The organism is Bilophila sp. (assembly GCF_057864385.1).
The window spans coordinates 1-57,671 of sequence record NZ_DBMAFI010000011.1 but is presented as its reverse complement, the minus strand read 5'-3'; the positions used below and the strand labels follow the sequence as shown (position 1 = coordinate 57,671).

The window sequence follows — 57,671 nt, the reverse complement described above, 5'->3', positions numbered from 1 at the left end:
CGGTAATGCGGCGGGGGGAAAAATCCATTCCCTTGTCGTGATTCAGCATTTCAAGGGCGCGGGTGGTTTCGCGCAGGTTAAGGAGCGGCTCGCCCATGCCCATAAAGACGAGGTTGCGGATAATGGGGTGATCGATGCGGTTGTCTCCAAGCCTCATGCGGGCCACAAGAACCTGGCTCAGGATTTCCCCGGCGGTCATGTTGCGGATGAACCCCATCGTGCCCGTGCTGCAAAACGTGCAGCCCATCGCACAGCCGATTTGCGAAGAAACGCACTGGGCTATCCGTACGGAACCGTCCTGCCCCGTGCTTGGGAGGATGACCGTCTCCACCAGTGCGCCGTCCCGCAGCCGGAGCAGCAGCTTTTCCGTGCCGTCGGATGAGGTCTGTACCGTCACGATCTCAGGAAGCACGATCTCCGCGACTTCCGCGAGCCTGGCGCGGAGCTGCTTGGAAACGTCGGTCATGGCGTCGAACGAGGTGGCGTGCTTTTGCCATATCCACTGCCAGACCTGCACGGCCCGGAATTTGGGCTGGCCCAGATCTTCCACGATGAAGCGTTCAAGTTCGGGGAACGTCAGATTCAGGATGTCTATCATGCGCGCTGCGTTACTCTGCGGGTATAGGTGAATAAAAAAGGCCCTGTTATGGGATACGGTTGTTTCATTTCCACAGTATGGTGAAAACAGAGACTTTTTCTCTCGTTTTTTTGTTGACGGGTTCACAGTTGGGGGATTCTATTGGCCATCCCCTTGGAGTTTCGAGAAATAAGCCATCAACCATTTCCTATGAAACAGCCATAAAAATAAGGAACCGGCTAGATCGTTCTGCTGTCCCGGCGGTATGGCGAAAACGTACCCGTTCCGGCCTATACCGGATGGGGCGGGGCTCCGCTTCAAGCCGTATATTCTTTGAATGCCGGGGAAGCAGGCAACAGGGGTTCGATACACACGAAAATTTTTGAAGAGGAGAGGGAAAGGCGCGGGCCGCGCTGGTAGGCTGCAGGAGGGGAGGAGAAACGTGGGGCTTCCCCTTCTTAACGTTTCTCCTCCCTCCCCAATCGCAATCATCAATCGGAATCGGACTACTTCAGCTTTGCCGCATAATTCTTGACAAAGGTGATGGCGGAATCACGGTCGGTAACTTCTCCGGCGATCTGCGCCTGAAGGAGGGCTTCGCGGATGGTGCCCACGGCGGGGCCGGGGGGCAGGCTGGTATATTCCATGATTTCGTTGCCGTTGAGGAGCGGTTCGAGCAGGAGTTCATCCGTTTCGGCGCGGGTGAGGTACTTGGTGTTGTGGTTGAAGTAGGTATAGCTGCCATTCCGGGCCTTGATGTCGGCACGGCACATGGCAATCAGGCGTTCGGTTTCGGGCAGGGCCTTGAAGCGGCGGATGCCGCGGTCGGTCAGCATGAAGTGGAACATCATGTGATGCCGCACGAGATGGCAGATGAGATCGATGTCTTCCGACGTAAAATGCAGGCGGCGCAGGATTTTGCGGGTCACCCCGGCGCCCACGCGGTGGTGCTGGTAGAACGTCCAGCGCCCGTTGAGGTGCTCGGCGGTGTAGAGCTTGCCCACATCATGGAACATGGTGGCGAGGGTGCCGTACCAGTCCATGCTGAACCCTTCTTCGGGGTAACGCCTCATGCATTCGATGGTGTGCTCGAAGACGCTTTCGATGTCGCCGTCGTCGTTGCGTTCCTGCTTGATGCAGGACAGGGCGGCGATTTCGGGCATGAGGCCGTGCAGAAGCTGGGCTTCAAAGAGGAGCTGCACGAACTTCCACATGGATTCGGCGGCGACCTTGCGCCATTCTTCCATGATTTCGCGGGCGGGCACGTAGTCGAGGATACGGTTGGCGGACTGGATGATGCTCACCCATGTGTGCGGGTTGACGGGCAAATCGAAGTTTGCGGCATAGCGCAGGGCGCGGATGGCGAGCAGGTAGTCCTTGGCGAGCGTCTTGCTCGGCAGTCCCACCAGCTTGACGCTTCCGGCCTTGTCGAAGTCCTCAAAATCCTTGGCTTCGGGATCGCTGGTATTGGAGCTTTTGAGCTGCCCCTTGAGCTGGAGCTCGGCGAGGAGGCGCGCAAGGCGCGGCGTGATGCGGAGCTGGCTCATTTCCGGGTGGGAAGCGTCCTCAACATCCGTAGCGTAGAAACGCAGAGTGACGCCGTTTTCCTGAAGCATGGCCATGGCGCCTTCTTCAGTGTAGGGGACGGCGTTGGGGAAAATTTTGAAGAGGGTTTCCGTATCGCAGGCACAGGCGATGTCCACGTCGAATACGCCGGTTTTTTCAAAGATCAGGCCCTGCAGCGGCGCATTGATGGCATAGGCGTCGTAGCCGTTGCGCATGATGGCCTTGCAGAGCGTGGTCCCGGTTTTGATTTTATCCATGAGGGTGGCTTGATCCATGAACTGTTCTCCTGTCTGTCGGATAGCGGCATAATGCCCATACAAGGGGCGGTTCCCATTGAAAAGCCGTCCTTCCCGTGGGCATCAGTATAGTCTTTGAGCAGGTTTTTTGCCAGCCCCAAAGTCACAGCCGGACGGGGAAAAGTCAAGCTCTCTTCTGGAGATACCCTTCCCAGAAGGAGGGCCAGAGGCGCAGAAGCTCGCGCAGGGCCTTGGCCCTGTGGCTGCGGCCCATTTTTTCTTCCGGGGACATTTCCGCCGCGGTGAGGCCCAGTTCGGGATCAAGGAAAACGGGATCGTAGCCGAAGCCGTTTTTGCCGCGCGGGGAACAGGCGACGCTGCCTTCCCATGTGCCGGGTGCGACGAGGGTTTCGCCTTCCGGCGTGCAGGCGGCGATGACGGTACGGAAGCGCGCCGAACGGTTCCACAGGCGCACGGACGACAGGGCCGCGAGGAGCTTCATCGTATTGCGTTCGTCCTTGGTGGTGCCGGGCAAATCCGGCATGTCTTCGCTGTAGCGGGCGGAGTACACGCCGGGCGCGCCGTTGAGGGCATCCACTTCGATCCCGGAGTCGTCGGCAATGGCGACAAGGCCGGTGCGTTTGGAAACTTCGCGGGCCTTGAGCAGCGCGTTTTCTTCAAAAGTAGTGCCTGTTTCCTCCACTTCGGGAAGATCGGGGAAGGCGTCCAGCCCGACGACGCGCAGGCCGAAGGCGCGCAGCGGCTCCGCCAGTTCGCGGACTTTGCCCTGGTTGCGGGTGGCGAGGACGATGGTAACGGGTTCCGTATCGTGAGGCTGTTCGCTCATGGTCTGCTCCTTGCGCATTGCCGCCATATTGCGTACCACCAACGGGTCGTGCGGCGGACTGTCGCGCCGCGCAGTTTGCCGCCAATCCCATGCCCCGTCAACAGGTTGGGCATTGCTTTTCGTGAAAGGGCGGGAACCCCGTTGCGGGATGCCCCTTCGCCCGGCCCGGCCCGCAGAGCGTTTCCTGACGCGAAGCCGCACCGGAGGCCTCCGGCTGGGGGAAAACATTCCATTGCCGCCCGCCAAAAGGGAATGATAGGAAAAGGCGTGGGAGCCTTTCCCGGTGATGGGGAAAACGCTTATCCGGCTGTTGAGGCCGGAAATTTCCCCTTCACGAGAGCGTGTTGCCGTTTTTGAAGCTATACGACATCCCCGCCGCACGGCGGAGCTGTCCCAGAATGAGGTGCGTCATGTCCGTTTCACTGCGTTGTTATTCCACAAGCCTCGGCTGCCCGAAGAACCGGGTGGACACGGAGCGCCTCCTTGGTTCCCTTGGGGCGGCGCTGGTTCCCGTCGGGTCGCCGGATGAGGCCGATCTTGTTTTCATCAATACCTGCGCCTTTATCCAGCCCGCCACGGAGGAATCCGTACGGACGATTGCGCAGGCCATCGCCGACATCGAAGACCTCCCCAAGCGTCCGCTGCTGGCGGTCGCCGGGTGTCTCGTGGGGCGTTACCATGCGGAAGATCTGGCCCCTGAGCTGCCCGAAGTGGATCTCTGGCTGGACAACAGCGATCTGGAGGAGTGGCCCGCCATGCTCGCGCGGAAGCTCGGCCTCCCCGAACCCACGGTTCCGGGCCGTATCCTGAGCACCGGGCCATCCTACGCATGGCTCAAGATCAGCGACGGCTGCCGCCATGCCTGTTCGTTCTGCGCCATCCCCAATATCCGGGGCGGGCACCGCTCCCACTGCAAGGACATGATCGTCCGCGAGGCCCGCGCCCTGCTGGATCAGGGGGTCAAGGAACTGAACCTCGTGGCGCAGGATCTTACGGAATGGGGCTGTGATCTCGACGGCAAGCAGGATCTTCGTACCCTGCTCGACGGCCTCCTGCCGTTGCCGGGCCTTGAACGCCTGCGCCTCATGTATCTTTACCCCGCCGGGATGACGCGCGAAATGCTCAAGTATCTGCGCGAGGCGGGTAAGCCGTTCGTGCCGTACTTTGATGTCCCCGTGCAGCACTCCCACCCGGATGTCCTGTCCCGTATGGGCCGCCCCTTTGCGCGCAACCCCCGCGAGGCCATTGACCGCATCCGCAGCGTCTTCCCCGAAGCAGCCCTGCGCACGAGCATCATGGTCGGGTTCCCCGGCGAAACGGAGGCGCATTTCGAGCATCTGCGCGAATTCATTGAAGAGGTGCGCTTCCAGCATCTCGGCGTGTTCGCCTACCGTGCCGAAGAAGGGACGCCGGCCGCCGTCATGCCCGATCAGGTTGAAGACCGTGTGAAGGAGTGGCGCCGCGATGTGCTCATGGAAGCGCAGGCCGACATCAGCGCGGAGTGGCTCTCTCAGTTTGAAGGCGACCGCCTGTCCATTCTCGTGGATGCGCCCCATTCCGAGTGGCCCGGCCTGCACACCGGGCGCGCGTGGTTTCAAGCCCCCGAAATCGACGGTATGGTTTACATCAGCGGCCCCGGCGTCGAGCCCGGCGCGCTCGTCGATGCCGACATCGTCGAGTGCCGCGACTACGATTTGGTCGCGCTTGCGTAGTTGGGGAGGAAAGGGGAAGATTGGGGAAGGGGAGGGGCCCCTTTTGAAAAAGTGGCCCCTCCCCTTCCCCAAACCCCATCCCCTCCCCCCTAAAACTTTCGTAAAGGCAGACGGCGTGAAGGGCGGCACGGCAAGCCATGCCTTGGCAGCCGTCCCCCGGCGGAAAGTGGAAGAGGAAGGCTCTGTTAAAGCATCTGGCTGTTTTATTTGCATAATATGATGAAGCTACAGGATTTTCCTCCATTTTTCGCTGAGGGGCTCTCCATGATTGGAGGCATTGGGGAGGGATTCCTTTGGAACTTCAAGAAAAAAACGCCAACCGTTTTCTATGGCACAGCCTTTGTTGTTTATTTGAAATTCCAAAAAATAAAATATCAACCATTATAACTAACAGATTTTTTAAGAAAAAACTGAAGAAGTTGTCGCGAACGGGAAAGCCGCCATACGGGATTCGATAAACCTGAAAGTCTTAGGAGGGGAAAGGGGGAGGTTTGGAGGGGGGAAGGGGAAGCCCTTCTCCAGAAGGGTTCCTCTTCCCCCCTCCAATCTTATTCCTCTTCCACAACCTCAAACCCGGCTTCAACAATCTGCGCGGAGGTGACGGCGCCCGCCCTGAGGAGGCGAAGCCTGCCGTCTTCCATGCGCTCGACGAGTGTGGAGGGCAGACCTCCGGCGGGAACGGGCGGCTCGTCAAGGATGCCCATGACCGAAGCGATCAGTTCTTCGTCGAGCTGCTTGACGCTGACGACGGCGGGGTTGCCGCTGATGTTCGCGCTGCTGGAAGTGATGGGTTCGCCTACGGCCTGCGCAAGCGCGCGGGCTACGGGATGCGAGGACAGGCGCACGGCCACGCGGCCCGTGCCTCCGGTGAGGATGTCCGGGACTCGGAGGCGCGCCGGAAGGATGACCGAGAGCGGGCCGGGCCAGAAGCGTTTCAGGAGCGGCATAAGCCCGTCGTGAACCTTGGCGATCATATCAAGCTGCTCCCAGTCGCCCAGAATCAAGGGCAAGGGGCGGACTGTAGAGCGGTGCTTGGCCCGGTAAACCCGTGCGGTGGCGTCGGCGTCGAGGGCACGGCTGCCGAGTGCGAAAAAGGTTTCCGTTGGGAAGATGATGGGATGCCCATCAAGCATGAGCTCCGCCGCGCGCTTTAAGTCCACGTAGGGCGGCGTGTTGACGTCGCTAGCCTGTGAAGATGTCATATGCTTGCCTCCCGGGCCTGCCGATGTTAGGTGAAGGCTCTCTTTCCCAGAGCTTGTGAGGCTGCGGGTCGGAAGCCCGCAACATACATGCCATCCCCGCAACAACAGGGTATCATGACTTTAAAGCCATTGCGAATCGTTGCCGTGGGGCGTTTGAAGACGCCCTTCTGGAAGGCCGCCGCCGAGCATTATGTTGAGCGGCTCGCCCGCTGGCGGGCGTTCACCGAGTCCATTGTCAGGGACGGCGATCCTTCCTTGCCTATTGTTGACCGTAATGCTTTGGAAGGCAAGGGGATTTTATCCGCCCTTTCCGCCTCCGACATTCCCGTCGTGCTTGACGAACGGGGGAAGACCTTTACCTCCCGGCAATTCTCCGCTTTTCTGGAGCGGCTTTCCGAGAACGCCGGCCGCCGCCCCTGTTTTATCATCGGCGGGGCCTTTGGGCTTGACGACTCCGTAAAGCAGGCGGCCAGCCATTTGATTGCCCTCGGCCCCCTCACCATGACCCATGAGCTCGCCCGCGTCGTACTTTTTGAGCAGTTGTACCGCGCAGAATCCCTGACGCGCGGGCTGCCGTACCATCATTGATAGGGCTGGGGTGGAAATGAAGATTGGAGGGGGAAGGGGAAACTTTCTGTAGAAAGTTTCCCCTTCCCCCTCCAAACCTCCCCCTTCCTCTTCAAAGACTTTCGTAAGTGGGGCGGATGATGGCTGCGGTGACGCGACGGATTGAGGTTTGTTGAAAGTTTCCCGGAAATGCCGCTTTTTTTATATTATAAGAATAATATGTTAACGTTCTCTAGGTTGTGTCGTTAACTGTAGTAATACATTGAAATTATTTTACTATTTTTTTAAGTTATAAAAAGGCTGTGTTATAGAAAATGGTTGATGCTTTTTTCCTTGGCTGTGTCATAGAAAACGGTTGATGCTTTATTTCCTTGAAATTCCAAAGAAATAACCAATAAAATCCCCCAATCACAGAGCCTACCAGTAGAAAATTTTAAAAAATCATATATTTTCGGCATATTACTAAAACAAAAACAATCATGTACTATGACAGAGCCTTTTCCTTAAAGCTCCAAAGGGATAACCGGCAAAATGCCGTAGCCGTGGCTCCCGCCAAGGAGAAAAACGGAGAAAAAGGCTGTATTTTCACCATACTATGGAGATGAAACAGCCACAAACTATAACAGAGCCTATAAAAGTGATTATTTTAATAATTTAACATAGTTAAATAAAAATGACGGCACGGCCTAAATAGGGAATTCCCAATAGGGAAAGGGCGGCAGATGCAAAACGGTTCCGTGTCCAGCGCAAGCTGGATGCGGAACCGTTTTGCATCTGCCGTTATGCCGGGGTCTGGGGGGCGGCTCGCCCCCCAGCGGGTGCAGGGCGGAGCCCTGCCCGCCGGAGGCATTTCCCCTTAGATGACCTTGTTCAGCGCATATTCCAGAATCCCTTCGGCCCCGGCTTCGCGGAGCTGGGGGATGAGGTCGCGGACGATGCCGGTGCTGACCACGGTTTCAAGAGAAAGCCATTCGCCGTTCTGGAGCGGGGCGACGGTGGGGGAGTTCAGGGAGGGCAGCAGGGCGAGGATGGCGTCCAGCTTGGCGGCGGGGGCGTTCATCTTGAGGCAGACGAGCGACTCGGCGCGCAGCGCGCCTTGAAGGAGCAGATCGATCTGTTCGATCTTGCGGCGCTTTTCCGGGTCCCGCATGGCGGCGGCGTTGGCGATGAGCACCGTGTTCGTCACCAGCACTTCGTCGATGACGCGGAGGTTATGGGCGCGGATGGTGGTTTCCGTCTCCGTCACTTCCACGATGGCGTCGGCGAGGCCTTCCACAACCTTGGCTTCGGTCGCGCCCCACGAATAGTTGATGTTGACCGGGATGTTGCGTTCCTTGAAATATTCGGTGCACACGCCCATGAGCTCGGTGGCGATGCGCTTGCCCGCGAGGTCTTCGGGCTTCTGGTAGGGGGAATCGCCGGCGACGGCGAGCACCCAGCGGGCGGGCTTGTTGGAAACCTTGGAGTAGATGAGGTCGGAAACCACCACGACGTCGGCCTTGGTTTCCTTGACCCAATCCTTGCCGGTCAGGCCGAGATCAAGCACGCCGTCCTGAATGTAGAGGGGGATTTCCTGCACGCGGCAGAGGCGGGCCGTGATTTCGGGATCATTGATGTCGGGGAAGTAGTTGCGGGGGTGCTTGCGCACCTTCCAGCCGGCGCGGTCGAAGAGATCGATGGTCGGGTCTTCCAGGGAGCCTTTGGGCAGGCCGAGCTTGAGAATGGGATTAGCCATTGTACACCTCTTTGGGATCAAATACGAGTTCGGAACAGCGGGATACCTTGCCGTCGCGGAGTTCGCGGGAAAAACAGCTTCTGTACCCTTCATGGCAGGCGGCCCCGCCGATTTGCTCGATGAGCAGCACGACGGCGTCGCCGTCGCAGTCAAGCCGGATGGACTTCACCTTCTGCACATGCCCCGATGTGCCGCCTTTATGCCACAGGCACTTGCGGCTGCGGCTGTAATAATGGGCTTCGCCCGTTTCGAGGGTCTTTTCCCATGCTTCGGGGTTCATCCACGCCAGCATGAGAACATCAAGGGTTTCCGCATCCTGCGCGACGGCGGCGATGAGGCCCCCAGATTTGCTGAAGTCCGGCGTAAAGGCAAGTGACGATTCCATGAAGTCTCCTTATGCGTATGTTTTTCAAACGCAAAACGCCACGGACTCCGAAGAGGCCGTGGCGCTTGCGTACGCTTGCATTAATGAAGCAGGCCGCAGTCGTTGAGCGTCTTGGTCAGCTTTTCAAGGTTGTCCGGCATAAGCGGAACCATGGGCAGGCGGAATTCGAGATCAAGGCCGCGCATCATGCACACGGCGGTCTTGACCGGGATCGGGTTGGTTTCAAGGAACATGGCCCGGTTGATGGGCATGAGCCTGAAATGCAGGCGTCTGGCTTCGTCCATATCCCCGGCGAGGGTGGCCTTGCAGAGGTCGGCCATCAGCTTGGGCGCGACGTTCGCGGTCACGGAGATCACGCCGCAGCCGCCCACGGCGATGTGGGGCAGCACGGTGAAGTCGTCGCCGGAGAGGACTTGGAACCCTTCGGGGCACTGTTCCACGAGGTCGGACACATGGATAAGATCCGCAGTGGCTTCCTTGATGCCCACGACATCGGGCACGTCACGGGCGATGCGGGCCACGGTGGAGGGCAGCATGTTGCAGCCGGTGCGGCCGGGCACGTTGTACAGGATGATGGGCATGGACACTTCGGAACAGATGGTTTTGAAGTGCTGGTACAGCCCTTCCTGCGTGGGCTTGTTGTAATAGGGGGTGATGTGCAGGGCGGCGTCCGCGCCGACGTTTTTGGCGAACTGGGTCAGAGGGATGGCTTCGCGGGTGTTGTTGGAGCCCGCGCCGGCGATGACGGGAACGCGTTTGTTGACCTGCTCGACGCAGATGCGGATGGCGGCTTCATGCTCGTCGTGGGTCATCGTGGCGGATTCGCCGGTGGTGCCGCAGGGCACGAGGCCGTCGATGCCCTGTTCGATCTGCCATTCGATGAATTCACGGTAAGCTTCCTCATCGATCTTGCCGTTCTTGAACGGCGTCACCAGTGCGGTGAAAGCTCCGTGGAAACGTCCGGTAGTCATAACAATCCCCTTTCGGTACGGTGATGGGTCTGAACGTATCGCAAAGCGCGGGGGCAGTAAAGCGGGCGGCGGAAAAAACGCCGTTCCGGGTTCCGTGCGCCCAACAACCTTGTTTTGCGGTTTTCCCGCACAGCCGCCGTTTCAATGGCGTCCGCGCCCTTGAAACGGCCTTCCGAGCGGCCTCCCCACGGTTGAAAAGAGGGGAGGGAGAGGTGGTGTGTCTTGAGAAGGGAGGGAACCCGTTCGCGGAAGGGTTCCCTCTCCCAACATTTTTACAACAACAGCATTTCGTCCAGCGAAGCCCCGGAGGGTACAGTGGGATACACGTTTTCGTCGCGCTCGACGATAACGTCGATGATGGCCGTGTTCGGGCTGGCAAACGCGGTGCGGAGCGTGGATTCAAGATCTTCCAGCTTGGCGACGCGGTAGCCTTCGGCCCCATAGGCTTCGGCAAGCTTCACGAAGTCCGGCTGATCCGGGATGTCCACGGCGTTGAGGCGGCCTCCGTAGAAAAGATCCTGGAGCTGGCGGACCATGCCCAGACAGCCGTTGTTCAGGAGCAGTACCTTGACCGGCAGCTTGTTGCTGACGGCGGTGATGAGTTCCTGGAGGTTCATCTGGAACGAGCCGTCGCCGGACACGTCGATGACGAGCTTGTTGGGATAGGCGAACTGCGCGCCGATGGCGGCGGGGAAGCCGTAGCCCATGGTCCCGAGGCCGCCCGAGGTGAGCAGGGTGCGCGGTTCCGTGAAGTTGTAGAGCTGCGCGGCCCACATCTGGTGCTGGCCCACTTCCGTGGTCAGGATGGCCTTGCCTTCCGTGATTTTGTCCACGGCCTTGATGACTTCCTGCGGCTTGATCGTCGTTTCGCCCGGCGTCCAGGTAATGGGCTGTTCCTGCCTCCATTCGTCAAGCTGGCCCTGCCATGCGGCGAAGCGTTCCTTCCAGGGGAGCGGTTCGCGGGCGGCGAGGTGTTCGCGGATGGCGACCAGCGAATTGCGGCAGTCGCCCACCACGGGGATACGCACGTTGACGTTCTTGTGGATGGACGTGGGGTCGATGTCGATATGGACGATGGTGGCCTTGGGCGCAAAGGAGGAGAGGCGTCCGGTCACGCGGTCGTCGAAGCGCACGCCCACGGCAATCAGGAGGTCGGCGTTGCTGACGGCCTTGTTGGCGGCATAGGTCCCGTGCATACCGAGCATGCCGAGCCACTGCGGGTGATCGCAGGGGAACGCGCCGAGGCCCATCAGGGAACAGGTCACCGGGATGCTGAGTGTTTTGGCGAGGCTGCGGAATTCTTCGCTGGCGTTGGACATGATCACGCCGCCGCCGCCGAACAGCAGGGGGCGCTCCGCCTTGTAGAGCGCGTCCACGACCTTGCGGATCTGGGCGAAGTTGGGGCGGTAGGTCGGGTTGTAGCTGCGCAGGCTCACGTCTTCGGGCCATGCGAACTCGGCCGACCCCTGAAGCACGTTCTTGGGCAGATCCACAAGCACGGGGCCGGGACGCCCGGAGCGGGCCAGATAGAAGGCCTGCCGCACGACCTTGGCGAGATCCTTCACGTCCTTCACCACATAGTTATGTTTGGTGCAGGGGCGTGTGATGCCCGCAATGTCCACCTCTTGGAACGCGTCGTTGCCGATGAGCCCGGTGGGTACCTGCCCGGTGAAGATCACCAGCGGGATGGAATCGCAGTACGCGGTCGCGATGCCGGTCACCGTGTTGGTGGCTCCGGGGCCGGATGTGGCCATGCAGACGCCGACCTTGCCCGTGGCGCGGGCGTATCCGTCGGCGGCGTGAACGGCGGCCTGCTCATGACGTACCAGAACGTGGCGTAGCTGTTCGTCGTACTGGGGCAGTTCATCATAGATGTCCAGTACGGACCCTCCGGGATACCCGAAGATGATGTTGACGCCTTCGCGAATCAGACACTCGATGAGAATTCTGGCACCGTTCAACTGCATTGAAGAACACTCCGTTCGGTACAAGGTGAAAAGAACACTCCGTCTGTTGTGTATAGCCGTGAGACAGTTGGAGGTCTAGCCCTTTTGCCGGGCTTTCCCCCTTTTTTCTCTCCGGTTTTCGGGCCTTGAACCCATAAGGGGGGCGATTTTCCGTGTACTGGGGTGGCCTTATGTGCCCTTGGCACGCTGTGGGGAAGGCTTTGGGCTTTCCGCCCACAGGTTCCGGCGCGCCCTTGGCATGTGAGCAATCTGGACAGATAAGGCAGGATTGCTCCAAGGCATCCGGTGTGTCTTTGGCATGTGGGGAGGGGTGAGCTAAAGGCCGCCGGCGGTTCTTGAGCCGGGCGTGCCCTTGCCGCGTGTGAGGAACTCCAATTCCGTACAACCCGGACGAGGCCGAACAGGGCAAGCCCTTGCCGTGTGTGAGGGGTTCCAACCCTGTCCAGAGCCGATCGGGTTGCCCGGTTTCGTCCCTGCCGCGTGTGAGGGGCCCGAACGGTGAGGACTCCGTTTCGGCCATGAAGCGGGGGCCCTTTTGCACGGGGGAGGGGTTCCCCGCCTTTCCTTCAACCTTTTGGAAGGGCACGCAGTTCAAGCTTCCTGCATATTGGAGCGTTTTCACGTTGAAAAGGCTCTTCCGGCTGCGGGAAGCGGACGGTCGCTGCGAAGGCATAAGCACAATGCATCTGTGCTGTCCAATGCCGGGGCGGGCGTCCTTAAACTTCAGCATTGCAAAATGGTAAGGCCCTGTCAGAGCATGTGGCTGTTTCATCTCCACAGTGCGGTGAAAATACAGCCTTTTTCTCCGGTTTTCCCCTTGGCGGGAGCCACGGATAAGGCATTTTGTCGGTTATCCCTTTGGAGTTTCAAGGAAAAAAGCATCAACCATTTTCTATAACACAGCCAAAAAATAACGACACGGCCTAGTGTTGAGACGCATTCCGGGCACAGAGGCAGATGGCGTTGCCTTCCATCGTGATTGTGCCCACGGAGAGCCCGGCGGCTTTGCAAAGGGCTGTAAGGTTGGCGATGCGGATGGGGAGGCCGCAGAGCGACAATCCTGCGCCTATAAGCGGGGTGGGCTGCCAGAGGAACAGCGTGCCGTTGTCCGCGAGGCGGCGGCTCAGCCAGCGGACGGCATTGAGGGGCTTCACCATTTCATCCAGGGGTTTGGTGACGGCGATGATGTCGAATCGGGAAGCGATGTCGGCATCGTGGTAGTCCGCTGGAGTTTCAAGGAAAAAAGCATCAACCATTTTCTATAACACAGCCAAAAAATAACGGCACGGCCTAGTGTTGAGACGCATTCCGGGCACAGAGGCAGATGGCGTTGCCTTCCATCGTGATTGTGCCCACGGAGAGCTCGGCGGCTTTGCAAAGGGCCGTGAGGTTGGCGATGCGGATGGGGAGGCCGCAGAGCGACAATCCTGCGCCTATAAGCGGGGTGGGCTGCCAGAGGAACAGCGTGCCGTTGTCCGCGAGGCGGCGGCTCAGCCAGCGGACGGCGTTGAGGGGCTTCACCATTTCATCCAGGGGTTTGGTGACGGCGATGATGTCGAATCGGGAAGCGATGTCGGCATCGTGGTAGTCCGCGTTGTACGCGGAACGCAGGAAGCCTTTTTTGAGCAGCCGCATGAACGCGTCGCCGGATTCGATGGCCGAAAGCTCCCAGCCGGGCCGCGCGGCGTGAAAGGCCTCCAGAAAGCCGCCGTCCCCCGCTTCAAAATGCAGCAGCGTTCCCGCTTCCGGCAGGGGAAGGAGCTCTTCCAGTTGTTTGACGGGCTGGCGCGATTGAGCTGCGGCGGACAGTCCTAAGGCCGCTTTTTCGTTAAGGGCCGCGACGTACCGGGCCAGTGCCCCAAACCGTGCCTTTATGCCGGACAGAACGGGCTCATGGGGACTTGTTTTCTTGCGGTTGCCCACGAAGGCGGCGGGCCCGGAGCAGGTTCCGGGCAAGGACCTGACGGAAGATGCAAGGCAAGCGGCGTGTATCGTAGGGTGAGGCACGTGTTTTCCTTTGTTGATGTTCCATAGGGACGTGAGATCCGCAGCCGCGGGCTCTTTCGTCCGGGGCTGCGGGCCTGTACCCATAGCAAGCATGGAGCGTGCCATTTGTCTTTTCTGGGAAAGGAAGATGCGTATTCCATAGTTATCAAAGATGATTCGGCATGAAGGGGAAGAGCATGCCGTATTGCGGCGGCGGATGTTCCATTCCGCGGAGGTTACGGAATGCAACCATCCCCGTGCAGAATGTAATCTCCTGCCGTAACCAACAAAGGCCGATGCGCAGGCACCGGCCTTTGTTGGTTATGGGAACCGCCACGGGGCCCCATGCCCTTCGGGGAAGAAAGAGCCTTTCAGGGCTAGTCGAACTTTTTGTTGTTATACAAAAGATACTTGGACGCGTTGTAGAAGTCCTGTGCGTACCGGCGCATGTGGGCGGCGCGTTCGGGTTCCGTATCGATCAGATCCTCCAGTACGGGGGCGTCTATTTTGTACATGTGCTCGTCGGTTTCACGGACGTAGCAATAGCCGTTTTCCACAAGGCGTACCGTGGATTCGGCTTCCCCGCCGAGGAACTGCATTTCATCCCGTTTGGTGTCCGGATCGAGGAGATTCCGCCCCATCGCGTTGTAGCGGTAGGGGATTCCCGCGAGGGACGCCAGCGTGGGGAAGATGTCCGGCTGCCCGCACGGGCGGCCGTCGACGCCGGGCTTCAGTTTGCCCGCAGCGACGAGGCCGGGCGCGTAAATGAGCATGGGCGTATGGTTGCTCTGGAGGCGGCAGGCCAGATAGCCGGGGGGCATGTTCAGGGAGGTGTCGTTCAGGCCGTGGTCGCCGAAAATGGCGAATACGGTGTTGTCAAACCAGGGCTGCTGCCGGGCGATTTTGAAGAACTCGCCGAGCGAGTGGTCGGAGAAGCGGAGCGAATTGTATTCGTCCGCGCCGGTGAAGCCGTAGTTCTTGAGGATGGCTTCGGACGGCTGTTTGAGCTGGAATCCCGCGTTGTCTTCGGGGATGGTGTAGGGGCGGTGGAACCCCGCCGTCTGGATGACCGCCACGAACGGCTTCGGGGACTTCGTGAGCGCGGCGGCCGCCTCGCGGAACAGATCGAGATCGGAAAGGCCCCACACGTCGGTGTTGGGCGCTTTCCAAGAGCCTTCCTCAAGCAGGTGCAGCCCTTCGATGTTGTGGGAGAGGAAACCCCGGATGTTGGCCCAGCTCGCGCTGCCGCCGATCATGTAATATTTGCTGTAGCCTTTGAACTCATTCATCATCAGCGCCTGATCCACCAGCGCCTGATTGCGGGAGCTGGTGCCGCCGGAGCGGTTCACGTCCGGGATGCCGGTCATGGTGGTGAAGATGGCGCGGGCGGTGGTGCGCGTCGGCGCGAAGAACAGCGGGTAGTACAGCGAATCCTTGGAGAGGGCCATCAGGTTCGGCGTGGTGTCTTCGGGGATGCCGGTCAGGTTGGGCGAGAAGGACGTGCGCGGCCATGTCATGGATTCCATGATGATGACCACCACATTCAGCGGCTTTTCCTGCCGTTCCGCCGGGGTGCCGGGCACCGTGCGCATGAAGTCGAGCTTTTGCGGATCGGGGTTGGGCACACGGAGCCACGCCGCGATGCGGGGGTAGCTTTCCCTCGTGGCCTCGATGTCCGGTCGGGTTCCCCGCGCCGCGTTGACCGTATCGAAAAGGTTCTGGATGGGGTTCAGGGCGAGGATGGAGATGTTCTTGTCCACGCTGAAAAAGGCGTTGCTCCAACGCAGGGGGAAGAGGTTGGAGCTGATCTGTCCGTAGCCGAGCAGGAACAGGATCACGAACGTGGCGACGCTCCATCCGGTGCGGCCTTTCCATCCGAGGCGCGGCGTGGCTTCGTGCCTCGCCAGCGTTTTGCCGAAGAACAGGGCGTACAGCGCCGTAGCCGCGATGAGCCCGAACGTGATCCAGACGACGGGGTAGCTTTCCCAAACCATCGTCCCGGCGATTTCGGGATCGCCGAGCAGCTCAAACAGGCTCGCGTCCACGCGGGTGTGCAGGTAGAAGAACCAGCCGAAATCGATGATGTACACGAGCGTGGCTGCGGCGAAAACCACGGCGTACAGCAGGACGAGCAATCCACGGAAGCCTCGGCTGCGGGCCAGAAGGCGCTCAAGGGGCGGGATGCCGAGGATGAGCGCAATGGGGATGAGCCCGAGCACGACCATGCGGATATCGAATTTCGTACCGATGTACAGGGCGTTCAGGATGTCGGAAGCGGGGTTTCCGGCCACTTCCGGCCAGAGGATGCCGAGCATGGCTCCTCGCGCCAGCACAAGCGCCGACAGCGTACCGAGAAAAAGGACGCTGAGGGTGCGGATAAACGGGGGGAAGAAAGATGTCTTTTGCATTTTTTTTGTATAGGACGAGCGCGTGAGAATGTGAAGTGCCTAAAAAAGGTGGGAAAGCCTACGGGGAAAGGTGCGTTGCCCCACCGGAAAATGGGCGGATGAGTTTTGGAAGAGCGGAGAGGCACTGAGGAAGGGGAACCTTTTTAAAGAAGGCTGTGCCATAGGAAAGGGTTGATGCCTTATTTTTCAAGGTTCTGTCATAGTACAGGGTTGTTTTGTTTCAACAATATGTTGAAAACATATGCTTTTTTCTCCAAATTTTCCGCTGGTGGGCTCTGTGATTGGGGGATTTTATTGGTTATTTCTTTGGCATTTCAAGGAAATAAAGCATCAACCGTTTTCTATGGCACAGCCTTTCTCAAAAATTCCAAGGTCGTGTCACCAATTTGGTATAATATATTAAAATTATTTAACTATTTATAAGTCACGAAAAGATTGTTTTTGATAATTTCAAATAGTTATATGTAGAACGGCGATACGACCAAGGGAATGATCAATAAAACGTCCCAACCATAGAGCCCATCAACGGGGGATAAGAGAAAAAGGCTATACTTTCACCATGTGTAGAGATGAAACAACCGCATTCTCTGACAGAGCCTTTCAAAAACTCAATGGAACCATTCCCGTACCATTATCAACCCAATGCTCTACGGCAGGGCCAAATGGGGCAACGTAAAGAAAAAAGCTCTCGGTGGGCTATCGTTTTTTCAAGAGGCGGAACCAATTCCGGTCGCCGATGAGCAGGGAAGCGGCGTACACGGTGGCCCCGGCTGGTATGGCAAGGGCCAACTGCACGATGTTCGAGTTGTGCCCGGCCCAGAGGACAACGCCATAGGCGCTTGCGAAGGTCAGGGCCGTTCCGACAAGCTGCACGGCGAGGGAGCGGGGCGGGAGCCGCAGGGAAACCCTGCGGGAGAGCCCGATCCAGAGCAGGGCCGCATTGCACCAGAGCCCCAAGGAGACGCCGAGCGGCGGCCCCCATGCCCCAAAACAGAGGGTGAGGGCGTACCCTCCGGCAAGGGCGACGGCCAGCGCAGCGGCGGCGGCCTTGAGCGGGAGCCCGCTTTCCAAGGCGTGGCAAGCCGCCAGCAGGGGCCGGGAAAGCGCATAGGCGGGCAGGCCGGGCGCGTAGGCGCACAGGGCAAGCGCCGTGGCGGAAACGGCCTCCGCATCAAAGGCCCCGTGCCCAAGCACAACGGCGACCAGCGGCAGGGATATCGCCGCCAGCCCCGCCGCCGCAGGCAGGTTCAGGCCGAGCGACAGCAGCGCGGCCCGCTGGATTTCATCCGAGAAGGCGTGAAGAGGGGCTGTCGGGGAGCTTGAAGGGGCGAGGGAACCGCGGGGATGCCCCCCTCTCCTGAAAAGAAGTTCGTCCTCCCCTTCCGTAAATCCCATCCCCTCATCCCCCCAAGGCTTTTGCAGGCGGGCGCCCGCCGCCTTGGTATCGTCACAGGCCGCGAGGGAAGCGGAAAGAGGGGGCGGGGAGTCAGCCTGTCCGGGGCTTTTTTGCCGTGAAAGGGAAAACGGGGGGATTCCGTGGGAACGGGAAGGGCGGGAAAGCCCTTCGGAGGCCGCGAGTTCCGCGAGGCGCGGCGCGGCGGCCATGCCTACGGCGGCTCCGAGCACGCCGAGGGGAAATTCCAACAGCCGTTCGGCATAAAACAGGGAAGCCATATGGCCTTCGGGCAGGAGCGAGGCCAAAGCCGAGGCTCCGAGAAAGGCCAGTTGGGGCATGGCGGCCCCAACGATGCCCGCGGGGAGGCGGCGGAAGGTTTCCGAGGCAGCCCGTGCGTCGGCGGCCCCTTTTCCCTCTTCGCGCTGGAGGACACGGATTGCGGGCACCTGAACCAGCCATTGCAGGATTCCCCCGCAGAGGACGCCGCAGGCGACGAGAACGCCCGGCTGCAATGCCGGGTTGAAGGCCGCCAGCAGCGCGAAGCCGATGACGCAGAGGTTGAACAGGGACGGCGTCAGCGAAGGCAGCAGGAAACGCTGCCTGCTGTGCAGGGCCGCCATGCAGCCCGCCGCCATCATGACGCTCCAGATATACGGGGCACAGATACGGAACAGCGCAACGGCCTCCCCGAACACTTCCGGGCGTTCCTCCAAACCCGGCGCGATGGCCCGCATGACGGTTCCCGCTCCCGCCACGCACGCCAAAACCAAAAGTCCCACCCATAAAGCCAGCTTGCGCGTTACCGCCAGCGCAAGCCCGCAGCCGGAACCGCCCCGCAGCCGCTCCCGCGTGCAGGCGGCGGTCAGGGAGAGGGACAGCGTGCCTTCGCCGAACAGCCGTCGGGCCATGTACGGAATCCGCAGCGCCGCCGTGAGCGCGTCCGCCGCCCCCGAACCGCCGAGCAGCCACGCAATGCCTGCATCGCGCACAAATCCCAAAAGCCGCGAAATGAGCGTCCCCACACCGACAATCAACGTGTTTTTCGAGGAGGAAGATGAGGAGGGTGCCCCCCCCTTGAAACAAGGCATTCCAGTTTCCCGGCCCCGCTCCAAACGCTCTTGATGCGCTGGAGGAAAGCCGTTCGGCGAGTCGTGTTTCTCTGTCATCGGGAACACTCTGGATAAGGGACTGGGTAAGGGGAAAAGTCTTTGGAAGAGGAGGGGGGAAGTTTGAAGGGGGGAGGGGAAACCTTTCTCCAGAAAGGTTTCCCCTCCCCCCTTCAATCCTTATCTCCCCCTACACATCATACAACTCTTCATACCTCCGCCTGTACTCGGCCCAGCGGCCTTCGCGGATGGCGGCGCGGGCCCCGCGGACGGTGTCGAGGAAGTAGGCCAGGTTGTGGATGGAGTTGAGCCGGAAGGAGAGCAGCTCCTGCGAAACGTACAGGTGCCGCAGATACGCACGGGAAAAGGTGCGGCAGGTGTAGCAGTTGCAGGCGGGATCGAGCGGGCCGTCGTCCTCCGCAAACTCGCGGCGCTTGATGTTGAGCTTGCCGAGGGAGGTGTACAGCGTGCCGTTGCGGGCGTTGCGCGTGGGCAGGACGCAGTCGAACATGTCCACGCCCGCGTCGATGCCCTTGATGATGTCCAGCGGCGTGCCAACGCCCATGAGATAACGGGGCTTTTCGGAAGGCAGTATGGGGGCCGTATGGTACAGCATCTCCATCATGACGTCCTTGCTCTCGCCTACGGAGAGCCCGCCGATGGCATAGCCCTCGAAGTCGAGATCGATGAGCTGGCGCGCGGACTCCGAACGCAGATCCTTGAACATGCCGCCCTGCACGATGCCGAACAGCAGGTTCCCCGCCGTCCCCTTGGGATAGGCGTCACGGCAGCGCTTGGCCCAGCGTGTGGTCATGGTCAGCGAGCGGGCGGTGTAGGTGTGATCCGCCCCGGCGGGCACGCACTCGTCGAGCACCATCATGATGTCCGAATTCAGGTTGCGCTGGATGCCCACCACCTTTTCCGGCGTGAACAGGTGCTTCGAGCCGTCGAGATGGGAACGGAAGGTAACCCCTTCCTCCTTGATGGTGCGCAGGGTGGAAAGGCTGAAGACCTGAAAGCCCCCGCTGTCCGTAAGGATGGGCTTGTCCCACGCGTTGAACCCGTGCAGGCCGCCGCGCCGCGCTACAAGCTCGTCGCCGGGCCGCAGGTACAGGTGATAGGTGTTTCCGAGGATGATTTCAGCGCCGATGGCGTTGAGGTCGTCGGGTGCAATGGCCTTCACGCTGCCAACCGTGCCGACGGGCATGAAGATGGGCGTGTTTACCGGGCCGTGGGCCGTCTGGAGGACGCCGGTACGGGCCGCGCCGTCCGTGGCGTGTATCTGAAAAGTTCCGGGTGTGTTCATCCCGCCAGCTTACAGGCTACGGGGGCCGTTGAAAAGGGCTACATCCGGGATGTGCGCGATATTCATGCCCCTGAAGGAAAGGGGGAAGGCTTTGTGGGCTGAAAGCTAAAAGGCTCCGTCATGGGATATGATTGATATGTTCATCCGGTTGAAGGCGGCAGTTGGCTGCGCGGCGGACAGCCGGCGAAACCGTTGCTGCCCGTAGGCGGCAGGGCCCGCTGACGGCTGCCGCGGCTTTGCGGTATGCCCGGTTTCGCCCAATGATTGCCTTGCACCCTGCCTGCTGAAAAATGCGGTTTTCCGTGTATTGCCTTTTTCATGATGGCTGCCCCCAGCCAAGGCGCTTTATCGGCTGCCTATTGGGAGTTTCAAAAGGCTCCGTCTATGTGGCTGTTTCATCTCCACAGCGCGGTGAAAAGCATCTCGAAGTTCCGTAGCGCGTACCGCACTGAGTTTCATCTCCGCAACACGGTGAAAAGACAGCCTTTTTATCCAGGTTTCCCCTTGGCGGAATCCATAGCCAAGGCATTTTTCCGGTTATTCCTTTGGCATTTCAAGGAAAAAGCATCAACCCTTTTCTAGGCCGTGTCGTTATTTTTTGTGTATAACTATTTGAAACCATTGAAAAATAATCTTTTCATGGTTTAAAATAGTTAAATAATTTCAGTGTATTATATCTAATTGACGAAACGGCCTAGGGCACAGCCCTTCAAAATGGCTGTGTCATAGAAAAAGGTTGATGCCTTTTTCTATGACGGTCCAAGTGAATAACCAACAAAATGCCTCAGTCATGAAGTCCGCCAAGGGGAAAACTGGAGAAAAGGCTGTATTTTCACCGTGCTGTAGAGATGAAACAACCACGTACTATGACAGGCCTTCAAAATAAACAGCAAGCCTTCGCGCCGTAAGGCCGCCTATCAAAAACATAAGGGGACTATCCGCCGAGCTTTTTCTTTGGTGATTTTCCTAGGCTGTGTTGTTGTCTTATGTATAATTATTTGAAATTATTTTTTTGTTATTGGCTGTGTTTAAGTTTGTGGTTGATACAAGATTCCAACTGGAAAGGAAGAGTTCTTTGGAAATTATCTGGAGTTCTCGCAACAATTCTTCAAAACTGGATTTCATGTAATGAACAAAAAATGAGAGAGGCCCACATCACCAGACGTGGAATGAACTTTTATCTATTGATTTTCATTGAAAAAATCATCAACCGTAAAATTGAACACAGTCTTGTTATTTAAAAAATAATTAATGATTTTAATATATTATAAAATTGACGACACGACCTAAGTGGGAAAATAAGAGCCCCGTTCCAGTCAGGATAAACATAAATCCCGCAGCCGGATGTACCGGCTGCGGGATTTATGCTTGATCCGTTTGGCCCCTCAAAGGGATTGCTCCCCACTGAGGGGCCAAATTGTTTTTGCTAGTCCAGATCGGCAATGATCGGGTTGCCGCTGAGCTCGTCAAGGAAGCGGTCGGGGCGTTCCTTCTGATCCGGGACAGTGATGTCCTGATCCACGTATTCGCGGTAGCCCGTCCCGGCGGGGATGAGGCGGCCGACGATGACGTTTTCCTTGAGGCCGCGCAGGTAGTCCATCTTGCCCTTGAGGGCCGCCTCGGTGAGCACCTTGGTGGTTTCCTGGAAGGATGCCGCCGAGATGAAGGACGAGGTGGTCAAAGACGCCTGCGTGATGCCGAGAACCAGCGGTTCGGCGGTGGCGGGGGAACGTCCCTCGGCCATGGCCTTCTGGTTTTCGGCCTTGAACTCGGCCTTGTCGACTTGCTCGCCCACGAGGAAGCTCGTTCCGCCCGGCTCGGTGACGGTCACCTTGCGGAGCATCTGGCGTACGATGACTTCGATGTGCTTGTCGTCGATGCCCACGCCCTGGAAGCGGTACACTTCCTGGATTTCGTCCACCAGATAGGCGGCGAGGTACTTCTCGCCCTTGGTGCGCAGGATGTCGTGCAGTTCGGGGTTGCCTTCGGTCAGCAGGTCGCCGCATTCGACGAAGTCGCCGTCGGACACGGTGATGTGCTTGCCCTTGGGCACCAGGTATTCCTTGGATTCGCCCACTTCCGGCGTGACGATGAGCTTGCGCTTGCCCTTGGCTTCGCCCGCGAAGGAGACGGTGCCCGCGATTTCGGAAACCACGGCCATATCCTTGGGCTTGCGGACTTCAAACAGCTCGGCGACTCGCGGAAGACCACCCACGATGTCGCGGGTCTTGGAGGTTTCGCGGGGCTTACGGGCGATGATGTCGCCCGCGAGCACCTGCTCGCCGTCCTTGACCATGATGATCGCGCCGACGGGGAGGCTGTAGACCGCGGGGAGCTGGCCCGCGCCGCGCAGCTTGGGATCGCCGTTTTCATCGCAGACCGAAATGGACGGGCGGAAGCTCGTCGTACGGTATTCGATGATGGTCATGGAAGCCTGGTGCGTGGCTTCGTCCAGCTTTTCCTGATAGGTCTTGCCGTCCACAAGGTCGGTGAACTTGATGAAGCCGTCGACTTCCGAGACGAAGGGTTCGTTGAACGGGTCCCATTCGGCAAGGATCTGGCCGTTGCTGACGGACTGCCCGTCCGTGACGTGCAGGCGCGCGCCGTTGGGAAGCGTGTAGCGTTCCACTTCGCGGCCCTGCTCGTCGATGATGGCGATCTGCCCGCTCTTGCCGAGCACCTGGGCGATGCCTTCACGGTTTTTGATTTCCTTCACGCGGGTGAGCACCACGCGGCCGTCATGCTGCGCCTCGAAATTCGAGCGTTCGATTTCCTTGGACGCCGTACCGCCGATGTGGAAGGTACGCATGGTGAGCTGCGTGCCGGGCTCGCCGATGGACTGCGCCGCGATGATGCCGACCGTCTCGCCGATGTTGACGAGGTGGCGGCGGGCAAGGTCGCGCCCGTAGCACAGCGAGCAGATGCCGCGTTCGGACTGGCAGGTCAGCGCAGAGCGGATCATCACGGAGTTGATGCCCTTCTGATCCAGCACCTTGGCGACGGGTTCGTCGATCAGGGTGTTTTCGGGATAGAGCAGGTCGCCCGTGGCGGGATCATACACCGGGTAGAGCAGCACACGGCCGAGCGCGCGCTCGGACAGCTTCTGCTTGACTTCGCCGCCGTCCTTGATGGCGCGGATTTCGATGCCGTCGACGGTGCCGCAGTCGTGCTCGGAGACGATGACGTCCTGCACCACGTCCACGAGGCGGCGGGTCAGGTAACCGGAGTTCGCCGTTTTGAGGGCGGTGTCCGCGAGGCCCTTACGGGCGCCGTGCGTGGAGGTGAAGTACTGGAGCACCGTCAGGCCTTCACGGAAGCTCGCGGTGATCGGGGTTTCGATGATTTCGCCGGAGGGCTTGGCCATAAGGCCGCGCATGCCGGCGAGCTGGCGCATCTGGTCGGCGTTGCCTCGGGCGCCCGAATTGGACATCATGAAGATCGGGTTGAAGCTGAGGTTGGCCTCCTGCTTGCCGGTCTTCGGGTCGGTCAGGATATCCGTGGAGATTTCCTTGTTCATTTCCGCGGACACGTCCTGCGTGGCCTTGGTCCAAACGTCAACGACCTTGTTGTATTTTTCCGTACGGGTGATGATGCCGTCGCGGTACTGGCTTTCGATGTTGTCCACTTCGGCGGAAGCGGCATCAATGATGCGCTTCTTGGAGTCGGGGATCAGCATGTCCTTCACGCCGATACTGATGCCGGAACGGGTCGCGTATTCGTACCCGATGGCCTTGATGCGGTCGCAGAGGATGACGCACGCCTTGACCCCGGCGTCGCGGTAGGCGCTGTCCACCAGCTTGGCGATGTTCTTCTTGGTCAACACGAGGTTGACGTTTTCAAACTTGATGCCGGCGGGCAGGCCGCGCCACACGAGGATGCGGCCGGGCGTGGTGTCGGTGAGCTTGCCGTCTTCCATGCGCACCTTGATGCGGGCGTGCATGCTGACCTGATTGGCGTCGAGGGCGGCTTCCACTTCCCACGGGGCGCAGAAGATCATGCCTTCGCCCTTTTCAAAGGAGCGTTCCACGGTCATGTAATACAGGCCGAGAACCATGTCCTGGGAAGGCACGATGACGGGCGTCCCGTTGGCGGGCGACAGGATGTTGTTGGTGCTCATCATGAGCACGCGGCATTCGATCTGCGCTTCCACCGACAGCGGGATGTGCACGGCCATCTGGTCGCCGTCGAAGTCCGCGTTGTAGGCGGAGCAGACGAGCGGGTGAAGCTGGATGGCCTTGCCTTCAACGAGCAGCGGCTCGAAGGCCTGGATGCCGAGGCGGTGCAGCGTAGGGGCGCGGTTCAGCAGAACCGGGTATTCCTTGACCACGTCGGCCAGGATATCCCACACGACCAGCTCTTCGCGCTCCACCATCTTTTTCGCGCTCTTGATGGTGGAGGCGTGGCCTCTTTTCTCAAGTTCGGAATAGATAAAGGGCTTGAAGAGCTCAAGCGCCATCTTCTTGGGCAGGCCGCACTGATGGAGCTTCAGGTACGGGCCCACGACGATGACGGAACGGCCGGAGTAGTCGACGCGCTTGCCGAGCAGGTTCTGACGGAAACGGCCCTGCTTGCCCTTGATCATGTCGGACAAGGACTTCAGGGGGCGTCCGTTGGTGCCGGCGATGGCGCGACCGCGGCGGCCGTTGTCGAACAGGGCGTCCACGGCTTCCTGCAGCATACGCTTTTCGTTGCGGATGATGATGTCGGGGGCCCCGAGCTCCATCAGGCGCTTCAGGCGGTTGTTGCGGTTGATCACGCGGCGGTAGAGGTCGTTCAGGTCGGAGGTGGCGAAACGGCCACCGTCGAGCGGGACGAGGGGGCGCAGTTCCGGCGGAATGACCGGGATGACTTCGAGGATCATCCATTCGGGGCGGTTGCCGGATTCGAGGAACGCTTCCACGACCTTGAGGCGCTTGGTGAGCTTCTTCTTTTTGGTCTGGGACTTGGTGGTCTGCGACTCTTCGCGCAGCATCACCTTGATTTCCTCAAGGTTCAGCTCTTCGAGCAGGCCGCGGATGGATTCCGCGCCCATGCCCACGGTGAGGGCGTCCTCACCGAAATGGTCGATGATCTGGAGGTACTGATCCTCGGAGATGACCTGCATCTTCTGGAGGTTGGTGCTGCCGGGATCGAGCACGATGTACGAGTCGAAATAGAGCACCTTTTCCAGATCGGCCATGGTCATGTCGAGCAGGGTGCCGATCTTGGAAGGCAGGGTCTTGAGGAACCAGATATGGGCGACGGGCGCGGCCAGTTCGATATGGCCCATGCGTTCGCGGCGCACCTTGGAGGCAATGACTTCAACGCCGCACTTTTCGCAGACGATGCCGCGGTGCTTCATGCGTTTGTACTTGCCGCAGTTGCATTCGTAGTCCTTCACGGGGCCGAAGATCTTCGCGCAGAACAGGCCGTCGCGTTCGGGCTTGAACGTGCGGTAGTTGATGGTCTCCGGCTTCTTGACTTCGCCGTAGGACCATTCGCGGATATTCTCCGGCGAGGCGATGGAAATCTGAATGGCTTTCAGATTGCGGATTTGGCTCGCATTGGCGGCAGCCGAGCTGCGAACCGAGAAGAGATCGTCAAGACTCATATATATGTACTCCCTTTTGCGGGCCAGGCTTCGGAGAAATGGCGATCCGTAACGAACCCCCGTTTCCGAACCCTACCCCCATCCCCTCAAAACCGCTGTCTTGAGGGTTGGACGTAATGAAGGGTCTCTTAACTGGGAGGGCCTCCGCTTCCTTCCTTTTTCCGTTCCGGGGGCTGGCCCGGCACAAAAAATTCAGGAGAGAAAGGGGAGGGGTGCGGGGAAAGGAAAGGCTTTCTTCATGAAAGGGCTCTCCCTTCCCCGCGATGGTATCTATTCGTCAGCCATGTCCTGCTGCTGTTGCAGGTACTGCTGGTGTTCCTCTTCGGCGAAGCCGACGCGCTTGGGCCTCTTCTTGCCTTCCTCCTGATGGAGGGTGACGTTGAGGCCGAGGGACATGAGTTCCTTGACCAGAACGTTGAAGGACTCAGGGAGCCCGGCTTCAAGGAAGTTGTCGCCCTTGACGATCTTCTCGTACATCTTCACGCGCCCCGTCACGTCGTCCGACTTGACGGTGAGGAATTCCTGCAACAGGTAGGAAGCGCCGTAGGCTTCGAGGGCCCACACTTCCATTTCCCCAAGGCGCTGGCCGCCGAACTGCGCCTTGCCGCCCAGCGGCTGCTGGGTGACGAGGGAGTAGGGGCCGGTGGAACGGGCGTGGATCTTTTCGTCAACGAGGTGGTGCAGCTTGAGGTAGTACATGACGCCGGTGGTCACGCGGTTCTCCAGCTTCTCACCCGTGCGCCCGTCATAGAGGACGGACTTGCCGTCGTCGTCGAGGCCGGCGCGGGACAGCCAGTTCCAGATTTCCGATTCTTCGGCGCCGTCGAACACCGGGGTGTACGTGATGATGCCGTTGCGCAGCTTCAGGACGGACTTGCGGAATTCCTCGTCGTCCATCGCATCCACTTCGGCGGAGATTTCCGGCGAAGCGAAGATGTCCTTCACCTCGTCGCGCACGGACTGGAGGGCGGTGCCCTTGTCGACCATTTCCGCGAGCTGGCGGCCCAGTTCGCGGGCGGCCCAGCCGAGATGCACTTCCATGATCTGGCCGATGTTCATACGGGAAGGCACGCCGAGGGGGTTCAGCACGATGTCCACGGGGCGGCCGTCGGCGAAGAAGGGCATGTCCTCTTCCGGCAGGATGCGGGAGACGACACCCTTGTTCCCGTGGCGGCCGGCCATCTTGTCGCCCACGGACAGCTTGCGCTTGATGGCGATGTGAACCTTGACCATCTTGATCACGCCGGGGGGCAGGTCGTCCCCTTCCGTGACCTTTTCGCGCTTGGAGTCGTAGATCGACTTGATATATTCGATCTGGTGATCGTACTGCGCCAGCAGTTCGCCGACGTTTTCGTTGACTTCCTTGCTCTGGAACAGATCGGCCAGCTTCTTGATCGGCAGGGCCATGAGCAGCTCTTCGGTCATGGCGGCGCCGGCTTCGGCCAGCACTTCGCCCTTCTTGTCACCGAGGAGGCTTGTGGCGATCTGCTTGCCGCCGACGATGGGGAGCAGGCGCTCACGCATCCGGCGCGTGATGGCGCGGATGTGATCCTGTTCCTTGGCGTCGAGGCGGCTGATTTCATAGTCCTCAATGTTCTTGGTGCGTTCGTCCTTTTCACCGGAACGGCGGTTGAACACCTTCACATCGATGACCGTGCCTTCAACTCCCGGCGGAACCTTGAGGGACGTGTTCTTCACGTCGCGGGCCTTGTCGCCGAAGATGGCGCGCAGGAGCTTTTCTTCCGGGGTAAGCTGCGTTTCGCCCTTGGGCGTGATCTTGCCGACGAGGATGTCCTCGGGCTTCACGGGCGCGCCGATGCGGATGATGCCGCTCTCGTCGAGGTTGCGCAGCATTTCTTCGCCCACGTTAGGAATGTCGCGGGTGATTTCTTCCGGCCCCAGCTTGGTGTCACGGGCTACGACTTCAAACTCTTCGATGTGGACGGAAGTGTAGATGTCTTCCTTCACCACACGTTCGGAGATGAGGACGGAGTCTTCGTAGTTGTAGCCGCACCACGGCATGAAGGCGATGAGCATGTTCTTGCCGAGGGCGAGCCCGCCGTCATGGATGGCGGGGCCGTCGGCGAGCACGTCGCCCTTCTTCACGATCTGGCCGGGCACGCAGGAGGGCACCTGCCCGAAGCAGGAGTTCTGGTTCGACTTGTGGAACTTCAGCAGATCGTAGGCGCGCACGCCGCCCATATTGGGGTACAGCGCGGGATCGTCATAGGCCACGATGATGCGGTTGGCGTCGGCATAGTGAACCACGCCGGAGCCTTCCGCGAGGATGCACGCGCCGGAGTCGCGGGCCACGTCCACTTCCATGCCGGTGCCCACGAGGGGGCGTTCGGAACGGAGCAGGGGCACGGCCTGACGCTGCATGTTCGAGCCCATGAGCGCGCGGTTGGCGTCGTCGTGTTCGAGGAACGGGATCAGCGCGGCGGAGATGGACACCATCTGGCTCGGCGAAATGTCCATGAGGGTGATTTCCTCACGGGCGGCCATGAGCACGTCGTCGCCCACGCGGGCGGTGACGTAGTCGTCCACAAGACGGCGGTCGGCATCGACGGCGGCGTTGGCCTGCGCAATGACATGGCCCGTTTCGCGGGAAGCGTCGAGGTGCACGAACTCGTCGGTCATGTAGCCGTCGCGGATGACGCGGTACGGCGTCTCGATGAAGCCGTAGTCGTTCACCTTGGCGTAGGTCGTCAGGGAGACGATCAGGCCGATGTTCGGGCCTTCGGGCGTTTCGATGGGGCAGATGCGGCCATAGTGCGACACATGGACGTCTCGGACTTCAAAACCGGCGCGTTCGCGGGTCAGACCGCCGGGGCCCAGAGCGGAAAGGCGGCGCTTGTGCGTGACTTCCGAGAGGGAGTTGGTCTGGTCCATGAACTGCGACAGCTGCGAGGTGCCGAAGAATTCCTTGAGCACGGCGGCCACGGGCTTCGGATTGATCAGGTCGTGGGGCATGAGCGTCGCCACTTCCTGAATGCTCATCCGTTCCTTGATGGCGCGTTCCATGCGCACGAGGCCGATGCGGTACTGGTTTTCCACCAGCTCGCCCACGAGACGCACGCGGCGGTTGCCGAGATGGTCGATGTCGTCGGCGGGGCCGTGGCTGTCCTTCAACTGGACAAGCACCTTGATGGCGTCAAGGATGTCGTCGTCGGCAAGGGTGCGCAGGTCGGCGTGATCGGTCTTGTTGAGGCGCTGGTTGAGCTTGTAGCGGCCCACGGGCGACAGGTCGTAGTAGTCGCCGTTGCGGAACAGGTTGTCGAAGAACGACGCGGCGATTTCCGGGGTCGGCGGGGAGCTCGGACGCAGGCGGCGGTAGATCTCTTCCTGCGCCTTTTCCATGGTGGGCGTCTTGTCCTGCACCAGGGTGTCGCGGATGGAGGAAGAGGTGTCGGTGCCGCGGGTATGCAGCGCGGAAATGGTCGTGAGCCCGGCTTCACGGCACGCCTCAAGGAGGCCGGCGGTGATTTCGTCGGCGGCTTCGGCGAGGATTTCACCGGTGGCGTTGTCGACCAGATCTTCGGCAAGGAACAGGCCGAGCGGCGTTTCGGGGGCCACTTCGATCTTTTCGATGCCGGCGGCTTCCATCTGACGCCACGCGCGCTTGGTGATGGGCTTGCCGGCCTTCACCAGCACGTTGCCCTCCTTGTCGACGATGTCGGCAAAGGCGGGTTCCTTGCGGTGCAGCTCAGGATTGAAGTGCCACGAGACGCGGCCGTCATCCTCAAGCTCGTAGATTTCTTTCTTGTAGAAGCAGTCCAGGATTTCGGTCTTGCTCATGCCCATGGCTTTGAGCAGGATCGTGGCGGGCATCTTGCGGCGGCGGTCGATGCGCACGTAGAGGATGTCCTTGTGGTCGAAGTCGAAGTCGAGCCACGAGCCGCGCATGGGGATGACGCGGCAGGAGTAGAGCACCTTGCGGCTGGTATGCGTCTTGCCGCCGTCGTGCTCGAAGATGATGCCGGGGGAACGCTGCAGCTGGTTGACGATGACGCGCTCGGTCCCGTTGATGATGAAGGTTCCCTTTTCGGTCATCAGGGGCAGGGTGCCGAAATAGATGTCCTGTTCCTTGATATCGCGGACAGTACGCGCCTCGGTCTCGTCATCGACGTCATAGACGACGAGGCGAACCTTGATGCGTACCGGGGATTCGTAGGTAAGACCTTTGGAGATGCATTCCGCCTGATCGTACTTGGGCTCACCGACTTCGTAGCTGACGAATTCGAGGCTGGCGGTACGGTTGAAGTCTTCGATTGGGAAGACAGAACGGAAGACCCCTTCCAGACCTTCATCAGGAAGACGTTCCGTGCGTCCCTCCTGCATGAACTTCCGGTAGGAGTCCACCTGCAGGTTGAGCAGGTGGGGAATCTCCACCTCAACCTTGATCTTGCCAAATTGTTTGGTAAGCTGACCCATCATTTCACCTCTGAGAAGGTTGGTCGGCAAAAGCCGGAGCGAGCCCGGGTTGCGCGCTCTCGGAATCAATCATGTATAAAAAACGCAACAAGGTCGACAACATAGTTACCCTCCAGAAGATCCGGAGGGCTGCTGTCGACTGATGATACCCGCGTTAGTTCAAAAAATTGGAACAGATACCACCTCTGGTTCGTGTCGCGTGAATTCAAAAAGATAAAAAGGAATCGTCACAAAGGCAAGCTTTTTTTCCCTGCAAAGCAAAAAATCTTCATTTGGGGCATGGTTTTTGAATAGTGGAAAGGCTGTAAACCAAGGGGAAGAGAGAAAGGGGGTCCTTGCCGGGAGTCTGTTCCTCCCTTTCTTCGAGGCTTCTCCGTTCCTCCTGTAAGGACTTTGACACGGGCAACAGGTCACTTCCGTCTAGTGCTGGAGGCCCAAAGGCGGCATCATGCGGCTCCCTCTTCCTTCCGCGTTGCCGCGAGGAGGCTTTCACCATAGAGGAAAAGGAACGATCTTGGAATAGGTACATGGGTGACAGTTCCAAGATGTGAGCGGACGATACCGGGCGGAAAGCGTCCTCTTCCTCCTCCTCCTCCTCATCATCATCATCATCATCATCATCATCATCTTCTTCTTCTTCTTCTTCTTCTTCTTCTTCTTCTTCCCGCGAATGCTCTGGAGCGACCAGAGAGATACGCATGGACGGCCCGGTCATCGTTTTTTCCTCGCACTGAGGGGCCGCTTGCTTTCGGAGCCTCCATCGATGCCGTATTCAGAAGACGTTCCGGCGGGGAAGATTGGGGAGCTGCATTTTTGCGATCGGCTTGCCGGCCTGCTTTGCGGAGGCTTGGCCTTCACGGTATGCCGTGAAGGTTACGGGCTGCTCGCATGGGTGCTGTTGATGCTGATGGCAGGGGTGGGCTGTTTCGGAGGCGGGGGTGGCTGCGCGCCGAAAGAGGCGGAGTGGGGAGGAGCCTCCGTGGACTGGCGGAAGCGCTGAACAGTGCGCCGGTTTGCCTCTGTTTCTTCAACCGCAACACATGGGATTTCAAGCGCCGGGCCAACCCGTGCAAAAAGGCGGCGAGGGACAAGCCCTCACCGCCTTTGAAAGCGCGTATAAAGTGAACTTACTTCACTTCAACTTCAGCGCCGGCTTCAACCAGCTGCTTCTTGGCTTCTTCGGCTTCTTCCTTGGACACGGCTTCCTTCAGGGTGGAGGGAGCGCCGTCAACCTTGTCCTTGGCTTCCTTCAGGCCGAGGCCGGTCAGAGCGCGGACAACCTTGATGACGCCGATCTTGTTGGCGCCGGCGGACTTCAGGATGACGTCGAATTCGGTCTTTTCTTCAACGGGAGCAGCGGCTTCAGCGGGAGCGGCCACCATCATGGCAGCGGCGGGAGCGGCAGCGGACACGCCGAACTTTTCTTCGAGTTCCTTGATGAATTCGGAGAGTTCGAGCACGGTCATGTTAGCGATAAATTCAACAACTTCTTCTTTGGTAACGGCCATGGGATTGCTCCTTTGAGACTTTGGCTTGGGTGTTTAACGGGTTGCCTAGGCAGCCTTTTTCTCTTCGATCGCCTTGAGGGCGTACATGAGAGGACGAACCATGTTGGCGAACAGGGAGACGAAATTGGTAGGCACGGCGTTCATGGTGCCGAGGACCTGACCAAGGAGTTCCTGCTTTCCGGGCAGCTTGGCGAGGGCGTCCACCTGGGCGGCGGAGAGCACCTTGCCTTCAAGGCTGGCATGGCGAACAGTAAACAGCTTGCTGGTCTTGGCAAATTCGGAAACCGCCTTGGCGACCGCCACCGGATCCTGAGTGGCCAGGGCGATGCCGCAGTTTTCCTTGAACATGTCCTTAACGGAATCATGCATACCATCGGTGAGGGCGATGCGGGCCAACGTGTTCTTGACGACGAGATATTCGCCGCCGCACTCATAGAGTTTCGCACGGAGCCGCGTCAGCTCTTCCACCGTCATCCCCTTGAAATCTGTCACTACCACAAAAGAGGCAGCGTCGGCTTTCGCCTTAATCTGCGCAATCAGGGCAGCTTTTTCAGATCTATTCACGTGAATCTCCTTCACGTTAGGGGTTGCTTGAAGATTCGTTCAAAATCTTCGCAGTGGAAAGCCGAGCCAAAGAAAGCGTCTGAGCAGGCATCATTGAGGGTTTCCCCACCTGCCGTCTTCGACTCGAATTCCCAATCCATTGCCAAAAACGGCCCTGACGAGCCGTTTTTGTTCCCAAAGGGTGTTAGCCTTCGATGAACTTTTTGATCAAGGTCATGTCCACCTTAAAGCCGGGGCCCATAGTGGTGGAAATGGCCATGTTCTTCATGTAGGTGCCCTTGGCCGCGGAAGGCTTCAGGCGGTTCACGGTCTCGACGAGCGCCTTGAGGTTGTCAAGGATCTTTTCGGAGCCGAAGGAAACCTTGCCGAGGGGGGCATGGAGCACGCCGGCCTTGTCGACCTTGAAGTCAACACGCCCGGCCTTGAGTTCCTTGACGGCGGTGGCGACGTCGAAAGTCACGGTGCCGGTCTTGGCGTTGGGCATCAGACCGCGGGGGCCGAGCACACGGCCGACCTGACCGACGAGGGCCATGACATCGGGGGTGGCGACGGCGGCGTCAAATTCCAGCCAGCCTTCCTTGATTTTCGCGACGAGCTCTTCAGCGCCGGCGATGTCGGCACCGGCGGCACGGGCTTCGGCTTCCTTTTCGCCCTTACAGAATACGGCCACACGAACGGTCTTGCCCAAACCGTGAGGCAGGGAGACGGCGCCGCGAACCATCTGGTCGGAATATTTGGGGTCAACGCCGAGGCCGATGGCCACGTCCACAGTTTCGTCAAACTTGGCGAAAGAAGCGCCGAGGGACTTCTCCACGGCTTCCTCTACAGAGAAGCGCTGGGAGAGGTCGAGGCCTTCTACCGCCTTACGATATTTTTTCCCGAAGGGCATTGCTCTATCCTTTCAAAAGCTGGTCTTCCAACATCTCCTGCCGAATCCTTGATGCAAGGAAGGGCAGTACGACTGACGCGGCGGAGATCCTTACTTGATCTCGATGCCCATGCTGCGGGCGGTACCCATGATGGACTTGACGGCGGCTTCCAAGCCGTTGGCGTTGAGATCGGGGAGCTTCAGCTTGGCGATCTCTTCAACCTGCTGCATGGTGATGCTGCCCACCTTGGTACGGTTGGGTTCGCCCGAACCCTTTTCCACCTTGGCCGCTTTCATCACCAGCACGGCGGCCGGCGGGGTCTTGGTGATAAAGGTGAAGGAACGGTCAGCATAAGCGGTGATGACCACGGGAATGATCATACCCTTCTGTTCCATAGTACGGGCGTTGAACTCCTTGCAGAACTGCATGATGTTCAGGCCGTGCTGACCGAGGGCGGGACCCACCGGCGGCGAAGGGTTCGCAGCGCCAGCGGGAATCTGCAACTTGATTTTGGCAACTTCTTTCTTGGCCATTGTCTTTCAACCTCTATTAATACGGCACATGGGGCCGCAGACTGCAAGCAATCGTTATCCCTTGGAAACCTGAATGAAGTCCAGTTCCACGGGAGTCTGTCTGCCGAAGATGGACACGGACACCCGAAGCTTGCCCTTGTCGTAGTTCACGTCTTCAACAACGCCGTTGAAGCCGCCGAAAGGCCCGTCGATGACGCGCACGTCGTCGCCCCGCTCGAAGCTGAACTTGGGACGGGGTTGTTCCTGGCGGGTTTCCATGAGGGAAAGGATACGGGACGCCTCCTCGTCCTTCATGGGGGCGGGACGATTTTTGCCGCCCACAAATCCCGTCACTTTGGGAATGCTTTGCACGAGGTGCCATGAAAAATCGGTCATGGTCATGCGAAGCATAATGTAACCGGGATAAAACTTACGCGTGGTGGTACGCTTGGCACCGCCTTTACCCAGTTCGATGACCTTTTCGGTCGGAACCACAACCTCGTGGATGAGGCCGTTGTCCTGGGCGTTGCGCATCATTTCCTTGATGGTGGCCTCTACGCGCTGTTCAAAGCCGGAGTAGGTATGCACGATGTACCAGCGGGATTTCCCCGTATCCTGATTCCCCGCGCTCAGCTCGGTCTGAACTGTGGAAGCCGCCAAAATGTCCTGCGCAGTCAATTCTGACTGCGCGGGTTTTGCTTCTGCTTGGGACTGCTGGGCAGACGATTCGACCGCCCCGGAGGACGCGTTGTTTTCTTCGATCATGGGCTTCTCCATTAAGCGGCGAGAATGAAGGAGATGAGTTTGGAGAGCCCGAGATCCACAACGCCGAGGAAGATCGCCATGACAACGACGAAGGCCAACACCACCAGACTGGTCGTACGGGTTTCCTTGACCGTGGGCCAAGTCACCTTGCGAAGCTCAGTCTTGGACAGCTCAAGATAATTCCTGAACGCTTTCGCCTTGGCAACGATGCCTTCGGATTTTTCTTCTTGTGCTGTCGTCGGTTTCTTGGTCATGATACGTTCCTGCAGAAATGAAAATGGCAGGGCAGGAGGGATTCGAACCCCCAACATGCGGTTTTGGAGACCGCCGCTCTAGCCGTTAGAGCTACTGCCCTGCGTTTATGAAGTCACTACCGGGTTTCGCGGTGAACCGTGTGGGCTCTGCACCAGGGGCAGAACTTCTTCAGTTCGACACGTCCGGTCGTGTTCTTCTTGTTCTTGACCGTGGCGTAATTGCGGCGCTTGCATTCGGTGCAAGCGAGCAGGATGTTGACGCGCATGGCTTTACTCCACGATTTCGGTCACAACACCGGCGCCGACGGTACGGCCGCCTTCGCGGATGGCGAAGCGGAGGCCCTTTTCCATGGCGATGGGGTGGATGAGCTCGACGTTAAAGGTAGCGTTATCGCCGGGCATAACCATTTCCACGCCTTCTTCAAGGGCGATGACACCGGTGATGTCGGTGGTACGGAAGTAGAACTGAGGACGATAGCCGGTGAAGAACGGGGTATGGCGGCCGCCTTCTTCCTTGGACAGAACGTACACTTCAGCCTTGAACTTCTTGTGGGGCGTGATGCTCTTGGGAGCGGCGAGAACCTGGCCGCGTTCCACTTCGTCACGCTTCGTGCCGCGGAGCAGAGCGCCGATGTTGTCGCCGGCTTCGCCCTGATCGAGCAGCTTGCGGAACATTTCAACGCCGGTGCAGGTCGTCTTCACGGTGGGACGGATGCCCACGATTTCAACTTCGTCGCCAACCTTGATGATGCCGCGTTCCACACGACCGGTCACCACGGTGCCGCGGCCGGAGATGGAGAACACGTCTTCGATGGGCATCAGGAAGGGCTTGTCGGTTTCGCGGACAGGATCCGGGAAGTAGGTGTCGCAAGCGTTGAGGAGCTCAAGGATGCACTGGGCGTCGGGAGAATCGGCGCTGTCGCATTCCAGGGCCTTCAGAGCGGAACCGCGGACAACCGGGATGTCGTCGCCGGGGTAGCCGTAGGAGCTCAGCAGTTCACGGACTTCCATTTCGACGAGTTCGAGCAGTTCGGGATCGTCGACGAGGTCACACTTGTTCATGAACACGACGAGGTGGGGCACACCGACCTGACGGGCGAGCAGGATGTGCTCACGGGTCTGGGGCATGGGGCCGTCGGTGGCGGCGACCACGATGATCGCACCGTCCATCTGGGCGGCACCGGTGATCATGTTCTTGATGTAGTCGGCGTGGCCGGGGCAGTCCACGTGGGCGTAGTGACGGTTGTCGGTTTCGTATTCGACGTGGGCGGTGGAAATGGTGATGCCACGTTCCTTTTCTTCCGGAGCCTTGTCGATTTCGTCGTACGCGATGAACTTACCGCCCTGCTTCATGGCAGCGACTTTGGTGATGGCGGCAGTCAGAGTGGTCTTGCCGTGGTCGATGTGACCGACAGTACCAATGTTCATATGAGGCTTGGTACGCGTAAATTTTTCCTTACCCATGACGGTCTCCCTTCTTGGTTGCAGAAGATAACGGATTTTATGGGACAGAGCCTGTGGCGTCACAAGACCATCCATCACTGGCCATCAATCTGGCAGCGCTCTGGCATCCCGATACGTTAGGCACGGCAAAATGGGGGGAGGAGGAAAAGGCAGGTGTGGAGCGGGAAACGAGACTCGAACTCGCAACCCTCAGCTTGGAAGGCTGATGCTCTAGCCATTGAGCTATTCCCGCCTGTATGCCGTAGTCCCCTGACAGTTTTTACCTGTCTCCTACAGCCGTGTCAGCTTTTTCATCTGGTGGAGGGGGGAGGATTTGAACCTCCGAAGTCTCACGACGACAGATTTACAGTCTGTTCCCTTTGGCCACTCGGGAACCCCTCCACTTTAGGAAGACAAAAACAGGGCCATTGCAATCTGTTTTTGTCGATGCGCGCGGAATCGCTTCCGCTTGTGCTCCATCCGGCGAACCGGAAGCCTTGCGGCTTTTGCTGGAGCTGGTGATGGGACTCGAACCCGCAACCTGCTGATTACAAATCAGCTGCTCTGCCAGTTGAGCTACACCAGCAACAGGGACTAGCTCTTACACAATCCGTTTGGGTTTGGCAAGCAAAAAATGCCCCTGCCGCAAAAATAATCGGAAAACGGGCTTTGCCCTGTCTGCCGTTATCTAGGCAACCCCACAAATCCGACCAGCGGATTCGGGCGCGGGGCCGTTTCCGAACCCGCGTCCGAATCTATAGGGCGCTTTGCGAATTAAGGCAAGACTTTTATCGTGTATGCCGAGCCGACATTCAGGTATTTTTTGACGATTTCCCTGAGTTGTTCAGGGGTTACCTTTTTACTCTTTTCTATTTGGTCTTTGGTGAAGGAGAGCGGATAGCCCTCCATCGTCAGGGCCGCGGCCTCACCCGAACGGCTGCCGAGGCTTTGCATGTTCCGGTAATAGTCGCCTTCAAGCTGGTTCTTTCCCCGGTTAACATCCTCTTCCGACAGGAGATTCTGGTGCAGATCGTTGATGATCCGCCTGAACCCCTCTTCCGCCTGCGCCATTTTGCCGGGTTCCGTCCCGATGTAGAAGACCATGTATCCGTTTTCCGAGGTCTGGCGGTTGAAGGCGGTCACGGTGTAGCCGAGGCCCTGCTTGTCGCGCAGGTCGCGGAAGAGCGGGCCGCCCATGCCGCCGAGCGACGTTTCGAGCAGATCCAGCGCGGGCGTATCCGGGCTGGTGTTGGGGGCGGTCTTGAAGATCAGCATGAGGTGGGCCTGGCTGCGCCCCGGCATGGGGATGTCGAGTTCCGGCCTTGTGCCCCATGCGGGGACGGGCACGTCCACTTTCCCCTGATCGGGCGCGGGCAGGCCCTTGGCGAACGCCAATACCTGATCGCGGTCGAAATCGCCCGATACGGCGAGCACCCACGGGCGGGCCTTTTGGCGGTCCCAGAAGCTGCGGAGCCGGGCGGCGTCGTATTTCCGCACGTTTTCCGGTTCCCCAAGCTGGAGGTAGCCGTATACGCTGCCGGGGAAGAGGAAGGGCGGCAGTTTCCTGAAGGCGAGCCCAAGCGGCTGGTCTTCGCGGGATTTGATGGCGGCGAGCTGATCCTTGATGCCGCGTGCCGTTTCATCTTCGCTGAACGCGGGGGCGGTGACCACCTCGCCGAGCAGCTCAAACAAATCCTCGTTGAAGCGGGCGGGCGTGGTGAGGTTTACCGAGAAGGTCTTGCGTCCGGACGAAGCCGCAAGCCCCGCCGCGCGATCGGCAAGGAACGCCTGCATTTCGGTGGCGCTGCGCTTCGCCGTGCCCTTGGTCAGCACGTTGGAGGCGAGCGCGGAGAGGCCCTGTTCCGAAGGCTTCAGCAAGGCGTCGCCGCCGGAGTAGGTCAGGTTCGCGGAAACGTAGGGCAGGGTCTTGTCCGGGATGAGGACAACGGTACGGCCCTTGCCGAGATCGATGACCTCGGTTTTGCCCGCTTCCGCCGCCTTCGCCGCGGAAGCCTTGGCCCCGGACTTCCATTCCTTGTCGAGGATGGCCTGCATGTCCGGCATCTTGGCGTCCTTGGGCGGCAGGACTACGGTGGTCAGGCGATCGGGCCGCACCCACGCCGCCAGCACCTGCCTGAGCATATTGTTGTCCACGTTGCGGAGGGCTTCGATGGCGTTCCGTTCGCCCTGATCGCCGCCCATGAAGAACTGGAAGTAGCCGATCTTGGAGGCAAGGCCGGACAGCGTTTCCTTGGAGCGGTACAGATCGTCTTCAAGGTTCAGCTTGGCGCGCTCCAACTGTTCGGGGGTGAACGCCGAAGCGTCCAGCGCGGCGAAATCCTTGGTGAGCGAAGTCCAGAAGGGCTCCACCTTGCCCGCGTCAAGCTCCGCCATGACCACGAACGCGCCGATGCGCTCAAAGCCCACGTTGGAAACGCTGATGCTGTCCACAAGCTGGCGCTCGTATTTATAGGTCTTGTAGAAAAGGCTGGTGCGGTCGCCGCCGAGCAGGTAGGCCAGCACGTCCAGCGTGGCGGACTGGTAGCTTGACGAACCGGGCACGGGCAGGGCCGCGGCAAGATACACCTTGTTCCACGGGCCGGGCTGTATCACCAGCGAGGGCCTGCTGCCCGGCAGGGGGAGGCGGTCGGCCTCGTAGGGCATGACTTCGCTGAGCGGGGTGGCGTTTTTATAGGGCGCGAACATCTTTTCCGCTTCGGCGAGCACTTCGGCGGGATCGACGTTGCCCACGACCACGAGCAGCATGTTCTGCGGCTGGTAATACTTGGCGATGTAGTCGCGCAGGTTCTGCGTGGTCAGGGCGCGGATGGTCTTCTCATAGCCGATGATGGGGCGATCGTACGGGGTGCCCTTCAGCGTATTCGCCATCAGGGTCTTGAACATCCGGCTACCCGGATCGTCCTCGCCGCGCTGGAGTTCGGCGACGATGACGTTCTTTTCGGATTCCAGCTCCTGCGGATCGAGCGTGGGGTGGAAAGCCATGTCGCGGACTACGTCCATGCCGAGTTTCCAGTGGCGGTCGGGCATGTCGGTGATGTACACCGTATAGTCATAGCTCGTGGCCGCGTTCAGGTAGCCTCCCGCGGATTCCACTTCCTGGCTGATGGCGCTTTTGGGGCGGCTGTCCGTGCCCTTGAACACCATATGTTCGAGCACGTGGCTGATGCCCGCCTGATCCGGCGTTTCATACGAGGAACCGGCGTGGACGTAGAGGCGGGTGGAGACGAGGGGGAAGCGGGTGTCCTTCAGGATGAGCACGGACAGCCCGTTGGGCAATTTAGTGACCTGCTCCTCTTTCCCGGAAAGCGGATCGGGGATGGCCGGGACGATGTCGGGAACCCCGGATGACGGCGAAGGGGCGGCGATCGCAGCCCCGGCCGCGATACCCAGAAAGAGGCTCATGAAGGCTCCTGTCAGCAGTTTTAGGCATGAAGGCATGGGGGAAACTCCTTTCCGGCGCACCGCGGGCGGCGCTCCGCGCCCGCCCCGCATGGGGGCCGCGCATTGCCGGATTGCTTGCATTTCCCCGCAAAGTAAGGCCGGACGGTTGAGAAGGCAAGGCCGCACAGCAGCGCAGAATGATTTATCATACGCGTTGAACGCTTGCGGAGTTCGGTTTCCTGCGGCACAATGGGCGGGTAGCGGAAGCCGTACCCCTTAGCTGCCGGAGGGCCTCCTGCCCCGGCAAATCCAATGAGGAGTCTTTAGTGTCCATCATCACTCAAAATGCGGCCCTTCAGGGCCTGCTCGCCGCGCATTTGCCCGCGCTGGCCGAGTACGAGGGATTGACGCCGGAAGCCATCACCTCGGCCATCGAAGCCGGAACAATGGTTCTGCTCGGCAACCCCAACCACGCCAACGTCAAGCCCATTCTCGTCGGGCAGCCGAGCCGGGTGAAGGTTAACGCCAATATCGGAACTTCGCCTTTCCAGAACCACCCCGGCTGCGAAATGCGCAAGCTCGAAGTCGCACGGGAAGCCGGGGCCGATACGGTCATGGATCTGTCCATTGCCGGCGATCTTGTGGCGATCCGCCGGGATATGCTCGCCCGTACGCCCCTGCCCCTCGGCACTGTGCCGCTGTACTCGGTGGCGCAGCGCTATATCGACAAGGATCGCGATCCCGCCGACATCGATCCCGAAGAACTGTTCGCCGAAGTCGAAATGCAGGCGGAGCAGGGCGTGGACTTCATGACCCTGCATTGCGGCCTGACCCGGCGCGGGGCCGAATGGGCCGCCCGCGGCGAGCGCGCGCTCGGCATCGTGTCGCGCGGCGGGTCGATCCTTGCCCGCTGGATGCTCAAGAACGACAAGGAAAACCCGCTGCTGACCGGGTATGACCGCCTGCTCGAACTGGCCCGCAAGTACAACGTGACCCTGTCGCTCGGCGACGGCCTGCGCCCCGGCGCGGGATGCGACGCGGGCGACGCCGCCCAGTGGGAAGAAGTCATGACCCTCGGCGCGCTTGCCAAGCGCGGCCTCGAATACGGCGTGCAGTGCATGATCGAAGGCCCCGGCCATGTGCCCATGAACGAAGTCGAGGCGCAGATCATCAGCATCAAGAAGATGACCCACGGCGCGCCGCTCTATGTGTTGGGGCCCCTGACCATCGACTCCTCGCCGGGCTACGACCACATCGCCGGGGCCATCGGCGGGGCCATGGCCGTGCGCGTGGGCGTGGACTTCCTGTGCTACCTGACGCCCGCCGAACACCTGACCCTGCCCGACATGGACGACGTGCGGCAGGGCATCATGGCCTCCCGCGTGGCTGCGCAGGCCGGGGAAGTGGCCCTTGGCCGCCCCCACGCCCTCGCCCGCGAAGCCAAGATGGCAAAGGCCCGCATGTCCCTTGACTGGCCCGCCATGCGCGAAGCCGCCATTGATCCCGCTATCCTCGACAAACGCCGCGAACCCCATAAGCACGAGGAAGCCTGCGCCATGTGCGGCAACTTCTGCGCGGTGAAAATGCTTCGGGACGCCAAAAAAATGTAGCCAGCCGGGGAGGGCGTCTTTTTTTGCAGCCTTCCCCCGTTTGAACGTCCTTTAGCCATTGTGAAAGGGGAGGGGATATGCCCCTCCCTTTTTCAATGCCACCGGCACGTCTCCCACCTTTCCCCTTCCCTCGTATTTTCCGAAGCAAATTTTTTCAGGCCCCACGTTCAAACCATTGCCTATCAGCCCAAAAAGCCGAAAGCGGCAGGCCGTTCCGCCGCAGGGAAAGCTGGAAAAAGGGATTCGATAGGCTGTGTTATAGAAAATGGTTGATGCTTTTTTCCTTGAAACTCCAAAGGGATAACCGGAAAAATGCCTTAGCCGTGGCTCCCGCCAAGGGGAAAACTGGAAAAAAAGCTCTATTTTTCACCGCACTGTGGAAATGAAACAACCGCGTACTCTAACAGAGCCATTCGATAGGGGGAAAGTCTTAGAAGGGGGAGGGGGAGGCCTGGAGGGGGCGGGGGAAACGTTCTCCAGGGCGTTTCCCCCGCCCCCTCCAAAATATTCCAGACGCCCTACCGGGCGGTTTCCCCCAAGGCGCGAAGGCCGCCGAGCATATACGCCAGCATGTCTTCAAGCAGGCCCTCCGCGTCGCCTGCGGTGGCGGGAAGCATGAGGGTGCGGAGCTTTTCCGGGAAGAGGATGAGCCCCATGCAGGGGAGGGCGACAAGGGCCGTCGCCCGCTGCACGGCGGGGGAATCCGGCGGAAGGCCCGTGATGTCCCGGATCAGCTCCCGGAGTTTTTGGGATTTCGGGAATACCGCCGTTGTGATGAATTTGGGCACGAAGGGCGAGGGCGAGGCCAGCTCGCGCAGGAAGATCCTGATCCCCCAGAGATCGGAAGCGTTCATGGCGGTACGGATGATGTGCTCCAGAAACACACGGAGCTTTTCTTCCGGCGCAGCCTCGGAAGCGATGATCATGTTTAAATCCTCCAGGCTGAGCATTTGCCGGTGCGCCTCGATCAGCACTTCCTCGTACAGGCCTTCCTTGCCGCCGAAATAGTAGTTCACGGCTGCGCCGTTCGTTCCCGCCCGTTCGCATATTTCCTTGCTGGTGGCTTCGGCGAAGCCCCGTTCGGCAAAAACCTTGCCTGCGGCCTCAAGGACAATGGCCCGCGTTGAGCGGCCGTCGCTCCGCTGCGCGCGTTTGGGGCGCTGAGGGGGATTTGTTTTGTTCATAATGGCTTTTTGTAGGCAAAATCGGCCGGCAAGTCAAATTTAAAATTGAAATTTTAATTTGACTTGATATTATCCTTTTCCTATCCTCGTATCTCAGGCAGATTGTTGCAGGCCGTCCGCAGATGGCTTTCCAAAACCCCCGATCCGGGCTGCGGGCTCCCCTTCTCCCGGTTTCCTTCATCCTGATTCTTCATGTCGGAGGCATCCATGTTGAAGCGCATCATTCTGATTCTCGTTGCCCTTGCCTGCGCCGCCGGGGGCATCTGGTGGCTGTACGGCGGGAAGCGGCAGCCTTCGGATCTGCTGACGCTGTACGGCAACGTGGACATCCGGCAGGTGGATGTCGGCTTTCGCGTGGGCGGGCGCGTGGCCGAACTTTTCAAGGAAGAGGGCGACGTGGTGAAAACGGGGGAACGCCTCGCGCGCCTTGATGCCAAGCCGTATGAGGAGGTTTTTGATCAGGCCGCCGCCGAGCTTTCCATGCAGGAAATCGAATTGAGGAAGATGGCTGCGGGGTATCGCACGGAAGACATCGAGCAGGCGCGCGCCACCCTGAACGGGGCGCAGGCCGTGTATGCGAACGCCGCCAGCAACCTGCGGCGCGTGGAGCGGCTGCGGCGGCAGAACGCCGTTTCGCAGCAGTCCCTTGATGAGGCGCGCGCGTCCTATGGCGATGCGCTGGCCCGCCGCAACGCCGCCCGCGAACAGTTGCAGCTTATGGAAAGCGGGTACCGCTCCGAAGACATTGAGCGCCAGAAGGCGGCGGTGGAGGCCGCCCGCGCCGGACTCGCCCGCGCAACGACGGATTTGCAGGATACCGAGCTGTTCGCCCCGCAGGACGGCGTGATCCTGACCCGCGTGCACGAGATCGGCGCGGTGGTGCAGGGCGGGCAGACCGTCTATACCGTGACGCTGAACAATCCCGTGTGGATACGGGCCTATGTCACGCAGCCGAACCTCGGGAACATCCGGCCCGGACAGGAGGTGCTCCTGTCCATCGACGCCACGCCGGACAAAACGTACCGGGGGCGCATCGGCTTTATTTCACCGACCGCCGAATTTACGCCGAAGACCGTGGAAACCAGGGAAGTGCGGAATGATCTGGTGTTCCGTTTCCGCGTCATCGCCGACGATCCCGACAACGTGATGCGGCAGGGGATGCCCGTCACCGTGACGCTCCGCAAGGACGGAGGCAGGCCGTGAGCCCTTCGCCGCAGCCTGTGATCCGGCTTCAGGGCGTTTCCAAGGTTTTCCCTGACGTGCCGCCGGGCACGCCTCCCGCGCTTTCCAGCCTGACGGCGGATGTCCCCTCCGGTTTGGTCGTGGGGCTTGTAGGCCCGGACGCCGCCGGCAAGACGACGCTCATGCGCTTGCTGGCCGGGCTGCTCCTGCCGACATCCGGCAGCGTGGAAGTGCTTGGGCGCGCGCCCGGTTCCGATGGGGAGAGCCGTACGGCTTCAAACCGGCGGGCCGTGTCCGGGGGCGCGCCCCTCCCCGATGCGCCGGGCGAAGCCGTCCGTGATGTCGGGTATATGCCGCAGCGTTTCGGTTTGTATGAAGATCTGTCCGTCATCGACAACCTTAACCTTCATGCCGAGCTGCGCGGGCTTGAGGGCCCGGCGCGTCGGGCCATGTTTGAAAAGCTGCTGGCGTTCACGGCATTGAAGCCGTTTACGGATCGGCTGGCGGGAAAGCTTTCCGGCGGCATGAAGCAGAAGCTCGGCCTTGCCTGCGCGCTGTTGACCACGCCCCGCCTGCTGCTGCTCGATGAGCCGGGGGTGGGCGTCGATCCGCTTTCCCGGCGCGAGCTGTGGAAAATGGTGTCCGAGCTCGCCGTGGGCGGCATGTCGGTGCTTTGGTCTACGGCCTATATGGATGAGGCCGAGCGCTGCGCCCATGTGCTGATGCTCGATCAGGGGCGCCTTGTGTATCAGGGGCCGCCCGCCGGGTTTACGGGCCGGGTGGCGAAGCGCGTCTTTTCCTTCGTGCCGCCGTCCGGCGAAGCGCGGGCGATGCTGGCCCGCTGGCAGCAGGAGCCGGATATCCGCGACGCGCTCATTCAGGGCAACCGCATCCGGGTGGTGCTCCGTGATCCGCACGGCGGCCCGTTTTCCCGCAACTGCGTTGAGCTGCACCCCGTCGCGCCGCGCCTTGAGGACGCCTACATCGACGCCGTGGGCGGCATGGATCAGCGGCCCTCCCCGTTTTTGCCCGTGAGCGGGAGGGGGGGCGTGGAAGAACCGGGGGAGGGAAGGGGAAACCTTTCTGGAGAAAGGTTATCCCCTTCCCTCCCCCGGACCCCCTCCCTTCCCCTTCCCAAGACTTTCGCACGCGGGCGGGAGGCGGGGGCCCTTTCGGAAGGCGGGGCCGCCTCCCGGCCTTCCGTTGAACCGGCTGGGGCGGGCGGCTCCCATGCCGGAGAGAACGCCAAGCTGAGTAAACCGCCCGTCGCGGGCATCTCCTCAACAGAGTCATCATCATCATCATCATCTTCTTCTTCTTCTTCTTCTTCTTCTTCTTCTTCTTCTTCTTCGGCCTCTTCGCCTTCGGGGAAGCATGGGGACAGGGATTCGATAAGCGCAAAAGTCTTTGGAAGAGGAGGGATGGGGGTCCGGGGGAAGGGAGGGGAAAGCTTTTCTTCAGAAAAGTTTCCCCTCCCTTCCCCCGGCGATTCCACCCCGCCCCCCGTTCCCGCCGCACAGCCTGTGATCCGCGCCGTGGGCCTGACCAAGAAGTTTGGGACATTCGTCGCGGCGCACGACATCACCTTCGAGGTGCAGCCGGGGCGCATCTTCGGGCTGCTTGGCCCCAACGGGGCGGGGAAGTCCACGACGTTCAGGATGCTGTGCGGCCTGTCGCGCCCCACCGAGGGGGAATGCTTCGTCGCGGGAATGAACCTGCTCACCGCGGGCGGGGCCGCACGGGCCAAACTCGGCTATATGGCGCAGAAGTTTTCCCTCTACGGCGAACTGACCGTGCAGCAGAACATGCGGCTCATGGCGGATCTGTACGGGCTGGAGCGGAGCAGGGTGAAGCCGCGTATCGAACAGCTTGTCGAGGCGCTGGATCTGGGGCCGTTCCGGGATGTCCGGGCGTTCAACCTGCCGCTCGGACAGAAGCAGCGCCTTGCCATGGCCTGCGCCACACTGCACGAGCCGCCCGTGCTGTTTCTTGACGAACCGACATCGGGCGTCGATCCCCGGACGCGCCGGGAATTTTGGAAGCATATCAACGCCATGACCCAGAACGGCGTGGCGGTGCTCGTCACGACCCACTTTATGGAAGAGGCCGAATATTGCGACGAAATTGCGCTGGTGTTTCAGGGCGGGATCATTGCGCGGGGCACGCCCGACGAGCTCAAGGGCAAAGCGCCCGGAGCGGGGGAAAACGGCGGCGCGGCGGACATGACGCTTGAAGAGGCGTTTATTGCCTATATTGAGGACGTGCAGCGTAAGGGAGGTCACGCATGAGCAATGCCGATCCGGGCCGGGCGCGGCCCGCTTTCCAGTGGCTCGCGCAGCTTTTCGCGCTCATGGGCAAGGAGAGCAAGCAGATTATCCGTGATCCGTCCTCCTATCTGGTCGCGGCAATCCTGCCCATGATCTTCCTGCTGCTGTTCGGCTACGGCATCACGCTGGACGCCGGGGTCATGGACATCGTGATCCTCGACGAGAGCAACAGCCGGTCGGGGCTGCAATTGCAGGAAAATTTCGCCCACTCCCCGAACTTCCGCGTCCATGAGGCCCGGTCGCGTTCCGAAGCCGGGCGTATGATGCGCGACAGCGTGATTTCGGGCTTCATCGTCATCCCCTACAACTTTGAGGCGCTGCTTGTGGGCGGGCAGGGCAAGGCGGCGGTTGCCCCCATTCAGGTGATCGTGTCGGGAGGCGAGCCGAACACGGCGAACTTCATACGCGGCTACAGCCAAGGCGTCATCGCCAACTGGCAGCAGACGCGGACGCCCGGCGGGGTTGTCCAGAAGCAGCCCCTTGACGTGGCCCCGCGCTACTGGTTCAACCCGGCGGCGAAGAGCCGCTGGTATCTGGTGCCCGGCTCCATCACCATCGTCATGACGCTCATCGGGACCATGCTCACGGCGCTGGTCATTGCCCGCGAGTACGAACGGGGGACGATGGAAGCCCTTTTCGCCACGCCCGTGACCCGGATGCAGATCCTGCTCGGAAAGCTGATCCCGTATTACTTCCTCGGCATGTTTTCCATGACCATCTGTGCGCTGGCGGGGGTGTTCCTGTTTGAGGTTCCCCTGCGCGGCTCGGTGTTCGCCCTGTTCCTCTTGTCGAGCACCTTCCTCATGCCCGCACTTGGGCAGGGGCTGCTCATTTCCATCCTCACCAAGCAGCAGCTCCTTGCCGCCCAGACCGGGCTGATCACCGGGTTCCTGCCCGCCGTCATCCTGTCCGGGTTCATCTTTGACATCAACAGTATGCCCGACGCGCTGCAATACCTTACGCTGGCCATCCCCGCGCGGCATTTCAACACGGCGCTTCAGACGGTCTTCCTTGCCGGGGACATCTGGCCCGTGTTCCTTCCGCGCATGGCCTTCATGCTTGGGCTTGGCGCCGCCTTTCTGGTCATTACGTACAGGAAGCTGGTGAAGCGGTTGGATGTGTGAACCTTGGGGGGAGGGCCTCTGAAAAGGAGCCCCTCCAGCCTCTTGCCTTCCTCACAATGCAGGGGCAAGGGGCCGCCGCCTGTTGCTGGGGGACATTCGCCTTTTCGATGATTTTTAAAGGCTCTGTTATATATGTGTGGTTGTTTCATCTCCACGGTACGGTGAAAATACAGCCTTTTTCTCCGGTTTTCCCCTTGGTGGGAGCTACGGCTAAAACATTTTGTTGGTTATCCCTTTGGAACTTCAAAGAAAGCATCAGTCATTTTCTATGATGCAGCCTTTTTAAAAAATTCATTTTGGATAGTTGCAAGGCGGCTTTCATTGCAAACGTGAATGTCTCGTTGCCGGAGGTCTATTGTTATGATGCGAACGCTTCGCCGTATCCTTGCGATTGCGCGGAAAGAGCTGTTGGTGCTCATGGGCACGCGGCAGAGCCGGTTCATGGTGCTGATCCCGCCGATCATCCAGATTTTCATCTTTGCGTGGGCGGCCACGATGGAAGTAAAAAACGTGGACGTGGTGGTGATCAATGAAGATTCAGGATACTGGAGCCAGGAGGTCATCAGCCGGCTGCGCGGTTCGCCGACCTTCAGGCACATCACGTTCGAGGACGATTTCAAGAAGGCCGAGGAAGCCATCAACCGTCAGGACGTGCTGGTGGTGATGCACTTTCAGAACGACTTTTCCGCCAAGGTGGAGCGGGGCGTGCCCGCCGAGGTGCAGTTGCTGCTGGACGGGCGGCGATCCAATACCGCCCAGATTTTGACGCAGTATGTCCAGCAGATCGTACAGGGGCTGGCGACGGCAACGCCCGCTTTCGTGCAGGCCAGGCCGTCCCGCGTTGAGGTCGAGGCTCTGAACTGGTTCAACCCGAACCTCGATTTCCGCTGGTTCATCCTGCCGAACCTGATCGGCACGATCAATTTCTTGATGGGGATGATCATTACCGGGCTGACCGTGGCGCGGGAACGGGAGCTCGGCACGTTCGACCAGATGCTTGTCTCGCCCGCGAGCCCGGTGGAGATCGCCTGCGGGAAGCTGATCCCCGGCTGTGTGGTCGGGCTTGTGCACGGGACCATCTTCTTTTTTTCCATAATCGGGTTCTTCGATGTGCCGTTTGTGGGGTCTGTGGCGGTGCTGTACGTGACCATGCTGCTGTTCTCGCTTTCGGTGAGCAGCATCGGGCTTATGGTGTCCTCGTTCGCCTCCACGCAGCAGCAGGCTTTTTTGGGGTGCTTTACCGTGGGCGTGCCGTGCATCCTGCTTTCGGGATTCATGACGCCCGTGAACAACATGCCGATGTTCTTACAGGATCTGAGCCAACTGAACCCGCTGAGGCATTTTATCGTGATCCTTCAGGGGCTGTTCCTCAAGGATATCACCATGAGCGCGGCGCTGGACAGCAGCGCGCGGATCGCCGCGATCACGGCGGTATCCATGCTGTGCGCGATCTGGATGTTTACGCGCAAGGCCTAGGGCCGAGACATTCGCCTTTTTGATGGTTTTCTAAAGAATTCTTTTTGGATTTTAGATGGTTGAAATACGCTTTCCCTTGTAAAGGCGAATGCCTCCCAGGGCCCGGCACGTTGCGTATCGGTTCAGGAATGGCTATAAAGAAAAGACCATGCCGCGCAAGGCGTTGCCGGGGCCCCGTGAAGGGCGTCCGGGAGGCCGCCGCCGGTAGCAAAGGCGAATGGAATAGTGTATGTGGGCTCCACCCAGGGATCAGGCGCAGCCCCTGCCCGGCAGGAACGCCGTCGTCCCTTCACCTTTACCTGAGGAGATACGCTTGGACCTAAGTACGGACAAAAGTTTGTGGGATCGGGTTTGCAGCCTGTTCGGAGGCCGCTCTGGGGACTCAATCGAGCAGGCCGTCATGGAAGCCCGCGACGAAGGGGAACTGGATCTCGCCGAAGGCTCCATGATCCTGAGCATCCTGCGCCTTGACGACGTGCAGGTGCAGGACATCATGACCCCGCGGACTGATTTCGACTGTATGCCTACGGGCGCACCCGTGAGCGAGGTGGCGCAGTGCATTTTGGAAACCGGACATTCCAGATTGCCCATCTACAAGGATACGCGCGACAACATCATCGGGATCGCCTATGCCAAGGATCTCATCAGCCTCCTCATTGATCCGGCCAAGCACCATACTCCGGTGGACGAAATCATGCGTTCGCCCTTTTTTGTACCCGAAACCAAGATCGTGAGCGAGCTGCTTCAGGAATTCCGGTCCCGCAAGAACCATATCGCCATCGCCGTGGACGAATATGGCGGGACGTCCGGCCTTGCCACCATCGAGGACATCCTTGAGGAGATCGTGGGCGACATTGAGGATGAGCACGATGCGCCCAAGGAAGAGGATATCCATCCGCTTGGGGATTCGCGTTATGCGCTGTCCGGCCGCGCCTACCTTGAGGATCTGGAAGAACTCGGCATCAAGCTGGAAGCTGACGAGGTGGATACCATCGGCGGCTACCTGTGCCTTGAAGCCGGGCATGTTCCAGAAAAGGGAGAAATTTTTGAGTGCGGCGGCTGGCGGTTCATCGTGGACGAAGCCGACGCCAAACAAATCCGCCGTGTGATCGTGGAACCCGCCACGCAGGAAGAGGACGGCGCCGAATAGACGGGGGCTCCCCTTTGCGGGGAGCTTTCCGGCGTACGTCTCCCGCCCGGAAATCACGGTAGGATGGCTCCCCCTTGCAGGGGGCTTTCGCCGTCCCCACCTCCACGAAAGAGCTCATAGAAGGTTCGCCCCTTTGTGGGGGGCTTCCAACGCAAGAAAAGGCCGGAACCCAATGCTGGGATTCCGGCCTTTCCCTTTTCATTTGCGGACGGTTACCAGCGTCCTCTGCCCGGTGTGGAGGTAGGCGCCGGGCAGTCATGAAATCGTTTTTCTCCAAAAATTTTGAAACGGCCCATTGGGAATGGCGCCCCGCCGCCTCTCTTCAACAAAAAAACGAGATTGTGTCGTCAACTAGATATAATCTATTGAAACTATGAAATTATTTTTCAAAGCTATAAAAGTTATTTGAATGATTTCAAATAGTTATATAAAATAACAACACGACCTAGGCGTTTCATAGAAAATGGTTGATGCCTTTTTCCTTGAAGTTCCAAAGGGCTGACCGATGAATGCCTTAGCCCTGTATTCCGCCAAGAGGAAAACTGGAGAAAAAGGCTGTATTTTCATTGCACTGTGAAAATACAGCAATCACATACTTTAATCTATGACAGAGCCAAAACTATAACGGAAGCAGAGAACGGCTTATTTTTTTGTCTGCGGCGCAGCAAGCGATTGCTGTTTTCTTTCCTGACTCCCTAGGCCGTGTCGTTGTTTGAAATATAACTATATGAAATTATTGAAACAATTTTTTACAATTTAAAAAATAATTTAATGATTTCAATGTATTATATTAATCAACGACATGGCCTAAAGGAAGAAGCAACACAATTCTTCAATTATGAAACCCGCCAACGGGAAAATGAAGAAATGCCTATCTGCTTCACCCTATTTATGGAAACAAAACAGCCACGGATGATGGCCTTCCCTTTCCATACGGCGGGACTCCTGCCGCGCAGCCTCCCCACCAGTCGAAGTTTTTGCGGGAGGGGGTTCGGGGGAGGGCGCTTTTTTCAAAAAGCGCCCTCCCCCGATATCTTCACTTCAATCCTAATCAGAACGCGATTTCGTACAGATGCTGAACGGCGGCGTCGGTCATCTTGCGCGGGTTGGTGAGGCCACAGGCGTCCTTCTGGGCATTGGCGACCATCGTCGGGATGTCGTCGCGGCTGACTTCCTTGCCGTATCGCTTGGCAAGCGCGGTGATGCTGGACGGGATGCCCACATCCTGCGACAGGCGGCGGATGGCGGAAATGGCCAGTTCGGCGGCGTCGCGCTTGGAGAGCCCCTCTACGTGCTCATCCATCATACGGGCGATATTGATGAATTTGTCAAGGTGGGCGAGCAGGTTGTACTCTTCCACGATGGGCAGGAGGATGGCGTTGCACTCGCCGTGGGGCAGGTTGTAGAAGCCGCCAAGCTGGTGGGCCATGGCGTGCACGTGCCCAAGGCTGGCGTTGTTGAAGGCCATGCCGGCAAGGTACTGGGCGTAGCACATGCCTTCGCGGGCATGGATGTCGCTGCCGTTGGCGACGGCGCGGCGCAGGTTTTCGGAAACCAGCTTGATGGCCTTTTCGGCACAGGCGTCGGTCAGCGGGGTAGCGCCGGTGGAGACGTAGGCCTCGACCGCATGGGTGAGCGCGTCCATGCCGGTGGCGGCGGTCAGGGCCGGGGGCATGCCGACCATCAGGATGGGGTCGTTGATGGCGACGCTCGGCGTGATGCGCCAGTCGACGATGGCCATTTTCACTTTGCGGACGCTGTCGGTGATAATACAGAACCGGGTGATTTCGGAGGCGGTGCCCGCAGTGGTGTTTACGGCAAGGTAGGGGGGCATGGCCTTGGTGGACTTGTCCACGCCTTCGTAGTCGTGGATTTTGCCGCCGTTGGAAACGACGAGGCCGATGCCCTTGCAACAGTCATGGGAGGAGCCGCCGCCGATGGAGATAAGGCTGTCGCACTCTTCTTTGCGGTACAGTTCGGCGCCGGCTTCGACATTGATGTCGGTGGGGTTCGGAACCGTCTCATCATAGATGGCGTATTCCATTGCCGCTTCGTCGAGGATATCCGTAATTTGTTTCAGAATGCCGGTGTGGACGATACCTTTGTCCGTGACAAGCAGCGGCTTCGTGGCGTTCAGATAAACGATACGTTCAGGGATAGCTTTTGCAGCGCCTACACCAATAAGCGTAACGTTAGGAATAAAGAAGCCGTCAACTTTTTCAACAATAGCCATTGTGGTATCCTCCACTGTTTATAGATGGACATAAACAAGGCAAGAAGAAAAGCGGGACCAAAGAAAGTATAGAAACTTTCTTCTCTCTTTTGGGTCAGCGTATGATGTTTCAAAAAACAGGTCAATAGGCTTTTATAAAATACACGGCATGTGAAAAAAGATTTTTTTATCTATAGAAATTGTTTTTTGCCGTAAGAGATAAAATATTTTTTCACATAGAAATAGATTGTGCATTCATTCAATTCGTTGATTGAACAAACATGCTCGGAAATGCTTCATGATTGGCAATGAATAAAACGCATTGCTCAAATAAATAGTAATGATGTTTTTTTTCGGAGAAAGGGAAACCGCAGGAGGGGCCGGGAAGGGCCCCGCGATTTGCAAATGGGCTTGACAACAAAAAATATCCGTTGTAGGAGTGACTCCTTTCGGAACATTTACCCACTCCTATGGAGGAAAACAGATGCCAACTATCAACCAGCTTATCCGCGTCGCGCGGAAGAAGGTTGTGAAGCACAAAAAGACCCCGGCCCTGCAGGCTTGCCCCCAGCGCCGCGGCGTGTGCACCCGCGTGTACACGACGACCCCGAAGAAGCCGAACTCGGCTCTGCGTAAGGTCGCCCGTGTGCGCCTCACCAACGGCCTCGAAGTCACCGCGTACATCCCCGGTGAAGGCCACAACCTTCAGGAACACTCCGTCGTCATGATTCGCGGCGGCCGTGTGAAAGACCTTCCCGGTGTCCGTTACCACATCGTCCGTGGTACTCTGGATACCTCCGGCGTGCAGGATCGCCGCCAGCGCCGTTCCAAGTACGGCGCCAAGCGTCCGAAGTCCTAAGCCGCAAAGCTTTTCCGGCAAGAGGCTGACGGCGTTGCGCCGTCCTTGCGGATTTTCGCATCACAGTGTCATGCCACGGGTGCGCGTCCATGCCCCCCCGCAACGGGAGGGGCGCAGTGGGAACACACCAAGGCAGCCCGAACGGTTCGCCGCATCGGGAAACCGCATAGCACTGCAACCCCCTGACGTAACGCGTCCGCGTTACCCGGAGAATTTTCATGCCCCGTAAAGGTCCCATCCCCAGAAGGGAAGTTCTGCCTGATCCGATTTATGGCAGCCGCTTGGCCGCCCGTTTCGTGAACCGTCTCATGTACGACGGCAAGAAGGGCGCCGCCGAAAAGATTTTCTATGGCGCCCTTGAAGTCCTCGCCGAAAAGACCGGCGAAGAAGCGCTGCGCGCCTTCGAAAAGGCTCTCGAAAACGTGAAGCCCCATCTCGAAGTCAAGGCCCGCCGCGTGGGCGGCGCCACCTATCAGGTGCCTATGGAAGTGCGCCCTGATCGCCAAGTCTCCCTTTCCATCCGTTGGCTGATCACCTACGCCCGTTCCCGCGGTGAAAAGGGCATGTCCAACAAGCTCGCCGCCGAGCTTCTGGATGCCTTCAACAGCCGCGGCGGGGCCGTGAAGAAAAAGGAAGACACCCATCGCATGGCCGAAGCCAACAAGGCTTTCGCGCATTACCGCTGGTAGTCGGGGAGAAACATGGCTCGTTTAGCACCTATCGAAAAAATGCGGAATATCGGCATCATGGCCCACATCGATGCCGGTAAGACCACGACGACCGAACGCATCCTGTACTACACCGGCGAAAACCATAAAATCGGCGAAACCCACGAGGGCGGCGCCACGATGGACTGGATGGAACAGGAGCAGGAACGCGGCATCACCATCACTTCCGCCGCGACGACTTGTTTCTGGCTTGAACACCAGATCAACATCATCGACACCCCCGGCCACGTCGACTTCACCATCGAAGTGGAACGCTCCCTGCGCGTGCTCGATGGTGCCGTGGCCGTATTCGACGCCGTCGCCGGCGTGGAGCCCCAGTCTGAAACCGTGTGGCGCCAGGCCAACCGCTACGGTGTGCCCCGTATCTGCTTCATCAACAAGATGGACCGCATCGGCGCCAACTTCTTCCGCAGCGTGGACATGATCCGCGACCGCCTGAAAGCAAAGCCCGTCTGCCTCCAGATTCCGATCGGGGCTGAAGACAAGTTCGAGGGCGTCGTTGACCTCATTAACGGCCGCGCCGTCCGCTTTGACAAAGAATCCAAGGGCCTCCAGATCATCTACGGTGAAATCCCCGAGGATCTCAAGGATCTGTACGAAGAAAAGCGCCTTGAGCTGCTGGACTCCGTGGCGGAAGAAGATGAAGAATTGATGGAAAAGTACCTCGAAGGCCATGAACTGACCGTTGAGGAAATCAATTCCTGCATCCGTAAGGGCACCATCCGCCAGAGCATCGTGCCCGTCCTGTGCGGCACCGCGTTCCGTAACATCGGTGTGCAGCCTCTGCTCGACGCGGTTGTGAACTACCTGCCTTCTCCCCTCGACATCGAGCAGATGGTGGGCCACAACCCCGAAAACCCGGAAGAAGAGATCGTCTGCCCCAGCTCGGACAAGGAACCGCTCGCCGGTCTCGTGTTCAAGCTGGCCTCCGACCCCTTTGTGGGCCATCTGGCGTTCTTCCGCATCTATTCGGGCGTGATCGAAGCCGGTACGACGCTGTACAACGCCAACAACGGCAAGAAGGAACGCCTTGGCCGCCTGCTCCGCATGCACGCCAACAAGCGTGAGGACATCAAGTCCGCCGGCGCCGGCGACATCGTGGCTCTCGTGGGCATGAAGCTTGCTTCCACCGGCGATACGATCTGCGACGAAAAGCGTCCCGTGGTGCTCGAATCCCTCGATATTCCGGAACCGGTTATCGAAGTGGCCATCGAACCCAAGACGAAGACCGACCGTGACGCCCTCTCCGCCGCGCTCAACAAGCTGGCGAAGGAAGACCCGTCCTTCCGCGTGAAGGGCAACGAAGAAACCGGCCAGACCCTCATCGCGGGCATGGGCGAACTGCATCTGGACATCATCGTTGACCGTCTGGTCCGCGAATTCAACGTGAACGCCAACGTCGGCAAGCCTCAGGTTGCCTACCGCGAAACGATCACGAAGCCCAGCAAGTCCGACCTGAAGTACGCCAAGCAGTCCGGCGGCCGCGGCCAGTACGGTCACTGCGTGATCGAAGTCGAACCCAACCCGGAAAAGGGTTACGAGTTCGTCAACGCGATCACCGGCGGCGTGATTCCGAAGGAATACATTCCTTCCATCGACAAGGGTATTCAGGACGCCCTGAAGTCCGGTGTGCTCGCCGGCTTCCCGGTTGTGGACGTGAAGGTCACCCTGGTCTTCGGTTCCTACCACGAAGTCGACTCCTCCGAACAGGCCTTCTATGTGGCCGGTTCGATGGCCATCAAGGACGCCATGCAGAAGGCGACCCCCGCTCTCCTCGAACCCTATATGGACGTGGAAGTGGTGACCCCCGACGATTACCTTGGCGACGTGATGGGCGACCTCAACGGACGCCGTGGCCGCGTGCAGTCTATGGAAGCCCGCGCCGGTGCTCAGGTTGTCCGCGCCCAGGTTCCGCTGTCCGAAATGTTCGGCTACGCCACGGATCTGCGTTCCCGTACGCAGGGCCGCGCGACCTTCACGATGCAGTTCCACCACTATGAAAAGGTGCCTGCGGCTATCGCTGAAGAAGTCAGCAAGAAGGCTGCGAACTAAACCCTATATGATTAGATGCGCCTCCGGCGGCAAGGGGGGCATGATGCCCCCCTTGACCCCCTCGGCGCGGTCTTTGAAAACAAACACCCCGGACGGTTTCCGTCCGGGGTGTTTGTTTTCAAAGACCGCTTTTCACTCGACGGCCGTTCCTTTTTTGCGGCAACGGGGCACTTGTTTTTTGCCCGTCATCGTCTTTTTTGGGGGGCTGTCATGGGATATGGTTGCCTCATCTCCACAGGATAATGAAAAATACGGCCTTTTCTCCGGTTTTCTCATTGGCGGAATCCATGACTATGGCATTTTATTGGCTATTCCCTTGGAACTTCAGGGAAAAAAGCATTAGCCATTTTCTATGGCACAGTCTGATAATATATTTTATTCTATTAAGAGAGATACTATCTTGTTTTATGGCAGAGCCTTCTTTTTCCCATGACAGAAACGGTTGAATGGAATTCCATCCAACCGTTTTTTGTTCGGCAGTTTTTGTTGTCTCTAACCGGGAAGGGTATTCAATAGGGATTCAGTCAATGCGAAAGTTTTTGGAAAGGGAGGGCTGAAGAGATAGGGAGGAAATGCAGCGGTGTTTCCATTCCCTAGGGCCTGTTCACGCAAACAGAGAATAAACATTATCTTTACAAATGGTTATCCTCATTTGAGCGATGCTGCGTTTTCTTCAACCCCCTTTAATCATGGGAAAATGCAGCATAGTATGAACACACCCTATGCAAGGTTCCCTTCCCTTATCAGTTTCCGATGGCTCTGTCATAGCACATGGTTGTTTTGTTTTAGCAATATGCTGAAAATATATGTTTTTTTCTCAAAATTTTCCGCTGGTGGGCTCTGTGATTGGGGATTTTATTGGTTATTTCTTTGAAATTTCAAGGAAATAAAGCATCAACCGTTTTCTATGACACAGCCTTTCCGATTTATGCTCTGTCTTCTAGGGCGTGTCGTCAATTAGATACAATCTGTTGAAATTATTTAACTATCTTTTAAGGGTTATAAAAGGTTATTTCAATATTTTCAAATTATTACATGCAAAATGACGAAACGGCCTAGCGTTTTTTCTTGCGGACAGCGTTTTTTTCCGGCGTGGAGGGCTGGGGTGCGATTTGGGGATTGTCTTCGGGCTCAGGAGGGAGCGGCGGAGGGTTGGGGGTGCCGAGATGCTTGAGGAAGAAGGCGATGGATTCAGCGGCCATTTTTTCCTGTACGGCTTTCCGGCGTGAAGGGGCGACGGCAAGGCACATTTCAGGAAGTGTCTGATTCAGGTTCTCGCCGCAGGACGACATCAGGGTGGCGGTGTCGGCATCGGGCAATATGCCAAGCTGTGGGGGCTGGGGCATAGCACTCAGGAGGCGTTCCGCGTGCTGAAGGGTATAGAGGGGCGTCTTCTCGGCACGGAGCAGCAGGACAGGAATACGGATGCGGGATAGGCTGGCGGGGGTGAACATCATGGCATAGGAAGGGGAAACGGCAGCTGCGGCGCGGACACGCCTGTCGCGGTAGGGGGCGGAAAGGTTGGGCGCGGTGGAAAAAGCCCCCATGCGCTGCCGTGCCCACGGCGTGCAGTATGGATCGGCGTTTTCTTCCTTTCCTGCGCAGTAGATGGGCCATCCGGCCGCGTCCAGCCGTGCTCCGGCGATGAGCATGGCTGCCGTACCGCCGGGGCCGACGCCGAGGACGCCGATGCGGTCGGGATCGATGAGCGGCCCCGTTTCGGGATTGGCCAGGGCAATGTCCAGTGCCTGTGTGAGCTGTTTGGCCCGGCCTGCCACCTGCGCGGGCATAAAAAGGGTACCCATCTCATCCACGTTGTCGCCGGGATGCGTGAAGGCCATGACGACAAAGCCGTTGCGGGCAAGCTGCGATGCCAGTTCATGCAGGGAAAAGCGTGAGCCCGCACTGTCATGGGAGAGCAGGATGAGCGGGTGTTTTCCTTCCACTGGGGCCCTGCCGCGTGCGGCGGAAAAGCTCCAGTCGCCGTAATTGACCTGAAAGGGAGTGGAACGGCTGGGATACCAGACGGCGAAGTCCAAGCGTATGTTTTGGGCCGGCTCCCAGATGCCGAGGGTTTTAAAGCCCGGTTGCAGAGGCGCTGCATACGCCGGGCAAATCAGTGTGAGGAACGTGAGCAGGAAAAAGAGAAAACGGCGCGTCACGATGGCTCCGGTATCTGCTGAGGAAAGGGAATATGGTTCCCTTTGAGGTTTGTTGGGTAGGGCGGGGAGAAGTTCCCCGCTGCGTGTCGGCACCCTACCGTGAATGAAGGGAAAAGGGAATTGCGGAAAAGGCGGCAGGGGGAACGGCGGCTCGGCTTTTCATCAGTGAGGGTCGGTTCCGTCCAGAGTATTCCATCTTTACCCTGTACGTTGCTTCAAACGGTAATCCGCCTTGGGGAACGCTGGAAACAGGGATTCGATAAACACAAAAGTCTTTGAAGTGGAGGGGGTGGGGTT

At 59.2% G+C, this 57,671-nt stretch carries 44 protein-coding genes and 4 tRNA genes (1 of these 48 running past the window's edge); 15 read left to right on the top strand and 33 right to left on the bottom strand.

What is annotated here, in order from left to right:
- The 3 genes from rlmN to rdgB form a co-directional block, all read right to left on the bottom strand.
- Window positions 1-598 carry the 5' portion of a dual-specificity RNA methyltransferase RlmN gene (gene rlmN / locus ACZM8Y_RS05375; protein WP_482330323.1) on the bottom strand. The gene continues 476 nt to the left of window position 1, outside the view, so the window shows 598 of its 1,074 coding nt (coding positions 1-598); the start codon lies at window positions 596-598; its stop codon lies off the left edge, out of view.
- Between the two features lie 485 nt (window positions 599-1,083).
- Window positions 1,084-2,418, bottom strand: coding sequence for an HD domain-containing protein (locus ACZM8Y_RS05370; protein ID WP_482330322.1), 1,335 nt, complete (start codon window positions 2,416-2,418; stop codon window positions 1,084-1,086).
- 145 nt (window positions 2,419-2,563) lie between these two features.
- Window positions 2,564-3,226: an RdgB/HAM1 family non-canonical purine NTP pyrophosphatase gene (gene rdgB, locus ACZM8Y_RS05365; RefSeq protein ID WP_302551443.1), complete on the bottom strand. Its 663-nt coding sequence runs from the start codon at window positions 3,224-3,226 to the stop codon at window positions 2,564-2,566.
- Window positions 3,227-3,636: 410 nt separating this feature from the next.
- Here rdgB and rimO point away from each other — a divergent pair, with 410 nt between their 5' ends.
- Complete coding sequence (gene rimO / locus ACZM8Y_RS05360; protein WP_479859481.1) at window positions 3,637-4,938, top strand: 30S ribosomal protein S12 methylthiotransferase RimO; 1,302 nt, start codon at window positions 3,637-3,639, stop codon at window positions 4,936-4,938.
- Between the two features lie 216 nt (window positions 4,939-5,154).
- Window positions 5,155-5,325 (top strand): hypothetical protein, encoded by a 171-nt coding sequence (locus ACZM8Y_RS05355; protein WP_489501638.1) that lies wholly within the window; start codon window positions 5,155-5,157, stop codon window positions 5,323-5,325.
- A 161-nt stretch (window positions 5,326-5,486) separates the two neighbouring features.
- Here ACZM8Y_RS05355 and ACZM8Y_RS05350 read toward each other — a convergent pair whose 3' ends face one another.
- Window positions 5,487-6,140, bottom strand: coding sequence for an L-threonylcarbamoyladenylate synthase (locus ACZM8Y_RS05350; protein ID WP_302551440.1), 654 nt, complete (start codon window positions 6,138-6,140; stop codon window positions 5,487-5,489).
- A gap of 114 nt (window positions 6,141-6,254) precedes the next feature.
- On the opposite strand from ACZM8Y_RS05350, the gene ACZM8Y_RS05345 reads away from it, so the two are divergent.
- Window positions 6,255-6,728 (top strand): 23S rRNA (pseudouridine(1915)-N(3))-methyltransferase RlmH, encoded by a 474-nt coding sequence (locus ACZM8Y_RS05345; RefSeq protein ID WP_302551439.1) that lies wholly within the window; start codon window positions 6,255-6,257, stop codon window positions 6,726-6,728.
- 835 nt (window positions 6,729-7,563) lie between these two features.
- Here ACZM8Y_RS05345 and hisG read toward each other — a convergent pair.
- The 9 genes from hisG to tgt all read right to left on the bottom strand — a co-directional run bounded on the left by hisG (window position 7,564) and on the right by tgt (window position 19,967).
- On the bottom strand, window positions 7,564-8,442 hold the full coding sequence (gene hisG, locus ACZM8Y_RS05340) for an ATP phosphoribosyltransferase (RefSeq protein WP_302551438.1): 879 nt from the start codon (window positions 8,440-8,442) through the stop codon (window positions 7,564-7,566).
- Window positions 8,435-8,827, bottom strand: a complete 393-nt coding sequence (hisI, locus tag ACZM8Y_RS05335) for a phosphoribosyl-AMP cyclohydrolase (RefSeq protein ID WP_302551437.1) — start codon at window positions 8,825-8,827, stop codon at window positions 8,435-8,437. The genes hisG and hisI overlap by 8 nt, the downstream gene beginning before the upstream one ends.
- A gap of 80 nt (window positions 8,828-8,907) precedes the next feature.
- Entirely contained in the window at window positions 8,908-9,798 is an 891-nt protein-coding gene (gene dapA / locus ACZM8Y_RS05330; RefSeq protein WP_302551436.1) for a 4-hydroxy-tetrahydrodipicolinate synthase, read from the bottom strand.
- A gap of 272 nt (window positions 9,799-10,070) precedes the next feature.
- The gene (gene ilvB / locus ACZM8Y_RS05325) at window positions 10,071-11,765 is read right to left on the bottom strand and encodes a biosynthetic-type acetolactate synthase large subunit (protein WP_479859160.1); all 1,695 of its coding nucleotides are present in this window, start codon (window positions 11,763-11,765) and stop codon (window positions 10,071-10,073) included.
- A gap of 923 nt (window positions 11,766-12,688) precedes the next feature.
- Window positions 12,689-13,021: a hypothetical protein gene (locus ACZM8Y_RS05320; RefSeq protein WP_479859161.1), complete on the bottom strand. Its 333-nt coding sequence runs from the start codon at window positions 13,019-13,021 to the stop codon at window positions 12,689-12,691.
- Window positions 13,022-13,055: 34 nt separating this feature from the next.
- Window positions 13,056-13,877: a class I SAM-dependent methyltransferase gene (locus ACZM8Y_RS05315; protein WP_489501635.1), complete on the bottom strand. Its 822-nt coding sequence runs from the start codon at window positions 13,875-13,877 to the stop codon at window positions 13,056-13,058.
- Between the two features lie 251 nt (window positions 13,878-14,128).
- Window positions 14,129-16,159, bottom strand: a complete 2,031-nt coding sequence (locus ACZM8Y_RS05310) for an LTA synthase family protein (RefSeq protein ID WP_479859163.1) — start codon at window positions 16,157-16,159, stop codon at window positions 14,129-14,131.
- A gap of 696 nt (window positions 16,160-16,855) precedes the next feature.
- A complete protein-coding gene (murJ, locus tag ACZM8Y_RS05305; RefSeq protein WP_489501634.1) occupies window positions 16,856-18,589 on the bottom strand; it encodes a murein biosynthesis integral membrane protein MurJ in 1,734 nt (577 codons plus the stop codon).
- A 262-nt stretch (window positions 18,590-18,851) separates the two neighbouring features.
- Complete coding sequence (tgt, locus tag ACZM8Y_RS05300) at window positions 18,852-19,967, bottom strand: tRNA guanosine(34) transglycosylase Tgt (RefSeq protein WP_337430620.1); 1,116 nt, start codon at window positions 19,965-19,967, stop codon at window positions 18,852-18,854.
- 318 nt (window positions 19,968-20,285) lie between these two features.
- Between tgt and ACZM8Y_RS05295 the strand changes: the two genes are divergently transcribed.
- Window positions 20,286-20,549: a hypothetical protein gene (locus tag ACZM8Y_RS05295; protein WP_487480037.1), complete on the top strand. Its 264-nt coding sequence runs from the start codon at window positions 20,286-20,288 to the stop codon at window positions 20,547-20,549.
- An 844-nt stretch (window positions 20,550-21,393) separates the two neighbouring features.
- Here ACZM8Y_RS05295 and rpoC read toward each other — a convergent pair.
- From rpoC to ACZM8Y_RS05280, 3 genes are all read right to left on the bottom strand, one after another.
- Window positions 21,394-25,557 carry a DNA-directed RNA polymerase subunit beta' gene (gene rpoC / locus ACZM8Y_RS05290; protein WP_302551429.1) on the bottom strand — a complete coding sequence of 1,388 codons (4,164 nt, stop codon included), beginning with the start codon at window positions 25,555-25,557 and terminating at the stop codon, window positions 21,394-21,396.
- 270 nt (window positions 25,558-25,827) lie between these two features.
- A complete protein-coding gene (gene rpoB, locus ACZM8Y_RS05285) occupies window positions 25,828-29,991 on the bottom strand; it encodes a DNA-directed RNA polymerase subunit beta (RefSeq protein ID WP_482330342.1) in 4,164 nt (1,387 codons plus the stop codon).
- A gap of 268 nt (window positions 29,992-30,259) precedes the next feature.
- Window positions 30,260-30,691: a hypothetical protein gene (locus tag ACZM8Y_RS05280; protein ID WP_489501633.1), complete on the bottom strand. Its 432-nt coding sequence runs from the start codon at window positions 30,689-30,691 to the stop codon at window positions 30,260-30,262.
- A gap of 63 nt (window positions 30,692-30,754) precedes the next feature.
- Between ACZM8Y_RS05280 and ACZM8Y_RS05275 the strand changes: the two genes are divergently transcribed.
- Window positions 30,755-30,991 (top strand): hypothetical protein, encoded by a 237-nt coding sequence (locus tag ACZM8Y_RS05275; protein ID WP_479859055.1) that lies wholly within the window; start codon window positions 30,755-30,757, stop codon window positions 30,989-30,991.
- Window positions 30,992-31,118: 127 nt separating this feature from the next.
- Here the strand turns inward: ACZM8Y_RS05275 and rplL are convergent, their stop codons facing one another.
- The 13 genes from rplL to ACZM8Y_RS05210 all read right to left on the bottom strand — a co-directional run bounded on the left by rplL (window position 31,119) and on the right by ACZM8Y_RS05210 (window position 39,329).
- Window positions 31,119-31,499: a 50S ribosomal protein L7/L12 gene (rplL, locus tag ACZM8Y_RS05270; protein ID WP_302551331.1), complete on the bottom strand. Its 381-nt coding sequence runs from the start codon at window positions 31,497-31,499 to the stop codon at window positions 31,119-31,121.
- 45 nt (window positions 31,500-31,544) lie between these two features.
- On the bottom strand, window positions 31,545-32,063 hold the full coding sequence (gene rplJ, locus ACZM8Y_RS05265) for a 50S ribosomal protein L10 (protein WP_302551330.1): 519 nt from the start codon (window positions 32,061-32,063) through the stop codon (window positions 31,545-31,547).
- Between the two features lie 184 nt (window positions 32,064-32,247).
- Entirely contained in the window at window positions 32,248-32,952 is a 705-nt protein-coding gene (gene rplA, locus ACZM8Y_RS05260) for a 50S ribosomal protein L1 (protein WP_482333765.1), read from the bottom strand.
- 90 nt (window positions 32,953-33,042) lie between these two features.
- Window positions 33,043-33,465: a 50S ribosomal protein L11 gene (rplK, locus tag ACZM8Y_RS05255; RefSeq protein WP_302551328.1), complete on the bottom strand. Its 423-nt coding sequence runs from the start codon at window positions 33,463-33,465 to the stop codon at window positions 33,043-33,045.
- Between the two features lie 54 nt (window positions 33,466-33,519).
- A complete protein-coding gene (gene nusG / locus ACZM8Y_RS05250; RefSeq protein WP_302551327.1) occupies window positions 33,520-34,209 on the bottom strand; it encodes a transcription termination/antitermination protein NusG in 690 nt (229 codons plus the stop codon).
- Between the two features lie 11 nt (window positions 34,210-34,220).
- Window positions 34,221-34,463: a preprotein translocase subunit SecE gene (gene secE, locus ACZM8Y_RS05245; RefSeq protein WP_005027873.1), complete on the bottom strand. Its 243-nt coding sequence runs from the start codon at window positions 34,461-34,463 to the stop codon at window positions 34,221-34,223.
- Between the two features lie 24 nt (window positions 34,464-34,487).
- Window positions 34,488-34,564, bottom strand: a tRNA-Trp gene (locus tag ACZM8Y_RS05240).
- A 15-nt stretch (window positions 34,565-34,579) separates the two neighbouring features.
- A complete protein-coding gene (rpmG, locus tag ACZM8Y_RS05235) occupies window positions 34,580-34,729 on the bottom strand; it encodes a 50S ribosomal protein L33 (RefSeq protein WP_302551326.1) in 150 nt (49 codons plus the stop codon).
- Between the two features lie 4 nt (window positions 34,730-34,733).
- Entirely contained in the window at window positions 34,734-35,927 is a 1,194-nt protein-coding gene (gene tuf, locus ACZM8Y_RS05230; RefSeq protein WP_302551325.1) for an elongation factor Tu, read from the bottom strand.
- A gap of 156 nt (window positions 35,928-36,083) precedes the next feature.
- A tRNA-Gly gene (locus ACZM8Y_RS05225) sits at window positions 36,084-36,159 on the bottom strand.
- Window positions 36,160-36,222: 63 nt separating this feature from the next.
- Window positions 36,223-36,308: transfer RNA gene (locus ACZM8Y_RS05220), tRNA-Tyr, on the bottom strand.
- Between the two features lie 108 nt (window positions 36,309-36,416).
- A tRNA-Thr gene (locus ACZM8Y_RS05215) sits at window positions 36,417-36,492 on the bottom strand.
- Between the two features lie 188 nt (window positions 36,493-36,680).
- On the bottom strand, window positions 36,681-39,329 hold the full coding sequence (locus ACZM8Y_RS05210) for a M16 family metallopeptidase (protein WP_482333761.1): 2,649 nt from the start codon (window positions 39,327-39,329) through the stop codon (window positions 36,681-36,683).
- 305 nt (window positions 39,330-39,634) lie between these two features.
- Between ACZM8Y_RS05210 and thiC the strand changes: the two genes are divergently transcribed.
- Window positions 39,635-40,918 (top strand): phosphomethylpyrimidine synthase ThiC, encoded by a 1,284-nt coding sequence (gene thiC, locus ACZM8Y_RS05205; protein ID WP_308770432.1) that lies wholly within the window; start codon window positions 39,635-39,637, stop codon window positions 40,916-40,918.
- Between the two features lie 518 nt (window positions 40,919-41,436).
- Here thiC and ACZM8Y_RS05200 read toward each other — a convergent pair.
- Together ACZM8Y_RS05200 and ACZM8Y_RS05195 are read right to left on the bottom strand one after the other, a co-directional pair.
- A complete protein-coding gene (locus ACZM8Y_RS05200; protein WP_308770431.1) occupies window positions 41,437-42,102 on the bottom strand; it encodes a TetR/AcrR family transcriptional regulator in 666 nt (221 codons plus the stop codon).
- A gap of 80 nt (window positions 42,103-42,182) precedes the next feature.
- Window positions 42,183-42,326: a hypothetical protein gene (locus ACZM8Y_RS05195; RefSeq protein WP_482333758.1), complete on the bottom strand. Its 144-nt coding sequence runs from the start codon at window positions 42,324-42,326 to the stop codon at window positions 42,183-42,185.
- On the opposite strand from ACZM8Y_RS05195, the gene hlyD reads away from it, so the two are divergent.
- From hlyD to ACZM8Y_RS05170, 5 genes are all read left to right on the top strand, one after another.
- The gene (gene hlyD / locus ACZM8Y_RS05190) at window positions 42,310-43,305 is read left to right on the top strand and encodes a secretion protein HlyD (protein ID WP_482333756.1); all 996 of its coding nucleotides are present in this window, start codon (window positions 42,310-42,312) and stop codon (window positions 43,303-43,305) included. The two genes, ACZM8Y_RS05195 and hlyD, sit on opposite strands and share 17 nt — an antisense overlap.
- Window positions 43,302-45,572: an ATP-binding cassette domain-containing protein gene (locus ACZM8Y_RS05185; protein WP_489501631.1), complete on the top strand. Its 2,271-nt coding sequence runs from the start codon at window positions 43,302-43,304 to the stop codon at window positions 45,570-45,572. The genes hlyD and ACZM8Y_RS05185 overlap by 4 nt, the downstream gene beginning before the upstream one ends.
- On the top strand, window positions 45,569-46,735 hold the full coding sequence (locus tag ACZM8Y_RS05180) for an ABC transporter permease (RefSeq protein WP_302551320.1): 1,167 nt from the start codon (window positions 45,569-45,571) through the stop codon (window positions 46,733-46,735). The genes ACZM8Y_RS05185 and ACZM8Y_RS05180 overlap by 4 nt, the downstream gene beginning before the upstream one ends.
- A gap of 360 nt (window positions 46,736-47,095) precedes the next feature.
- The gene (locus tag ACZM8Y_RS05175; RefSeq protein WP_482333838.1) at window positions 47,096-48,211 is read left to right on the top strand and encodes an ABC transporter permease; all 1,116 of its coding nucleotides are present in this window, start codon (window positions 47,096-47,098) and stop codon (window positions 48,209-48,211) included.
- Window positions 48,212-48,524: 313 nt separating this feature from the next.
- Window positions 48,525-49,361 (top strand): hemolysin family protein, encoded by an 837-nt coding sequence (locus ACZM8Y_RS05170; RefSeq protein WP_482333840.1) that lies wholly within the window; start codon window positions 48,525-48,527, stop codon window positions 49,359-49,361.
- 1,051 nt (window positions 49,362-50,412) lie between these two features.
- Here ACZM8Y_RS05170 and ACZM8Y_RS05165 read toward each other — a convergent pair.
- Window positions 50,413-51,594, bottom strand: coding sequence for an iron-containing alcohol dehydrogenase (locus tag ACZM8Y_RS05165; RefSeq protein WP_479859510.1), 1,182 nt, complete (start codon window positions 51,592-51,594; stop codon window positions 50,413-50,415).
- A gap of 463 nt (window positions 51,595-52,057) precedes the next feature.
- Here ACZM8Y_RS05165 and rpsL point away from each other — a divergent pair, with 463 nt between their 5' ends.
- The 4 genes from rpsL to ACZM8Y_RS05145 all read left to right on the top strand — a co-directional run bounded on the left by rpsL (window position 52,058) and on the right by ACZM8Y_RS05145 (window position 55,555).
- Entirely contained in the window at window positions 52,058-52,432 is a 375-nt protein-coding gene (rpsL, locus tag ACZM8Y_RS05160) for a 30S ribosomal protein S12 (RefSeq protein WP_005027859.1), read from the top strand.
- A 218-nt stretch (window positions 52,433-52,650) separates the two neighbouring features.
- Window positions 52,651-53,121 carry a 30S ribosomal protein S7 gene (gene rpsG, locus ACZM8Y_RS05155; RefSeq protein WP_005027858.1) on the top strand — a complete coding sequence of 157 codons (471 nt, stop codon included), beginning with the start codon at window positions 52,651-52,653 and terminating at the stop codon, window positions 53,119-53,121.
- A 12-nt stretch (window positions 53,122-53,133) separates the two neighbouring features.
- The gene (gene fusA / locus ACZM8Y_RS05150) at window positions 53,134-55,212 is read left to right on the top strand and encodes an elongation factor G (RefSeq protein ID WP_308771543.1); all 2,079 of its coding nucleotides are present in this window, start codon (window positions 53,134-53,136) and stop codon (window positions 55,210-55,212) included.
- Between the two features lie 40 nt (window positions 55,213-55,252).
- Complete coding sequence (locus ACZM8Y_RS05145) at window positions 55,253-55,555, top strand: hypothetical protein (protein ID WP_482333843.1); 303 nt, start codon at window positions 55,253-55,255, stop codon at window positions 55,553-55,555.
- A 712-nt stretch (window positions 55,556-56,267) separates the two neighbouring features.
- On the opposite strand, the gene ACZM8Y_RS05140 is transcribed toward ACZM8Y_RS05145, so the two are convergent.
- The gene (locus ACZM8Y_RS05140; RefSeq protein WP_482333845.1) at window positions 56,268-57,374 is read right to left on the bottom strand and encodes an alpha/beta hydrolase family protein; all 1,107 of its coding nucleotides are present in this window, start codon (window positions 57,372-57,374) and stop codon (window positions 56,268-56,270) included.
- Between the last annotated feature and the right edge of the window lie 297 nt (window positions 57,375-57,671).

What these genes read in the sequence shown, in the direction of transcription:
- ACZM8Y_RS05370 (WP_482330322.1), bottom strand. Translation starts at nt 2,418, where the DNA reads ATGGATCAAGCCACCCTCATGGATAAAATCAAAACCGGGACCACGCTC.
- rdgB (WP_302551443.1), bottom strand. Translation starts at nt 3,226, where the DNA reads ATGAGCGAACAGCCTCACGATACGGAACCCGTTACCATCGTCCTCGCC.
- rimO (WP_479859481.1), top strand. Translation starts at nt 3,637, where the DNA reads ATGTCCGTTTCACTGCGTTGTTATTCCACAAGCCTCGGCTGCCCGAAG.
- ACZM8Y_RS05355 (WP_489501638.1), top strand. Translation starts at nt 5,155, where the DNA reads ATGATGAAGCTACAGGATTTTCCTCCATTTTTCGCTGAGGGGCTCTCC.
- ACZM8Y_RS05350 (WP_302551440.1), bottom strand. Translation starts at nt 6,140, where the DNA reads ATGACATCTTCACAGGCTAGCGACGTCAACACGCCGCCCTACGTGGAC.
- ACZM8Y_RS05345 (WP_302551439.1), top strand. Translation starts at nt 6,255, where the DNA reads ATGACTTTAAAGCCATTGCGAATCGTTGCCGTGGGGCGTTTGAAGACG.
- hisG (WP_302551438.1), bottom strand. Translation starts at nt 8,442, where the DNA reads ATGGCTAATCCCATTCTCAAGCTCGGCCTGCCCAAAGGCTCCCTGGAA.
- hisI (WP_302551437.1), bottom strand. Translation starts at nt 8,827, where the DNA reads ATGGAATCGTCACTTGCCTTTACGCCGGACTTCAGCAAATCTGGGGGC.
- dapA (WP_302551436.1), bottom strand. Translation starts at nt 9,798, where the DNA reads ATGACTACCGGACGTTTCCACGGAGCTTTCACCGCACTGGTGACGCCG.
- ilvB (WP_479859160.1), bottom strand. Translation starts at nt 11,765, where the DNA reads ATGCAGTTGAACGGTGCCAGAATTCTCATCGAGTGTCTGATTCGCGAA.
- ACZM8Y_RS05320 (WP_479859161.1), bottom strand. Translation starts at nt 13,021, where the DNA reads ATGGTTGATGCTTTTTTCCTTGAAACTCCAGCGGACTACCACGATGCC.
- ACZM8Y_RS05315 (WP_489501635.1), bottom strand. Translation starts at nt 13,877, where the DNA reads ATGGCACGCTCCATGCTTGCTATGGGTACAGGCCCGCAGCCCCGGACG.
- ACZM8Y_RS05310 (WP_479859163.1), bottom strand. Translation starts at nt 16,159, where the DNA reads ATGCAAAAGACATCTTTCTTCCCCCCGTTTATCCGCACCCTCAGCGTC.
- tgt (WP_337430620.1), bottom strand. Translation starts at nt 19,967, where the DNA reads ATGAACACACCCGGAACTTTTCAGATACACGCCACGGACGGCGCGGCC.
- ACZM8Y_RS05295 (WP_487480037.1), top strand. Translation starts at nt 20,286, where the DNA reads ATGATGGCTGCCCCCAGCCAAGGCGCTTTATCGGCTGCCTATTGGGAG.
- rpoC (WP_302551429.1), bottom strand. Translation starts at nt 25,557, where the DNA reads ATGAGTCTTGACGATCTCTTCTCGGTTCGCAGCTCGGCTGCCGCCAAT.
- rpoB (WP_482330342.1), bottom strand. Translation starts at nt 29,991, where the DNA reads ATGGGTCAGCTTACCAAACAATTTGGCAAGATCAAGGTTGAGGTGGAG.
- ACZM8Y_RS05280 (WP_489501633.1), bottom strand. Translation starts at nt 30,691, where the DNA reads ATGCGTATCTCTCTGGTCGCTCCAGAGCATTCGCGGGAAGAAGAAGAA.
- ACZM8Y_RS05275 (WP_479859055.1), top strand. Translation starts at nt 30,755, where the DNA reads ATGCCGTATTCAGAAGACGTTCCGGCGGGGAAGATTGGGGAGCTGCAT.
- rplL (WP_302551331.1), bottom strand. Translation starts at nt 31,499, where the DNA reads ATGGCCGTTACCAAAGAAGAAGTTGTTGAATTTATCGCTAACATGACC.
- rplA (WP_482333765.1), bottom strand. Translation starts at nt 32,952, where the DNA reads ATGCCCTTCGGGAAAAAATATCGTAAGGCGGTAGAAGGCCTCGACCTC.
- rplK (WP_302551328.1), bottom strand. Translation starts at nt 33,465, where the DNA reads ATGGCCAAGAAAGAAGTTGCCAAAATCAAGTTGCAGATTCCCGCTGGC.
- nusG (WP_302551327.1), bottom strand. Translation starts at nt 34,209, where the DNA reads ATGATCGAAGAAAACAACGCGTCCTCCGGGGCGGTCGAATCGTCTGCC.
- secE (WP_005027873.1), bottom strand. Translation starts at nt 34,463, where the DNA reads ATGACCAAGAAACCGACGACAGCACAAGAAGAAAAATCCGAAGGCATC.
- rpmG (WP_302551326.1), bottom strand. Translation starts at nt 34,729, where the DNA reads ATGCGCGTCAACATCCTGCTCGCTTGCACCGAATGCAAGCGCCGCAAT.
- tuf (WP_302551325.1), bottom strand. Translation starts at nt 35,927, where the DNA reads ATGGGTAAGGAAAAATTTACGCGTACCAAGCCTCATATGAACATTGGT.
- ACZM8Y_RS05210 (WP_482333761.1), bottom strand. Translation starts at nt 39,329, where the DNA reads ATGAGCCTCTTTCTGGGTATCGCGGCCGGGGCTGCGATCGCCGCCCCT.
- ACZM8Y_RS05200 (WP_308770431.1), bottom strand. Translation starts at nt 42,102, where the DNA reads ATGAACAAAACAAATCCCCCTCAGCGCCCCAAACGCGCGCAGCGGAGC.
- hlyD (WP_482333756.1), top strand. Translation starts at nt 42,310, where the DNA reads ATGTTGAAGCGCATCATTCTGATTCTCGTTGCCCTTGCCTGCGCCGCC.
- ACZM8Y_RS05195 (WP_482333758.1), bottom strand. Translation starts at nt 42,326, where the DNA reads ATGATGCGCTTCAACATGGATGCCTCCGACATGAAGAATCAGGATGAA.
- ACZM8Y_RS05180 (WP_302551320.1), top strand. Translation starts at nt 45,569, where the DNA reads ATGAGCAATGCCGATCCGGGCCGGGCGCGGCCCGCTTTCCAGTGGCTC.
- ACZM8Y_RS05175 (WP_482333838.1), top strand. Translation starts at nt 47,096, where the DNA reads ATGATGCGAACGCTTCGCCGTATCCTTGCGATTGCGCGGAAAGAGCTG.
- ACZM8Y_RS05165 (WP_479859510.1), bottom strand. Translation starts at nt 51,594, where the DNA reads ATGGCTATTGTTGAAAAAGTTGACGGCTTCTTTATTCCTAACGTTACG.
- rpsL (WP_005027859.1), top strand. Translation starts at nt 52,058, where the DNA reads ATGCCAACTATCAACCAGCTTATCCGCGTCGCGCGGAAGAAGGTTGTG.
- rpsG (WP_005027858.1), top strand. Translation starts at nt 52,651, where the DNA reads ATGCCCCGTAAAGGTCCCATCCCCAGAAGGGAAGTTCTGCCTGATCCG.
- fusA (WP_308771543.1), top strand. Translation starts at nt 53,134, where the DNA reads ATGGCTCGTTTAGCACCTATCGAAAAAATGCGGAATATCGGCATCATG.
- ACZM8Y_RS05145 (WP_482333843.1), top strand. Translation starts at nt 55,253, where the DNA reads ATGATGCCCCCCTTGACCCCCTCGGCGCGGTCTTTGAAAACAAACACC.